Here is a 41,304-nt window from a genome sequence, read left to right as displayed (position 1 = left end):
CACCCCACGCACCCCCGGCAGCCAGCCCCCGCCCTGCACCCCCATACTAAGCCCAAATGCGGTTCGAGGGGTCTTGTCAAGGCATCTTTCCCGCCTTGACAAGACCCCTCGAACCGTCATCACAATCGGCTTCGGGGTGCCCACCGCCCCCGGGGCGCAATGTCGCCGCCAGGCGACGAGCCCGCCCCCTCAAAGACAAATGATGTTCAGAACACAAGGCGGCTCATGCCTGCTCGACGACGGCGGCGGACTCGAACTCGACGGACCCGCCGTGCTCGACGACGACTGCGTCGGCCCGGTCGTACCGGTGGTCTCCGGCCGTTCGCTCGACGACGGATGCGCCGGAGCGGAATCAGCCGGGTGTTCCGTGGTGCTCTGCTCGCCGAACGGATTCACATTCGCCTTGGTCGAAGGCGCATCCCCCGCACCACCAGTACCCACCTCAGTCACCTCGCCAGTAGGCGTAGGCGGATTGGTCTCATCAACGCCACCAGCCCCACCAGTCCGGTCCGGCATCTCGATCACCCGCATCTCAGTGATCCGAGCGGCCCCGTCGTTCGCCGTGGTCCCGTACGACACGAGCATGGCCGCCGCCCCACAGCCGACGATCACCGCGAGCATCACCGAAACCATCCGCCACCGAGACCGCGACGGCGGCGGGATCCGTCGTTCGTGTCCTTCGCGCACCAACAGCTCGGCGACCGAAACCTCGTCGTTCACCAGGGAGACCTTTCACCAGGAGTGGCCTATTCCTACCGGATGCGGCCACCGAACGGGTGACAAAGAGCGAAACCTTCTACCCAGAGTGCTCACTCTAGCGGGTGTGAATCACAGCGCATTCACAGCTGCTCTTGGCCAAAATCCCAGCATGCCCAGCCACTCTGGACGCATGTCGCTGCGCGAGCCGGACCCGGCCCCCCGCCCAGCGCGCAGCGCCGCCACCACGGAAACTCCCCGGAAGTGGCGACCCTTGACGTGGCTGCGCGGGCACCAAGCCCCGGTCGACCCCGTCCCGATGGCAGGGACCGTCCGGGAACGACCCACGGCTCAGGCAGGCGTACCCCATCTGCCCGCCCTCGCCGGATCCCCGCAGGCGACCGCTGTCCTGACCGAAAACGACCCGCTCGACCTGGTCCAGCCCGCTCCCCGGCTCGCGTTCCTGGCCGCTCTCCCCGCTGCCTGGCGGCCGAAGCGAGCCTGGCTCAGTCTCATTCCCAGCCCGCGGGCCACGCCGTTTACCTTCGGCTATCTAGTCCTCCTCCTCAGCACCTCGCTGCTCATCCGGTTCGCCGAACCGAAACTCGTCGACAAACTCCTCGCCGTCTCCAGCACCGACGCGCACAACATGGCGCGCCACCCCCTCACCGCGCTTTTGACCAGCGCGTTCTGGATCGCCGACGGCGGCTGGCTGCCGTACGCGGTGATCTTCGCGATCGCGGTCGCCCCGTTCGAGCGGCGGTTCGGCGGGCTCCGGACGGCTCTGGTCTTCTTCAGTGGGCACGTGCTCGCCACGATCGCCACCGAACTGCCGGTGATGGCCCTGATCCACACCGACGTCCTGCCGCGCTCCGCAGGCCGCTGGCTCGACATCGGAGTCAGCTACGGCTTCCTCACCACCGCCGGCGTGCTCGTCGCGCTGCTGCGCGGGCGGGCCAGGATCGCCGGGATCGCGGCCCTTGAGCTATTCGTTATCGGCGTCTATGTGACCGACGATCCGGCCAGTCTCGCCTCCGTCGTGACCGTCCTCGGACATGCCTGTGCGGCCCACTTCGGCCTGCTCGTATGGGGTCCGCGACTGCGCAGCGTGCCCCGCATCGCCCGATAGCACCCGCCCTCTTGGGCCGGACGAGTGACACAAGCAGCTCTCTGTGCGGATATACACAGGCTTCACTCGGTGGTGTAATCGACGGGCCATACGCCGACAAGGGGGATCGGAAGCACCATGGAGGCTGACGCCCTGGCCGGTGAACCGGGTGGAATCACCCGGCGCGCCCAGCTCGCGGGCCTGCGGCCGGATGCCGGCGCGGGGGTCCTGTTCTCCCTGCATGCCTCCGAACCGGTGACCCTCACCTGGCTGCCCGGCCTCGACGCCGTCCTCGGGCTCCCCGGCGCGACCGGCAAAGAGCTGTGCGACCGGCTCACCGAGCTGCTGCGGCCGCTCACCGCGAACCTCTGCCGCACCCCGCCCGGCCGCGATTTCGAACTCGAACAGCGCCACGACACCGCCGACGGCACCCCGCGCCGCATCCGGCTGCGTGCGCGGACCGTCGGCGAGCGCGACCACACGACCGGCCTGCTCGGCGTCGCGTCGGCGGTGGCGGAAACCGCGCCGGAGAAGTCCGACCTCGCGGAGCTGTCCGACCACTACCAGCTGCTGATGGAGCAGAGCCCGGACGCGATCTGCGTGCACTCGGGCGGCGTCGTCACCTATGCCAATCAAGCCGCGCTCGACCTCTTCGCGGCACAGGCCGCGCACGAGGTCGTCAGCCGCGATTTCGCGGACTTCGTAGCGGCGGAATCCGCGCAGCTGCTGGAAAACCCCAGTACGGAACCGAGCGAAGCGGTGCTGAAACGCTTGGACGGGAGCACATTCGTGGCGGAAACCGTGTCGGTGCGCACCAGCGACTCGAACCCGCCGTCGTTCCAGGTGGTGATCCGCGACAGCACCGTCAAGCACGCCGCCGCGGCCGCCGTCCGCGCGCAAGAAGCGCTGGTCACGCACGTCAGCGACGCCATCGTCACGATCACCGCCGACGGCATCGTCACCGGCTGGAACCCGGCCGCCGAAACCGTCTACGGCTGGCCCGCCGCGGAGGCGATCGGCAGGCGGGTGCACGAGGTCCTCGGCATCGACCCGGACCCGGCAGCCATCCGCGACGGCATCGCCCAGCAAACCCACCGCGGCCGGGACGGCTCACCACGGCAGGTCCGGGTGTCCGCGACCGAGACCGTGGACGGCTTCCTCCTGGTCTGCACCGACGAAACCGCCCGCCGCCGCGTCGAACAGCATTACTCGACGGTTGTCGCCGCGCTCGACGAGGGCGTACTGGTGATCGGCCCGACCGGGCTGATCCAGTCGGCGAACCCGTCCGCCTGCCGCATTCTCGGCATCCCGGAGGCGGAGCTGCTCGGCGTGCCGTGCACGACGCTCGTGCTGTTCGACGAGGACGGCAACCGGATCCCGGACGACGAACTGCCGTCCATGCACACGCGTCGCACCGGGATCACGCACAACGGACTGGTCGTGCGCCTGCGCCGCCCCGACGGCCGCGACGTGTGGGTGTCGCTGACCTCCCGGTTGCTCGATTCAGACGACCCGAACGGCGTCTCGGTGGTCACGTCCTTCACCGACATCACCGAACGGCGCGCGATCAGCGCCCGCCTGGCCCACGAAGCGACGCACGACCCGCTGACCCGGCTCGCCAACCGCACCCTGGTGCTGGACCGGCTCGACCGCCGCGACGGCGCCGAGGCCGCCGCCGTGCTGTTCCTCGACCTCGACAAGTTCAAGCTGATCAACGATTCCCTCGGCCATCCGGTCGGCGACCAGGTGCTGCGCATCGCCGGCGAACGCCTGCGCCGGGCCACCGGCCCCGACGACGTCGTGGGCAGGCTGGGCGGCGACGAGTTCGTGGTCGTCACGTCCGCGACGACCGGTCAGGCGCAGGTCGGCGTGTTCGCCGCACATCTGCGGTCCGTGCTGGCGGAGCCGGTTTCGGTGCACGGCAGGCAACTGCACCTCGACGCGAGCATGGGCATCGTGCTCGTCGAACCGGACGACCGCCGCAGCGCGGAGGATTTGCTGCGCGACGCGGATGTCGCGATGTACCAAGCGAAATCCCGCGGCCGAGGCCGGTTCGAGTTCTTCGACGTCGCACTACGCGAGCGCATGCAGCGCCGGCTGCGGATGGAACAGGACCTCCGCGACGCTGTCCACAGTGGACAGCTGTGGCCCGCCTACCAGCCGGTGGTCGACCTGCGCACCGGCGAAATGGTCGGCGTCGAGGCGTTGCTGCGCTGGACCCACCCGAAACACGGCGCGATCTCGCCAGCGGAATTCATCCCGCTGGCAGAGGAAAGCGAACTGATCAACGTGCTGGGCAAGTACGTCCTGCGCGACACCACGCGGGAACTGGCCGCCCTGCGCACCGGCCGGGGCCTCGACCTCAGCCTGAAAGTCAACCTTTCCGTGCGGCAGCTGGACGACCCGCACCTGGTTCCGGCGGTCCGCGACGCACTGGCCACCACCGGGCTGCCGCCCGGCTCGTTGACGCTGGAAGTCACCGAGAGCGCACTGATGCGCGATACGTCGGCGGCCGCGGAAGTGTTGTCCGCCTTGCGTTCTCTCGGTGTTTTGCTGGCCATCGACGACTTCGGCACCGGTTACTCTTCGCTCGCTCAGCTGCGCCGCCTGACGCTGGACACCCTCAAGATCGACCGTTCTTTCATCACCGGAATCGCCGACTCCCGCGACGCCGCCGCGATCGTCGCGAGCATCATCGCGATGGCGCACGCGGTGGATCTGACGGTGGTCGCGGAAGGCGTCGAAACCGCGGAAGAGCTGGCGCTGCTGCGGGAACTCGGCTGCGACCAGGCCCAGGGCTACCACCTCGGCCGGCCGCTAGCCGCAGCGGAGTTGTTTCAGTAAGTCTCGAGCAGCGCCGCCAGTTCGTCCTCAGTAAGAAAAACGTCGAGATCCTCCAGCGTCTTGCCGAGGTCGACCGGCTCGATCGTGCGCTTCTCAACCGTTCCGTCCGGGTGTCCCTCCTGGTATTCGCGGCCGAGCAGCCGGCGGAACCGCCCGGGCTCAAGCCGCATCACCACGACCTGCCCGGTGAACGGAGACTTCGGGTGCGTGGACGTGTAGTGGTGGAACACCTGGTAGTCGAGCGGCCGGCTGCGCACCTGCGGGAGCACCTCGTGCAGGTCTTCCCAGCTGTCGCCGTCCTGCTTCTGCAGCACCCACCAGCCATCGCGCAAGATCATCCGGTGCGGCCATCCCGCCTGGTCCACCTCGGCCCCGTCGATCAACGGCATCGGCACCAGGATCCCGGCCCCGAACCCGATATCCACCAGAAACTGTTGCCCCTCAACGGTAATCAGCAGAGTCATGTGCGTATACGGCCCGCTTCGCTGCGGCTGCACCCGCGCGACCGTGCGCTGCACCTCGTAACCCAGCTGCTCGGCGACGGCCGCGAACAATCCGGCCTGCTCGTAGCAGTACCCGCCTCGCCGCCGCCCGACGAGCTTCTCGCTGACGATGTCCAGCTCGATCCCGCGATGCCGGCCGATCACCACGTCGACGTTCTCGAACGGGATCGCCTCGACGTGCGCCTGCGCCAACCGTCCCAGCGCCGCTACGGACGGCTTCTCCCGCCGCTGCCCCACGCGAGCGAGGTAGGCGTCGACATCTGCGGCTTCAATGTTCCATTCCCCAGTCATGCAGTCAGTCTGCAACCTCTACTTAGCTCTAGGTCAAGTTTTCCCAGTGGTCACCCACGGTCACAACGGTTGTGACTGGCACCACTCTCTGGTGTTATGTACCCCCGATGCCTACCAGTCAGTAGCACACGTCCGAGTGAGTGCTGGCCTTCTCGAAGGGAGCCCGATGAAGACCCCTCGACCACTGGCCCGGGCCAGTGCGGTGACGGCACTGGCCACCGCCGCCGCTTTGCTGCCCGCGACCGCGTGGGCAGCGGCCCCGACCTGGGCCCCGGCGGACACCGCCGCCGTGCACCCCGGGGTGCAGACGCACACCAATGGGGCGCAGTGCACCTCGAACTTCGTGTACAGCAACGGAACCGACGTGTTCCTCGGACAGGCCGCGCACTGCTCGGGCACCGGCGGCTCGACCGAAACGAACGGCTGCTCCGCCGGTTCGCTCCCGATCGGCACCCCGGTCTCGATCACCGGGGCGAGCAAGCCAGGGACGCTCGTCTACAACTCGTGGCTGACCATGCAGTCCCGCCACGAGACGGACGCGAACACCTGCCAGTACAACGATCTCGCGCTCGTGAAGATCGACCCGGCGGACGTAGCGAAGGTCAACCCGAGCCTGCCGTTCTGGGGCGGGCCGACCGGCGTGAACACCACCGGCACCAAGCAACTCGGCACCGTGCTCAGCTACGGAAACTCCGAACTGCGCGGCGGAATCACCCAGCTGTCCCCCAAACAGGGCACCAGCCTGGGCGACACCGGCGACGGCTGGAGCCACACGGTACTCACCGTGACACCCGGGATCCCCGGTGATTCCGGCAGCGGGTTCCTCGACCGCGACGGTAATGCGCTCGGGGTGCTGAGCACGCTGAATCTGCTGCCACAGCCAGGCACGAACGGTGTTGGTGATCTGTCGCGGGAGCTGGAGTACGCGAGCGCTCACGGCGGGCTCGGGACGGTGCAGCTTGTGCCGGGGACGGCTCCGTTTCGTGGGCCGTTGATCTAGCGGCTGGCGTGCCCGGCACGATTCAGTTCGTGCCGGGCACGGCTCGCGACCCGTTGATCTGGCGACCTGCGGTGCTGGGCGTATCCGACGCGATGCAGTTCGCGGGAGTTTCGCGGCCCGTTGATCTGGAAACCGCGAGCATCCACTGCTGTGCCCGGCTCGACGCAACTCGCGCCGGGCACAGCCGAGTTTCGCGGGCCGCTGATCTCGTGCCGCAAATGGCCAGGGTGCGCCGCGCGACGCAGAACGCGCCAGCTTCAAAGCCCGCCGATCAGGCAACCGCGAGCACCCACCGCCGTACCCAGCTCGACGCAACTCGCGCCGAGCACAGCCGAGCTACGCGGGCCGCTGATCTCGCGCCGCAAATGGCCAGGGTGCGCCGCGCGACGCAGAACGCGCCAGCTTCAAAGCCCGCCGACCTGCCAACCGCGAGCACCCACCGCCGTACCCACCTCGACGCAACTCGCGCCGAGCACAGCTGAGTTTCGCGGGCCGCTGATCTCGCGGGCCGCGGGTGCACAGGGTGTGTCCGGCACGATTCAGCTCGCGTCGGGCACGGCCAAGCTCCACAGTCCAGCGATCTAGCGTCCGCAACAGGCTCAGCGCAAGAAGACGATGCCGATCACTTCCGCGGCCCGCTGAACTAACACCGATCCACGGTCCACGAGCACCCACGCCAAACCCCAGCACAGCTCGTACCGGGCACAGCCAAGCTCCACGACCCGCCGACCTCACACCCGCGAGGGCGTCCTCGCCAGACTTCCCGCGAGACCCCCTTCACAAGACGTCGCCAAAGCAGTCACCACCACCGCACTAACCGCTGCCCCACCAAGACAGCAACTATCACCGTCAGCAACTGCCGAGCACCCGCCGCCCCGCGACCGCGACTAGGGTCAGTCCCCCACCGCGACCGCGTACAGGTACCAAGTGGAGTGCGGCAACCACTGTTCATCCCACCGCCAATCGTCGTCCTTTCCGGTGACCACGTAACCGCGATCCCACGCGATCCCGCTGCCGTCCTCGTTCAAGCCAGTGATGCCGTTGACAATCCCGCCCGCCGTCGGCAGGAACTGCCACGACCCGAGCCAGCTGTACTGCGGGTTGGCTTGCCCGCTGCCGTCGAGCATGCACACGCCGTACGGGTTGCTGCCGCAGATCCAGTTCAGCTGATCAGCCGCGTACGACCGCAGCCGCGCGCTGAACTCGCCGGGAAACCGTTGCGCGGCAAGCCGAGCCGCGGTCGCCAGCGACGCGATCCGCGCGTTCTCACCCTGCCACCACTGATCTTTCACTCGCGGCGTGACGTTGTGCGGGAAGAAAAATGAGCTGTACCTCTTACCCTCCCCATCTTGCACAAGATTCCGCGCATACCCAAACGGGTTAGGCACCTCGGCAGTCACCGTAAGCTCGAACTCCAGCGATCGCCGCACCACCTTCAGCACGGCGGAAACCGTTGGTGCGTCAGCGATCTCGGCGTACGCGAGCAGGCTGATCACCGGCAGCCCGGCATCCGAGGGATGGAAGTACGGCCGGTCGCCGTCGTCCGCTCGCCAGTAATCCCGGTAGGACTTCCAGGAAACCAAGCGCTGCAACAGGTTGTGCGCCCGGCGATCCGCCGCCTCGCGGTAGACCGGCTTCTTGGTCACCTGGTACAACTCGACCGCCGCCAGCAACGCACCGTAGTCGTCCTGGATGTTTTCCTTGCCGTCATTGGTCATCTCGACGTTGTGCCGCTCAAGAAAGTCGAACGCGGCTTCCGCTGTCGCCAGATACTCCTCGTGCGAGTAGTCGCCCGACGCGTCCAGCGTGGTCGCGGCGGCCAGCGCCGCGATCGCGACCCCGCCGCCTTCGCGGTAGTTCACCTGGACCGGCTCGCCGTCGCTGTTCGCCAGGACGTACCGCAGCTTCGGATCCTTCGGCGGGCCAGGCTGAATAACCGAAGTGACGAACGTGCCGTCCTCCAGCTTCACCCGGCGTAAGTAGTCGGCGCCGAACAGCGCTTCGTCGGCCAGCCAGGTCCGCAATTGGGTGAAGTTGGTGTCACCCCGCGCGGTGAGCCGCTGGTACGCCTTCGCCAGCACCCACGCGGTGAGCGGGATCTGGAGAGTGTTGAAGTAGCTGCGGTCCGACAGCTGCGTGAAGTGCTTGCCGAAGTCGCCAGTCGCGTCGTACCAGCCGCCGTGCGCGTCCATGACCCGCGTGCCCTTGGGGCCGATCGGCGCTTCCCGGTCCTTGCGGTCGAACCGGTCCGAGCTGCGGGTGCCCTTGAAGTAGTGCACGACGTGGGAGATTGTGTAGCGCTCAAGCACCAGCTGATCGATGCGAAACGGCTGAGACCGCCCGTCCGCGGCGAGCAGGACGTACTCGCCTTCGGTCTTCAGCGCAGAGAAGTCCGTGGTCCAGTAATGCCGGTCGTCCCACCCCGGAACCTGAGCAGCGGGCCGAGGGTTCCCGGTGAAGACGACCTTCCCGGTGGCGACGTCCGCGACGGTGAACCTGGGAATAGCTCGCGGCGATCCAGCCGCGAGCACCGCCCGCTTGGGCGCATCGGGCGCGTAACCGACGTTGTTCGCGTAGACCGCCACCCCCGGCTGTGCCTGGACGGCCGCGGCCTCCGCCCCGGACTGAGTCATCGCCCCCACCCCCACCGCCGCCGACCCGGCAAGAAAACTGCGACGCCCCACATCTCCCGGCATTCTCGACCTCCAGTGGTCCAGACCTCTGAGATGTTATTGAGGCTAAGTAATGATCTTGAGCTTTGACAAGACTGCTTCCGAATGGCAGACCCGCTGCTCCGCGGTGACCCTCCGCCAGATCCGGCGCGCTGCGACCCCGAACCAACCCGCACTCCCACGCAGCGCCCACCCGTCCATCGACGGCGCTGCCGTGACCGCTGGACCCAGCTCTCAGCTTCGCGGAGAGCTGCCCGCAAGCCCGCCTCGCCCGCGCAAGCGACCTAGGCTCAGCCCCACAGCCCAGGCAACGAAAAAGCCCCCATCCGCCTGGGATGGGGGCTGCTTCATCGAGCTTGGCTGTGGCCAGGGCCGGGGTCGAACCGGCGACCTTCCGCTTTTCAGGCGGACGCTCGTACCAACTGAGCTACCTGGCCGGGAACGCCGGCTAGGAGCCGAACGATCTTGCGACCCTGACGGGACTCGAACCCGCGACCTTCGCCGTGACAGGGCGACGCGCTAACCAACTGCGCCACAGGGCCTTACTGGTACTGCGTACTCCCAACGGGATTCGAACCCGCGTTGCCGCCTTGAAAGGGCGGAGTCCTAGGCCACTGAACGATGGGAGCCCGATCGGTTTCGGTGGACCGACCGACCGCGCTCTCAGGTGTTCCCCTGGGAGCGATTACAAGCATAGGGCACGTTCCGGGGGCCGTGCACCGGGGGTTCCTTAAGCGATCGGCGAGCCTCCGACCTGCGACAACGTCCACCCCGACCACCCGACCCCGTCGGCCGAGCCCGATCGCCCCGCCCGAAGCCGGTCGAGACGATCAGTGTGTGCCACGCCACTCTACGCCGGAGACGGTCCCGCGCGCCGGGAATCCGACGCCGCCTGACCGTGCTTCCCAGCCATCGAGACACGAGTTCACGGCAATTCCCCCACTGGAAGCGGCAGGTGCCAGGACCCAACCGGCCCGCACCCGAGCCGACCTCGCAACCCCAGGCCAACCACATACGCGCGCCCACCAGCCCAAGCCAAGCCCGCACGACCTGGCCGAGCCAGCGTCAGCTCATGCCTCCCGCGCCGCCAGCACCCGGCATCCAGCCCGGCACCCGCGGCCCGGGTCAGCGCTGCACCGGCGCCTGGCCGTCGTCACCCGGACTCAGCCCGAGCATGTCCAGCAACTGCGCACAGTCCTGCACGTCGAGCGCCCCGGCCGCGACGGCGAGGCGGGCTCGGCGGACTTGGTCGTCGGAGACCCGTTGCCCTTCCGACGACCCGCGCTGCGCCGGCACACCGCCGGACAGTGACGTGCTTCCCCCGTCGGCACCTTCGTACCGAAGGAGGAACTGACGAACTTCGACCGATCCGCTCATGGCCCCTCCGCGCGGTTCGCAACAACTGGCCGCGAGGCTAACCAGCGGCGAGCAGCACCGGCAGCCCCCCGGAGAGTGAACCTGCGAACACTCTCCGAAGCTTCCCTGGTAACGCATTCCAAGATCGCGCAGAACGATTTCTCCCGGCTTCCCCTCGCCGATCCCCGGAACTCGTGCAACAATCGGTGTTGCTGACACACCCCCGGTCAGCGCCTGTGGAGATCCCCTCCGACCCCCGCGTTCCTCCCCCTGGCGCGGGGGTCTCTCCATTTCTGCGCACCGGCACTGACCTGCGGATCTACTCTCCGTGCCACTGATCAACAGACAGTCGCGAAATGTGTTTACCGACTGGGCTGAACAGGTGATCGAATTAGGCTTGCCGAGCACAGAAATGCGTGTGTCGTGGCTCACAGTGGTTTGTTTGCCGAGACCGAACCGTTATCGTGTCCGAGTGCCTCTTCCCTCCCTCGGCCGCCTGAGCAGCCGCACGAATCTCAAAGCCGTCTCGAGCGGGCGGCATCGCAATGCCGCCAAAGCAGCCGGCGACGAAGTCGTCGAGGACAAGGAGCTCACCAGCTACCTCGCCGCGCTCGCCCCGGACTCCGACCCGGAGAGCACCGGCACCGGCAGCCGCTTCGGCGACGCGCAGGTCTACCAGCTGCGCATGAACCTCATCGCCAGCCAGCAACTCAAGGACATCGCCGTCGCCCGGAACCTGACCCCGCAGGCTCTGGCGCAGGAATGGATCCTGGAGCGCCTCTCGTGGGAGGGCCAGGCCGCCTCCGCCCAGGAGCGCCGCCACTCCGACGCGATGACCGACGAGTTCCACTTCCCGGCGGACGCGTTCGAAGAGCCCCTCGTCGGACGCTGACCCGCCCCCTGAACGAAAACCCCCGGCTTCCCCCGACGGCCGGGGGTTTTCCCTTTTCCGGGGTCGCGGAGGAGGTGGGGTCCCGGTGGGCGGGACGCTCCGGGATTCGGCCGTCGACTGGCTGTGGTGCGAACTGGACGATCCGGTTGAGCGCTCGGTAACCAGGACCACGGCGAGCGACGCGGCCCAGCGCGGTCTGGGCGGAGATGCCCGTACGGACAGCTCGGCGCAGCGGGGGCATCCCGCGGACAGGGTGTGCGGCAGGTCGGCCAGGACACGAACATGCCCGCGGTGCAACCTCGGCAGCCAGCTCGGCCGCCAAGCCCGGGTGGCCGACTCCCGAGGCCGAGACGAGGCGCTACTCCGGCGGCGGACTCCAGCCGCCAGCTTGGCGGCCGATTCCCAGCAGCCAATTCCGCCGCCGACTTAGGCAGCCGCCCTGCGCAGCCAACGCTTACCGCCGAGACGGCGCTAACTCCCGCGGCCAACCCGGACGGCCAACTCCACCCGCCGCCCCAGGCAGCCAACTCCGGTCCCCGACTTAGGCAGCCGCGCGAGCAGCCAACTCCACCCGCCGAAACGGCGCTGACTCCCGCAGCCGCTCCGAACAGCCAGCTCCAGTCGCCAACCGGGAACCTGCCCCGCCGAGACCGCCGCTGGCTCCGGCCGCCAACTCTCGCGACCGCCCCCGGCACTCAACCCAGCCGCGGACTCCGGCGACCCAAACCCCACCGCCCAGCAGCCAGCACCACGCGATCAGGCCAGCCCCGCACACCCACCCACAGTCGAGCAAACAACCGATCCGGGGTCGCCCATCCGTGCCCGCCCCCACGAAAACCCGGCCCGAACCAACCGGCAAACCCCGCCCACCGGCCGAACCCGAGCGGGATGTGGCGCATCCCACTCACCCCAAGACCCAAGCCCGCCACGTCCCCCACCGACCACCCGCCGCCGAACCACAGCCCCAATACAAGACCGGATCAACCGCGGTAACCGCCGCCCCAAACATTCCCGACAACGGAACCCGCAATGAAAAAAGGCCCCGACGGGAAATCCCGTCGGGGCCCTTCATTCAGGCCTGAGAAAACGCGCGGGCCTGACTCAGATCGCGCGGACCTTCTGGGCCTGCGGACCCTTCTGGCCCTGGCCGACCTCGAACTCCACTCGCTGGTTCTCCTCGAGGGTGCGGAAGCCGCGTCCCTCGATCTCCGAGTAGTGCACGAAAACGTCGCCTTCGCCGCCGTCCTGCGCGATGAAGCCGAAGCCCTTCTCCGCGTTGAACCACTTCACAGTGCCTTGCGCCACCGCTGTACTCCTCGTAACAGATCCGCTTCGAATGCCACCGAAGCGGCACCCAGACCGTCCCGGGCGGTTCCAACGAGACGAGCGAAGAGCTTTTCGGGCCCCACGGCTCGCGTCAGAAGTTCCGCGAGTGTGAAGCCACGAACACGCAAAACGACGGCCTGGTCAGCAGCCTACCGGGATCTCACCAAATCTGAACCCCGTTGATCGCAAGGATCGGTTCCGACGTGCGCGCATCACCGGAACGTCGTATCGCTGCCTACGCAGCGCTGTCGGACCCCGAAGCTACTCTGATCCAGTACACCCAGCGCACTTCGGCGATGCACAGTGCGCGGTCGTTCGAACCGCTTCCGTAATGGTCACTCGGTGCAGTGTGATGCTGGTCACCCCGTTTCCGGTGAACGCGACGGCAGGTCGGGACGTCTGGGTGTTCGGGGTACCAAGGGGAGATTGGGGATCGGTGTGACAATCCGACACTTCGCACGCCGCCGGGCCGGCGTCGCGGTGCTGGGCTTGATCGCCGCGCTCACGCTCGGGGCGTGCAGCAGCGGCGGGTCGAGCGTGAACGCGGGCGGGACCGCGGGCGGTGGGCCTACCGAGGCGCCGGCCACGCCTGTGAAACCGGCGGCCGTGACGCTCACGCCGGCTTCCGGAGCGGGCGACGTGGCGCCGGGCGCACCGGCGAAGGTGACGATCGCCAACGGCACCATCGGGGCCGTCACGCTCACCAACGCGGACGGCAAACAGGTGCAGGGGCAACAGACTCCAGACAAGAAGAGCTGGAGCAGCACCGAAGACCTCGGCTACGGCAAGACCTACACCTGGTCCGGCCAGGCCACCGGCGAGGACGGCAAACCGGTCCAGATCAACGGCTCGTTCACCACGGTCAAGCCGCGCAGGCAGATGCAGGGCAGCCTGAACGTCGGCGACGGGCAGACCTACGGCATCGCGATGCCGATCGCGCTCACGTTCCCGAGCGCGGTCAAGGACAAGGCCTCCGTCGAGCGCGCGTTGTCGGTGGAGACCACGCCGAAGACCGAGGGCGCGTGGGCGTGGCTCAACGGCGACACTTCGGTGCACTGGCGGCCGAAGGAGTACTTCAAGCCGAACACGAAGGTCGTCGTCTCGGCCAACATCTACGGCGTTTCGATGGGCGACGGCGTCTACGGCAAGCAGGACGTCTCGGCGAGCTTCACCATCGGCCGCTCGCAGATCGTCAAGGGCAACACCCAGGAACACACCATGCAGGTCATCCGCGACGGCCAGCAGGTCATGGACTTCCCGGTGAGCTACGGCCTCGACTCCGACCCGGGCCGGGTCACGCACAGCGGCACGCACGTGGTGATGTCGAGGCACGCGACGTACTCGATGAGCAACCCGCGCTACAACTACACCGACGTGAACGTGCCGTGGGCGGTCCGGATCTCCAACAACGGCGAGTTCATCCACGGTCTCGCGGGGTCGATCTGGGCGCAGGGCAAGAAGAACATCTCGCACGGCTGCCTCAACCTCTCGCCGGCGAACGCGAAGATCTACTACGACAGCGTCCTTCCCGGCGATCCGGTGGAGATCTCCGGCAGCACCCAGCAGCTGGGCCCGAAGGACGGCGACTACAACGACTGGACCTACGACTGGGCGTCGTGGACCAAGCTGTCGGCGTTGTCCGCCTGACAAGACTGACCAGGCTGACAAGACTGACCAGCCGGACAATCTGAGCAAGCACCACCGGGCGGCCGGGAGCGTTCGAACGCTCCCGGCCGTTCGCTTGTCCCGGCCGGAAAAGAAAAAAATCCGATGCAACCCCGGCGACCGCCGACGGCATGACTAGAGCAGAGAAGCGCCACCCGGCGCTCTTGGAACCAGGAGGAAACTCGTGCGTGTTCGCTTCGCTCTCGCCATCGGCACCCTGCTGCTCGCCGGAGGCGCGGTGACCGGCGGCGCGGTCGCTTTCGCCGACGCCCCGCCGTCGGTGTCGCAGCCGGCTCCGCAGAGGACCGACCAGCCCGGCGCCCCCACGGCCGCTCCGGCTCCCACGGACCGCCAGACGACGGCCGCCCCTGGCGCGCCGAAGGTCGCCGCTCCGGGCAAGCCGGCCAAGACGGGCAAGCGCGTCCCGACCGCCGTGCCCGCGGGCCCGACCGGCGACCTGAACCTGCCCTCGGTCTGGGGCTGATCGCCCGGTGCCCTCCCGCTCCAGTCCGGCGTCCGGGCAGAGCTCGCCGTGGGACGGCGAGTACGCCCGGTACTTCGGCGAGCGCGCGCACAGCCTGCGGTCCACTGCCTACCTGCTTTGCGGGGATTGGCATCGGGCCGAGGATCTCGCACAGGCCGCGCTGCTCAAGCTGTACCTCGCCTGGCCGCGGCTGGCCCGGCACGACGCGCTCGACGCTTACGCGCGCAAAATCGTGCTGCGCACTTTCCTCGCGGAAAACCGCCGCAGCCGCTGGAAACGGGAGCGGCTCACCGACGCACCACCTGACGTACCGGCTCCGGTCGCCGAGACTGAGCACGACCAGCTGATCCAGCAGGCACTCGCCGCGTTGGCCCCGCGCCAGCGCGCGGTGCTGGTGCTGCGGTACTTCGAGGACTTGTCCGTCGAAGAAACCGCCGCGGCGCTCGGCTGCCGGACCGGCACGGTGAAAAGCCAGGCCGCGCGCGGTCTGGCCACCCTGCGGGCCCGGCTGGGCCCGCATTTCGAGGCACTGCCTGTCTCTGGAGGGAGGTGAACGAGATGGTTTCCGACGAAGACGAAGCCGTACGCGCCTTGTTCGCGCGGGCACCGGACGGACCGCCCATGCAGATCGACGCCGCGGACGTGATCGTGCGCGGAGCCGCCGTCCGCCGGAAGCGCAAACGCTGGGCGGTCGCGGGCAGCTCCGCCGCGACGGTCGCGGTGCTCGTGGTGGCCGGTCTCGCGGTCGGCGGCCGCGGGACCGAACCGCCGCCGGTCATGCCCGCCGGGCCGGGTCTCGCCACCGTCTCGCCCACCCCGTCCGCTCCGGCCGGGCCGATGAAGACCCCCTCGGGTCCGTCGGATGCCCCCGCGCCCGGCGCGCAGGTGAGCCCTGGTTCGCCGGGCAAGGAACCTCCGACGGAGCGGCAGACCGTTCCGCGTCCGGGTACGTCCCGTGCGTCGGCGCCGCCGCGGGCGTATCCGACCACTAGCGACCGGTCCCCCGTGGCTACGGATTCACCTGCGGGAAGCCCGGCGTTACCCAGCCGGACCTCCGGCTGAAACGCTTTCGCGGCAAGAGTGGCGCACGTCACCGGATTCAGTGGGTTTTCGACGAAATATCCCAGGCTTTCGGGGCGATGTTCTCAGTGGCGGCCGGAGCGGCCGTCGAACCCGTCGCTCAGCCGGCACACCATTGGCCGGCCCGAGAACCCGAGGAGGAAGCACCATGGTGCTCGTCGCACTGATGATCGAAACCGTTGTCGCCGTAGTGGTCGCCGGTGGCCTGGCAGCTTGGGCCCGTAAGCGCTTCGCTCCGCAGGCGATCGAGGCGACGCAGAACAGCTGAGCTTGAAAACGAAAACCGCCCTCTGTCCTTAGTGGACGGAGGGCGGTTTTCGCGTTGGCTCAGCTGCTCACTTGCGGGCTCCGGCGAGGTCGCCGCCGGTGTCCGCGGTGTCGATCTGCTCGATCGGCACCTGTGACGTCTCCGGGATCTTGATGATCGGGACCAGCGCGATGAGCGCGGCGATGATCAAGTAGTACGCGGGCCAGTCCGCGTTGCCGGTGCCGTCGATCAGCGCGGTGACGATCACGCCGCAGGTACCGCCGAACAGCGACGTCGAGATGTTGTACCCGATGGCGAACGAGCCGTAACGCACGCGCGTCGGGAACATCGCCGGGAACGTCGACCCGATGACCGCCAGCATCAGCGCCAGCAGGATCGCCACGACCAGGAAGCCGACGACCAGCCACAGCAGGCTGCCGCTCTGCATCAGCTTGATGCTGGGCCAGCTCAGCACGATGAACCCGATGGCCGCGGTGAGCAGCAAGGGCTTCCGGCCGATCCGGTCGGACAGCGCGCCCAGTGGAATCAGCAGCGAGAACTGCACGATTTCCACCCCGATGACGATCAGGCTGGACTCGGTGTCGCCGATGTGCAGGGTGTTGGTGAAGTAGGTCGGCATCGTCGTGAGCAGCATGTAGTCGGCGATGTTCAGCAGCAGCACGATCCCGATCAGGTTCAGGATCATGCGCCAGTTGCGCTGGATGGTCTCCTTGAGCGGAGCCTTCTCCGCCTTTTCGCCCGCTGCCTCGAGCCTGCGGAACTCCGGCGTGTCCTCGAGCTTCGACCGCAGGTACAGCCCGATCGCACCGATCGGAAGCGCGATGAAGAACGGAATCCGCCAGCCCCACGAGTTGAACTGTTCGGTCGACAGCGACAGGAAGGTGATCAGCACGACCGAGTTGCCGAGCACGTAACCGGCCAGCGTGCCCATCTCCAGGAACGAACCGAAGAAGCCGCGCCGTTTGGTCGGCGCGTATTCGGCGATGAACGTCGCCGCGCCGCCGTACTCGCCGCCGGTCGAGAAGCCCTGAATGAGCCGCAGCAGCAAGATCGCGATCGGTGCCGCGATGCCCATGCTGTAACTGCCCGAGTAGGTCGGCAGCACACCGACCAGGAAGGTACAGCCGGACATCAGCAGAATGGTGAGAGCGAGAACCTTCTGCCTGCCGAGCTTGTCCCCCAATGGGCCGAAGAAGGCCCCACCGAACGGCCGAACGATGAAGCCGACTGCCAGCAGGGCAAGCGATTTCAGCACCGCGTTGCCCTCGCCGGGGAAGAACAGTGTTCCGATACTGGTCGCGATCGCGCCCGAGGTGAATACGCCGTAGTCGTACCACTCGGTCGCATTCCCCATCGCGGACGCGATCACCGCGCGTTTGACTGTTCTCTGATCGACCTCGGGTTTCCCCGTCTTTGGCTCACTCATCCCGGCGGTGACCTCCTCCTGCACACGTCCCGGTCCATCCGTTGGAGCACATTTCCCCAGTCTTGACCCGTTGACGTGAGCTGGCAGGGTGAGTCACGAAATTTCTACCGTGCGGAATTTTCCGACTACCCTGTGCGCAGGAAACGCGGCCTCGCCGGTCAGGGTGGGTGCCAGCGGGTCCTTCCGCCGGGTTAACGTCGTCCCATGAGTCCTGTTTCCGGCCCGTGGCCGCCAGTGCCGGTGGAGCCGCCGGAGATCCACCCGAAAGCCCCCGCGCCCGGCACCGAACTGGGCGCCCACTTCGCCGAGTGCTTCGGCTGCGGCGACGAGGTCGACGACGGCCTGCACCTGCGCTCAGCCATCGGCGAGGACTACACGGTGCACTCGAAGTTCACCGTGACCGCCGCCCACCAGGGCGCCCCCGGTCTAGCTCACGGCGGGTTACTGGCCTGCGCCTTCGACGAGGCACTGGGCTCGACAGTCGGAAACCTGCTGCACCGCCCCGCAGTGACCGGCAAACTCGAGACCGACTTCCGCCGCCCAGTACCGGTCGGGTCCACCCTGTACATCAAGGCCCGGCTGGACGGGATCGCAGGCCGGAAGATCTACGTGAGCGCCGACGGCCATCTGGACTCCGCGGACGGCCCAGTAGCGGTCAACGCGCGGGCGGTGTTCATCGCGGTGGGCTTCGAACACTTCAGCACCCACGGCGACCCTCAGGCGCTGGAAAAGCTAGCCGAGCAGCACCGCCGCAACAAACGCGAGTGGGACATCAACCCCTGACCCAGGCCAGGCTGAGCCACGGCCCGTGAGGCCCCCTTCACGCCCCCAGATTCCTCCAGGTTCCCCTTCACGGCCGCCCCGCCCGGCCGCACCGACCACGACGCACCCAATGCCACATTGGGTGCGTCAGACGCACCGAACGCCACATTGGGTGCGTGGGATGCACCCAATGCCACATTGGGGCGCAAGCCCCACCCACCACCAAACCACCGCCGACAACCCCCACGCACCCCAGGCAGACACACCCGGCCCTGCACCCCGATACGAAGCCCAAATGCGGTTCGAGGGGGCTTGTCAAGGCATCTTTCCCGCCTTGACAAGCCCCCTCGAACCGTCATCACAATCAGCTTCGGGGTGCCCCCTCACGAACGAGGCGCGATGTCGCCGTCAGGCGACGAGCAGCCTCCCCCTCAACCCCTCCGCAGCAGCCCGAGGATCCTCCGCCTCAGTAATCGCCCGAACCACCACAACCCGAGACGCCCCCGCCTCCATCACCTCCCCCATCCGCTCGAGATCAATCCCCCCAATCGCGAACCAAGCCCGCTCCGTCCCCATCCCCGCAGCAGCCCGAACCAACCCCAACCCAGGCGCAAACCGCCCAGGCTTAGTAGGCGTAGGCCAGCAAGGCCCGGTACAGAAGTAATCCACCCCGTCCTCCACAGCCGCCGCCGCAGCCTGCTCCTCCGAATGGGTGGACCTCCCGATCACCACCTCATCCCCAAGCACCCTCCGCGCAAGGCTGACCGGAATATCGTCCTGCCCCAAATGCAACACATCCGCCCCCACCCCCAGCGCTACATCCGCCCGGTCGTTCACCGACAGCAACGCCCCATGCCGCGCACAGGCCTCCGCCAGCACCTCCAGCGCCGCGATCTCCTGCTTGGCCTCCAACGGCGCGCCCCCGGTCTTGTCCCGCAGCTGCACGATGTCGACCCCGCCCGCCAACGCGGCGTCAGCGAACTCAGCGAGGTCCCCACGGGAAGCACGGGCGTCGGTGCACAAGTACAGCCGGGCATCGGCGAGCCGGGCGCGAATTTGGTCTCCGGTCAAGGCAGGCATGGCGGTGACGTTACCCGCGCGCTACGGTGTGGGAGTCCGCACGGGAGCCCGAGGCACGGGCTGAGAGGGAGCTGCCGCTCCGACCGTGGAACCTGATCCGGGTCATGCCGGCGCAGGGAGCGTGATTCCACTGTGAACACCAGCACCACAACCGTCACTGTCGTCGGCGGCGGCGTCATCGGGCTGTCCGCGGCCTGGCGCGCGGCCGCTCGTGGATGGCGCGTCACCGTGGTCGACCCGGATCCCGTGCAGGGCGGCGCGTCCTGGCTGGCCGGCGGGATGCTCGCCCCGGTCACCGAGGCGTGGCCGGGCGAGGAAGCCGTGCTCAGCCTGGGGGAAGCGTCCCTGCGGCACTGGCCGGGTTTCGCACGGGACCTCGCCGCCGAGGGCACCGATCCGGGGCTGGCCGAGCACGGCACGATCGTCGTCGGGTTCGACAGCGCCGACGCCGGGCACCTCGACATCCTCGCCGGGTACCTGCGTTCGCTGGGCCGCGACGTCGAAACGCTCACCGGGCGCGAAGCGCGGCGGCTCGCGCCGGGCGTCGGTGCCGTGCGCAGCGGCCTGCACGTGCCGGGCGATTTAGCCGTGGACAACCGAAAACTGCTCACAGCGCTGAGCGAAGCGGCTACGAAGCGTGGGGTCGAGTTCCGTCGTGAACGGCTCCAAGATCTCTCCGAAGTGTCCGGGCCGGTGGTCCTTGCCGCCGGGGCGTGGACCGGTCAGCTGCATCCGTTGCTGGAGCACGCAGTACGCCCGCTCAAGGGCGAGATCCTGCGGCTGCGTCCGCGTCGCGGCTGTCTGCCGCCTCCGCCGTACACAGTGCGCGCGATGGTCGAAGGACGGCCGATCTATCTGGTACCGCGAGAAAACGGCGAACTGGTCCTTGGCGCGACGCAGTACGAAGCCGGTTTCGACCAGGCCGTCACCGCGCGCGGCGTACGCGAGCTTCTGGAAGGCGCGGAACGGATCCTGCCCGGCATCACGGAGTACGAGCTGGTGGAAGTCGCCGCCGGACTGCGTGCCGCGAGTCGTGACGCCTTGCCGTACATCGGCGAAGTGAACGAAGGCGTGTACGCGGCGACAGGACATCACCGCAACGGTTTGCTGATGGCGCCCGCGACTGCGGACGCCGTGGTCGCCTGGCTGGCTGGCGAAGCCCCGCCGCCGGAGGTCGAGGCGGCGACGCCCGCCCGTCTGGTCGAGAAGGAGCGAGTCTGATGGAGATCAAGGTCAACGGGGAGTGGCGGGAATTCCCCGACGACAGCACCGTTTCCGCGGTCCTCGACGCGCTGGGAGCGGAACGCCGCGGCGTGGCCGTCGCGGTCAACGGCGTGGTCGTGCGGCGTGGCGAATGGGAAGAAGCGGTCGTGCCGAAGGGCGCGCAGCTCGAAGTGCTGACCGCGGTTCAAGGAGGTTGAGCATGGACGACCTGATCATCGGCGAACACAAGCTGTCGTCGCGCTTGATCATCGGCACCGGTGGCGCGGCGAATCTCGAAGTGCTGGAACGAGCGCTGGTCGCGTCCGGCACCCAGCTCACCACCGTGGCGATGCGCCGCGCCGACGCCGAGGGCGGCTCCGGCGTGCTGGAACTGTTGCGGCGCTTGGACATCGAGCTGCTGCCCAACACCGCGGGCTGCCGGACGGCGGCCGAAGCCGTGCTCACCGCCCAGCTGGCCCGCGAGGCGCTGGAAACGAACCTGATCAAACTCGAGGTGCACGCCGACGACCGCACCCTGCTGCCCGATCCGCTGGAGACTCTCGAAGCGGCCGAACGCCTGGTGTCGGACGGTTTCACGGTGTTCGCCTACACCAACGACGACCCGGTGCTCGCCCTTCGCCTCGAGGAGGCGGGTTGCGCCGCGGTGATGCCGCTCGGCGCGCCGATCGGCACCGGGCTGGGCATCCGGAACCCGCACAACATCGAGCTGATCGTCTCGCGCGCGTCGGTGCCGATCGTGCTGGACGCCGGGATCGGCACGGCTTCGGACGCGACGCTGGCGATGGAACTCGGCTGCTCCGCGGTGCTTCTGTCGACGGCGGTCACCCGGGCGGCGGATCCGGAACGGATGGCGCTGGCGATGCGGAGCGCGGTGGAGGCGGGGTATCTGGCGCGTGGGGCGGGGCGGGTGCCGCAGCGGTTTTGGGCGCAGGCGTCGAGTCCGCCTCGCTAGGGTTCTCGTGAGTGGCAATGCCGGTTCTAACCGGCATAAACACTCACGAGACCTCGACCACCACCTTGCCGCGCACCCCGCCTTCCTCCAGCACCCGATGCGCCCTCGCTGTCTCCGCCAATGGAAACACCCGGTCCACCAACGGCCGCACCAACCCGGCGTTCACCCACCGGCCGAGCTCAGCGAGCAAATCAGCCTGGGGATTCCCGCTGAACGCCCGCACCCAGCGGGCGGGACGCAACGAGTTCGCCGCGATATAGCCGACCGTGCGGGCCGGACGGTCGAGGTCGAACGCGATCGAGACCATCCGCCCGCTCGGGGTCAGCAGCCGCCGGAACGCGTCGAGGTCACGCCCGACGGTGTCGAGGATGACGTCGAACTTTCCCAGCTCGCCCGGATCACGGTAGTCGAGCGCGACGTCCGCGCCGAGTTCCCTTGCCAGCTCTAGGTTCTTGGCGCTGGTCAGCCCGGTCACGTGCGCGCCCATCGCCTTGCCGAGCTGCGTGGCCACGAACCCGACCCCGCCGGTCGCGCCACGAATCAGCAGGCGTTCGCCGGGCTTCAGATGGGCTTTGTCGCGCAGCGCGGTGATCGCGGTGCTCCCCGCCAGCAGCGACGCCGCCGACGCGGGATCCAGCCCGGCTGGCACGTGGTCCAGCCGATCGGCGGCCATCGCGTGGTACTCGGCGGCGGTGCCCATCCGCCTCCCACAGGCCCAGACGAGGTCGCCGGCAGCGAACCGGCTCGTCCCGGGTTCCACGACCTCGCCGACCAGGTCCACGCCGATCCGTTTGGGAAAACGCTTGCCGCTGAACGGAAGCAGCTTCCCGGACCGCATCGCGAGTTCGCCGCCGTTGACCGATACCGCGCGCACCCGGACGAGGACTTCGCCGGGGCGGGGCACCGGTTTCGGGACATTCGCTTCGTGCAGGACTTCCGGCGGTCCGTAGCGGTCGTAGACGATGGCACGCATCGAAGTGGAAGGCATGTTCCACTTCTAGCACGGAAAATGGAAAGGGTCTTCCGTTTGGCGTAAAGTGAGAGAGTGCCGGAAAAATCGACTCAGTTGCGCACTGACGCCGCCCACAATCGCGCGCACATTCTCGAAGTCGCCGAGCGCACCTTCGAGTCCGAGGGCCTGGACGTGTCGATGAGCGAGCTGGCGCGCCGGGCGGGCCTCGGCGTCGCCACGGTGTACCGCCATTTCCCGACCAAGGCCGACCTGGTCGCCGAAGCCTTCGCCGAGCCGATGGCCGAATGCGCGGGCATGCTCGACGAGGCGCTCGCCGACCCCGACCCGTGGCGCGGGTTCTGCCGGGTGATCGAGGAGATGTGCGCGATGCAGGCGCGCAATCACGGTTTCTCCGCCGCGATCGTGACCGCACTGCCGGATCAGGCTGCTTTCGGCCAGTTGCGCGATCGCGCGCTGCAGGCGTTCACCGAGCTGATCCGCCGGGCGAAGGAGGCCGGTGCGCTGCGGGCCGACTTCGCGGTTTCCGACCTGTCATTGATCTTGCTGGCCAACGGTGGACTGCGGTCTGGCGCGGGAACCGCGGCACCGGCGGCGTCGCGGCGGCTCGCGGGATACCTGCTGCAGTCCTTTCGCGCGGAGACGGCCGCACCGCTGCCGCCGCCCGCGAAGCTTCCGCTCGACGTGTCGGTGCTCTAATCGGGCGGCCAGGCTGCACAAATTACCGGGTGATGGTGATTTCGCCCGCGCTTGACGCGGACTGAGCACGGGCACGCCGTATGGTTGACGGCACCCTTTCCGGCGCACCCAGCGGCGGGCACCAGCGTCAGGAGGAGCCGATCGTGACTCTTTCCTCGGTCCAGGACGTAACGGGCCGGTTGTACCTAGCGGTGGGGCGGCTTTCCCGCTCGCTGCGCCAGGCGGGCGCGCCCGGACCCGGGCACGGGTCGATCTCGGCGCTGGCCACGCTCGTCCACTTCGGCGAGCTGCGCCTCGGCGACCTCGCCGCGAAGGAAGGCGTCGCGGCGGCCACGATGTCGCGGATCGTGGCCACGCTGGTGGAGGCCGGTTACGTCACGCGCGAGTCCGACCCGGTCGACCGGCGCGCCTGGCTCGCCCGCGCCACCGAGGAAGGCGAACGCCTCATCTCCGGCGTGCGGTCCACCCGCGTGCAGGAGCTCAACCGCCGCCTCGACCGGCTCACGCCCGAGGCACGCGAGTCGATCATCGCCGCGCTGCCCGCGCTGGAAGCCCTGATCTCCGACGAGGGCTAGCGCTCCTCCGGGGCCAGCCGCCAGAACGCCGACACCGGGCCGACTTTCGCGCCCATCGGGTACGAGTGTTCGACGGCCTGCGAGACGAACCATTTGCCGTAGCGCGCCGCTTCCACCACCGGCATGCCCTTGGCCAGCCCGGCGGTCAGCGCGGACGCCATGGTGTCGCCGGCGCCGTGCGTGTGCGGGGTCTGCCAGCGCGGGCCGGGCAGCTCCACGAACGTCGAACCGTCGAAGAGCAGGTCGACGCACTCCGGGTCGGACTGCAGGTGGCCGCTCTTCACCAGCACGTACTTCGGGCCGAGCTGGTGCAGTACGACGGCCGCGGTGTGCATGCCTTCGCGGTCGGTCACGGTCATGCCGGTGAGCAGCCGCACCTCGTCCAGATTCGGCGTGAGCACGGTGGCGCACGGCAGCAGCTCGTCGCGCAGCGCGGCGAGGCCGTTGTCGTCGAACAGCGACTGCCCGGTCATCGCCGCGGCCACCGGGTCGACCACGAACGGAATCGCGCCGTCCCGCCCGATCCCGGCCTTGTCGCAGGCCGCCGCGACCGCGTGGATGATCTCCGCGGACGCGAGCATGCCGGTTTTCGCCGCGCCGACGCCCATGTCGGCGGCGACCGCCTCGATCTGCCCTGCCACGATGTGCGGCGGCAGATCGGCGCGGTCGTGCACGCCGAGGGTGTTCTGGACGGTGACCGCGGTGACCGCGACCAGTCCGTGCACCCCGCAGGTGAGGAAGGTCCGCAGGTCCGCCTGCAGCCCGGCGGCCCCGCCGGAATCGGATCCGGCGATGGTGAGCGCGGAGGGCGGGCTCGGGTTCTCTGTCATGTGCGCGTTCCGACTTCTGGTCTGGTCCATTGAGGCAATGGTGCTTCATTCACAGTCCACCACGATGGCACAGTAAACGTCCGTGCTGGTCCTCCTGACGAAGGAGACATCTGTGAAGCTCGCCGCGGCCGGTCTTCTCCTCCTGTCCGCGCTGGCCGTGCCGGGGGTGGCGCACGCGGACAGCCCGAAGCTCTCGCACGTGACCACGGTCGGCGTGCACAACACCTACGATCCGGCCGCGTACCCGTACCTCGCGCAGGCGCTGGACAACGGCTCGTCCCTGCTGGAATTCGACGTGTGGCCGGACTTCTTCACCCACGAGTGGAAGGTCAGCCACTCCAACCCGCTGGGCAACAGCAACAACTGCGTCGACGCGCGTTCGGCTGCCGACCTTTACTCCGGCGGGACGAACAAGGACCTCGAATCCTGCCTGGACGACATCCGGATCTGGCTCGGCGCGCATCCCGGGCACGGGCCCCTCACCCTGAAGATCGAAATGAAGACCGGTTTCTCGGCGAATACCGGCCTCGGCCCGGCCCAGCTGGATGCCGCGTTCCGCGACCATCTCGGCGACGCGGTGTTCAAGCCCGCCGACCTTCTCGGCAGTCACGCCACGCTCGACGAAGCGTCCAAAGCGGACAATTGGCCGACGCTGGACGCGTTGCGGGGCAAGGTGCTCACCGAGATCATCCCCGGCACCGTAGAAGAGGGGAATCCGACCGACACGCTGCACGCCGATGTCGAGTACGCCGGCTATCTGCTGGCGCAGAAAGCTGCCGGAAAACTGAACGCGGTACAGATCTTCCCGACCGTGCACGGTGCCGCGGGCGGCGACCCGCGCGACAAATACTCCGCGGAGCAGAAACCGTGGTTTGTCGTTTTCGACGGAGACGCGAGCGAATGGCTCGCGAAGGCCGGAATGTCCTGGTACGACGAAAACCACTACTACGTGGTGATGACGGACGCGCAGAACGTCGCGCCCGCCATCGACGACCACAACCCGACCGTCGAGCAGGCGACTCAGCGGGTGGCCGAACTGGCTAAGCAGCACGCTTCCGTGGTGACGTCCGACTGGACCGGCCTCACGACCGTGCTGCCGACGGTGGATTCGCGCGGCTAAAACCGCGGCGGCGGTTTCAGCACGGCCATCCGGTATTCGTACACCGCTTGCGCTTCGGCGATCCCCGGCCGGGGTGTGACGCCCGATTTGCGGATCGTTTTGACCGCCGAAGCGGTGCGGTGCTCGGCAACCAGGCCGTCGACCTCGTGCTGCACCTCAAGCGGCAGCCTCGCCCACAACGCTTCCGGTGTCTCGCTCATCCGGCCAGTGTCGCATTCACTGCGGGTTCGCGAGCCGCCAGAACGGGGAGACCGGGCCGACCCCGGCACCGAGCGGATACGCCTCCAGGACGCAGCGCTCGATGAACCGTTTCGCCTCCGCGACCGCGGTGGGCACGTCCGCGCCCTTCGCGAGCGACGAGGTGATCGCCGACGCCATGGTGTCGCCGCCGCCGTGGGTGTTTTCGGTGTCGATGCGCGGTCCGCTCAATTCGATCACCGCGGAGCCGTCGGTGAGCAGATCGACGCAATCCGCGGCGTCGTAGAGGTGTCCGCCCTTGACCAGGACCCACTGGGAACCGAACTCCAGCAACGCTTCTGCCGCCGCGCGCTGGCTTGTGGCATCGGTGACCGTGACGCCGGTCAGCAGCCGGACCTCGTCGAGATTCGGCGTGATGAGCGTGGCGCGCGGGAACAATTCCGTCCGGATCGCTTCCAGTGCTTCCTCGCGCAGCAATGCGTGGCCGGTCATCGACGCGGCCACCGGGTCGACCACGAACGGCGTGTCCGTGGTGCGTCCAATGTGGACTTCGTCCAGTGTTTTCGCTACCGCCTGAATGATGTCCGCGGTGGCGAGCATGCCGGTCTTCGCCGCGTTGACGCCCATGTCCTCGGCGACCGCTTTGATCTGCGCGGTGACGACGTCGACCGGGATCTCGGAGAATCCTTGCACGCCAAGCGAATTCTGCACGGTGACCGCGGTGAGCGCGACCAGGCCGTGCACGCCGTTGGCGAAGAACGTGCGCAGGTCCGCCTGCACGCCCGCACCACCGCCGGAATCGGACCCGGCGATGGTGAGGGCGGTGCGAGGAGTGACTGTCACTGGTTGACCACGGGGAGGTAGACCTTGTTGCCCTGCTCGGAAAACTCCGCGGACTTCTCGGCCATGCCCGCCTCGATCGCCTCCACAGAGGACAGACCGTGCTCCTCGGCGTACTTGCGCACGTCCTGGGTGATCCGCATCGAGCAGAACTTCGGCCCGCACATGGAGCAGAAATGCGCGGTCTTCGCCGGTTCGGCGGGCAGCGTCTCGTCGTGGAAGGACCGCGCGGTGTCCGGGTCGAGCGACAGGTTGAACTGGTCGTTCCACCGGAATTCGAAGCGGGCCTTGGACAATTCGTCGTCCCAGTCCTGCGCGTACTGGTGGCCCTTGGCGAGATCGGCGGCGTGCGCGGCGATCTTGTAGGTGATCACGCCGGTCTTCACGTCGTCGCGGTTGGGCAGCCCGAGGTGCTCCTTCGGCGTGACGTAGCACAGCATCGCCGTGCCGTACCAGCCGATCTGCGCCGCACCGATCGCCGAGGTGATGTGGTCGTAGGCAGGCGCGATGTCCGTGGCGAGCGGGCCGAGCGTGTAGAACGGAGCCTCGCCGGTGAGCTTTTCCTCCAGCTCGACGTTTTCCTTGATCTTGTGCATCGGCACGTGGCCGGGGCCCTCGATCATCACCTGCACGTCGTGCTCGCGCGCGATGTGCGTCAGTTCGCCGAGGGTTTCCAGCTCGGCGAACTGGGCGCGGTCGTTGGCGTCCGCGATCGAGCCGGGACGGAGACCGTCGCCGAGGGAGAACGTGACGTCGTACTCGCGCAGGATCTCGCACAGCTCGGAGAAATGCGTGTACAGGAAGGATTCCTGGTGGTGCGCGAGACACCAGGCGGCCATGATCGACCCGCCGCGGCTGACGATGCCGGTGACCCGGCGCGCGGTGAGCGGGATGTAGCGCAGCAGTACGCCGGCATGCACCGTCATGTAGTCGACGCCCTGCTCGCACTGCTCGAGCACAGTGTCGCGGTAGATCTCCCAGGTGAGCTTTTCCGGCTCCCCGTTGACCTTTTCCAGCGCCTGATAGATCGGCACGGTGCCGACCGGGACCGGCGAGTTGCGCACGATCCACTCGCGCGTTTCGTGAATCCGCTTGCCGGTGGAGAGGTCCATGATCGTGTCGGCGCCCCAGCGAGTGGCCCACACCATCTTGTCGACCTCTTCCTCCACAGAGGACCAGACGGCCGAGTTCCCCATGTTGGCGTTGATCTTCACCAGGAAGTTCTTGCCGATGATCATCGGCTCGGTCTCCGGATGCTTGCGGTTGACCGGAATCACCGCGCGCCCACGGGCGACCTCGTCCCGCACGAACTCCGGAGTACAGCGTTCGCGCGCGGCGATGAACTCCATTTCCCGGGTGATCACCCCGGCTTTGGCCCAGCCGAGCTGAGTGTTGTGCTCCCGCCCGTCAGCCCAGCCGGAACGGAGCGGGTGAAGTCCATTGTGGACATCGATGTTCGCGTCCGGGTCGGTGTAGGGCCCGGACGTGTCGTACACGTCGAAGTGCTCCCCGTTCGACAGGTCGATCCGCCGCGCCGGAACCCGCAATCCGGATTCGGTGCGGTGATAGACCTTCCGCGAGCCAGTGATCGGCCCGGTGGTGACGGACGGCGTGATGGCACCCTGGTTTTCCAGCGTCGTCAACGACGTTCACTCCCTACGCCGGCATTACCCGGTCAGGTTCATGCGGTCGGTGACGCCGGGTGCCCGCGAGATGGACACCAGTCACCCTCTCAGCCCGCCAAGGCGCGAGCTCCCGCGTTGCATTCGGTTGAGGTTGCTTGTCCGACGATGCCATGGCGCCTCGGGTTGGCACAACCCTGCCGCAGTGTTTGATTGCCGCGGCTCCGCCGCGGCGCCGAGATCGCCGGGGAGCTGGTTTCTTCCCTCCCGATTTCGCCGGCCCGGGGGGCCGTCGAAATCGCTCAGTCCAGAAACCAGCGCGATCTCGGGTTTCGGTCCAGTGGGCGGGGCGGGTCTCGGGGGGCAGTGAGTGGGGCGGTCTCGGGGGGGCGAGAAGTCTGGGTCTGGGTGGCGCGGGGTGTGGTCGAGGGGGCTGGGAGGGCGCGGAGCGGGTTAGGCGTCCGCGGGGTCTTTGGGGGGCAGCCAGGTCAGGCCGGGCACGCCCCACTTGTTCTTCTTCAGCATCTTCTTCGCCGCGCGTGCGTGGCGGCCGACGAGGCGGTCCAGATAGATGAAGCCGTCTAGGTGATCGGTCTCATGCTGGAGGCAGCGCGCGAAGTAGCCGGTGCCCTCGACCTCGATCGGTTTGCCCTCGACGTCGAAGCCGGTCACCTTCGCCCATTTGGCGCGCCCGGTCGGGTACGACTCGCCGGGGGCGGACAGGCAGCCCTCCCAGTCGTCGTCCGGGTCCGGCATGGTCTCCGGGATCTCGGAGGTCTCCAGCTTCGGGTTGACCACCACGCCCTTGTGCTCGACGCCCTCATCGTCCGGGCAGTCGTATACGAACACCCGCAGATCGAGCCCGATCTGGTTGGCCGCGAGGCCCACGCCCTCGGCCGCGTACATGGTTTCGAACATGTCCTCGACGAGGGTGGCCAGCTTGTCGTCGAACTCGGTGATCTCGCGCGTGGGCTGGTGCAGCACGGGTTCGCCGGCGATGCAGATGGGGTGGACGGTCACGGACGCCGAGTTTAGTCGGACCCTTCTGGTACACCTGGATCGGACCGTGACGCGCCGTGTCGGATGCCCATGTCGAGCATGGGTTCCGTGGTTCAATGACGCCCGCGGAAGGACTGCCGACACCGATTGCGAGGACCGCATGGACGCCGCGGAGTCGATGGCTGGAGACCAGCCGTCGCCGCCGGAAAATGTCGGTGGCCTTACCGAACGTGAACTGGACATCCTCGCGTTCGAGCGGCAGTGGTGGCGCCACGCCGGGGCGAAGGAGAACGCCATCCGGGAGCGCTTCGGGCTGTCCTCGACCCGTTACTACCAGTTGTTGAACACGCTGCTGGCCAAGCCGGAGGCCGTCGCGGCCGATCCGATGCTGGTCAAGCGGCTGCGCAAAACGCGCGCCGCCCGTCAGCGCAAACGCGGGGCCCGGCGGTTGGGGATCGAGCTGTCATGAGCGTTTTCTCGGGACTGTCCCGGCCGTTGAAGGCCGCGGGGGTCGCGCTGATCGGGGTCGCGGTGGTCGCCGCCGTCATCGGCGGGGTCACCGTGCTCAACACCGGCGGCGACCAGAACGCCGGACCGAGCACGTCCGGCGAGCCTACCGCGCCCGGCGGATCGTCGTCCGCGCCGCAGCAGTCGTCCTCGGCGGCACCCAGCTCCACTCCGTCTTCGCCCGCCTCGTCGGCACCGGCGTCCTCGTCCGCCGCGTCGTCGGCTCCGGCATCGAGCCAACCTGGCCAGCCCGGGCAGCCCGGCGGCCAGCCGGGCCAGCAGCCAGGGCAGCCGGGCCAGGCGGGTCCGGACCAGCAGGCCTCGAACAAATGGGTCACCCTGCGGGTCTACAACAACTCGCTGATCAAGCACCTCGCCGAACAGGCCGCCGCCGATTTCCGCGGTTCGGGCTGGAACGTCGCCGAGGTCGGCAACTACGCGGACGGCGTCATCCCGACGACCACGGCCTACTTCCGGCCGGGCACCGACGAGGAAGCCGCCGCGAAGCAGCTGGCCAAGGAGTTCGGCTTCCAGGCTCAGCCCCGGTTCGAGGGCATCCAGAACTCCAGCCCTGGCGTGATAGTGATCATCACGAAGGACTACCAGCCCGGACACAAGGGCAGCTGACCGGTCTTATGACAGCCCGCGCTACGGCGCGGGCTTTGTCATGTGTGCCCGGGCATTGCCCAGCTGGTTCGCTTTCCGCTCGGCCTCCGCTTTCGGAGCAGCGGACGACTCGGTATGCCCGGGACTCAACAGGCAGGTCGCGTGGCGAGTCGTTGCCGATCGGCCGCCGGAGCACTGTCCCGGCTCAGCGCGCCCCAATGTGGCATTGGGTGCGTCTGACGCACCGAACGCCACATTGGGTGCGTGGCATGCACCCAATGCCACATTGGGGCTTTTCTCCGCAAGCGGGTGCAGTGCTCGGCGGTCCGCGACGTCGAACGTCCGTGAGGGCCCCCTTGAGGGAATCAGATTCCCTCAAGGGGACCCTCACGGACCTCCCAGCCACGCCACCCGGCACAAGCTAGGTGTGCCTGGTGCGGGGTGGCGGGATGTCGTGAGTGCTGGCCCCCGGCGAAAACCGGCACCAGCACTCACCACCTCAACGTTCCTGCTGCGCCTGCGCGTAAGCCTCCAGCGTCGCCAGCTGCGCAGCATCCAGCGACGGCCGCACAGCCTCCCGTGCCTTCTCCAGATGCGCCGCGGTCACCTCGCGCGCCTCCAGCGACTCGCGCATCGCGGTCAGCGCCGCTTCCCGGATCAGCGCGGCGCAGTCGGCGGCCGAGTAGCCCTCCAGCGCTTCCGCGGTGGCCGCGAGGTCCACATCGGACGCCAGCGGGGTGTGCTTGGCCGTCGCGGAGAGGATCGCGGCGCGGGATTCGGCGTCCGGCGGCGGCACGTAGATCCGCCGCTCCAAGCGGCCGGGACGCAGCAAAGCCGGGTCGACCAGTTCGGGCCGGTTCGTCGCGCCCAGCACGACGACCTCGCGCATCGGCTCCACGCCGTCCAGTTCGGTGAGGAGCGCGGCAACCACGCGGTCGGCCACGCCGGAGTCGGACGACTGGCCTCGGCGCGGGGCGAGCGCGTCGATCTCGTCGAGGAAGATCAGCGACGGGGCGGCGTCGGCGGCCCGGCGGAAGAGGTCGCGCACCGCGCGTTCCGACTCGCCGACCCATTTGTCCAGCAGTTCCGCGCCCTTGATCGCGAACACGTTGAGCGCGCCGGTGCCGGCGAGCGCCCGGACGAGGAACGTCTTGCCGCCGCCGGGCGGGCCGTACAGCAGCACGCCGCGCGGCGGTTCGATGCCGAGCCGGGCGAACGAGTCCGGGTAGCGCAGCGGCCACAGCACGGTTTCGGTGAGCGCCTCCTTGACCGACGTCATGTTGCCGACGTCGTCCAGGGTCAGGCCTCCGGTGGCCAGGTTGTCCGAAGTGGACAGCGAGATCGGCCGGACGGTGGCCAGAGCGTCGAGCAGGTCCTGCTGGGAGATCTTGGGTTCCTCGACGTCGCGCTGGCGCAGCGCGGCCCGCAACGCCGCGTCCCGGCGAAGGGCGAGCAGGTCGGCGGCGACGAATCCGGGGGTCCGCTCGGCGAGCACGCCAAGGTCGGCACCGGATTCGACCGGTACGTCGCGGAGCAGGATCCGCAGCAGTTCGACCCGCGTTTTCGCCTCCGGCAGCGGCACGCCCAGCTCGCGGTCGAGCAGGTCGGCTCCGCGCAGCCGCGGGTCCACCGACTCGGCTCGCGCGGTCGTGGCCACCACAGCCAGTCCGTCCCGGCGCAGCGCGGCGCGCAATTCCTCCAGCACCACCGTCGCCACCGGCGGCGGCTGCGTGGCTGGGAGCAGCGCGTCGATGTCATTGATCAACAGCACGCCTGGACCGTCGCCGTCCGCGACCCGGTCGATGGCCTCGCGCAGAGAACGGTGCGCCGCATTCGGTTCCAGCACCGCGATATTCGGCGCGGTCACCGACACCACGCGCACCTTTTCCGCAGCGGCTACCGATCGCACCAGCGTCGCCTTGCCGACGCCTTCCGGCCCCGACAGCAGCACGCCCAGATGCGCCGAAGTGCCCAGTTTGGCGAGCAGTTCCGGCCGGTGAAACGCCAGGTCGAACCACTCGGCCAGCTTGCGCGCCGCGCTCTCGGCCCCGACCAGATCGGCGACCGGCACCGGATCGTCCAGCTCTTCCTCGCGCGCCTCGGTGACGACCTCCTCGACGATCTCCGCTTCGAGGTAGTCCTCGGCCGCGGTAACGGCGGTGGTGCGGACGAGCGCGGTCGCGGAGCGCACCGGCGGTTCGCTGCTGGTCGGCGCGCCAGTGCGCGCGCCGTCCCGCCAGCTGACCACAGTGGACGGTCCAACGACGACTGCTCCGGCCGGTTCGGTAGCCGTGACGGTCAGCAGTTCGTTGGTCCAGGTCGCCCCGATCACGCGGGACAACTGCCCGCGCACGGCGGCGACGTCCGAGCCCGGCGCGGGCGCGAGGTCTTGCGGCAACAGGGAAACCGCGTCGCCGCGGGTCAGCACCTTGCCGGTGAGCGCGAGCCGCAACGTCTGCGGCGACACCGAAACCGACGCCAGCCTGGACCCGGACACGGTGACCGTGCGGGCAGCGGTGACCTCCGCAGGCGCGACGACCACCTCGCCGCCCTCGGCGACGCCAAGGTTCGACATGGTGACGTCATCGGTCAACACGACACCCGGCGTCGCTTCCTCCGCGGCGGGCGCGGCCAAGGCGGCACTGCGCCGCGCGCCGGTGAGGTGCACGGCGTCCCAGGCCCGCAGGCCGAGCGCGTCGAGCACTTCCGGGTGCAGCCGGACGACTCCCCGCCGCGCGTCGAGCGCGGACGGCGTGTGCCGGACGGTCAGGGTGATCTGCGGATCGCTCACGCTGCTCACCCTAATGAACCGGTGGGCGGTTATGCGCGAACGAAAGGCCGCGTGAGGAACGCTTTGACGACGACGTTGAGCCGCCGGGCCAGGAAGCGGAGCGGGGGTCCGCCGGCGAGGCGGCCGAATGCTTCGAAGCAGGGATCGCCGTTGACCGGCCAGGCCCAGGCGGGCCGCGTGCTCTTTCGAGATCGACGGAGACGAGTCTGTGGTTCGCGCAGTCTTCGCCGCCTGAGCTACCGCTTCGCCCAGCCGTCGAAGTAAAGGATGTCCTCCACCGCCGGACGGGCAGCGGGGGAGAACTCACGCTGGGTCGAATACGCCACCGCGAGCAGGCCGATCTGCACGACGTCGTCGGGACGGCCGAGGATCCGCGCGACGTCCGCCTCCCTGCCGCCGAGGTGGTAGCTGCACAGCGAGCTGGCCAGTCCGTGCGTGCGAAGGGCGAGCTGGGAGCTCCAGATCGCCGGGTAGATCGAGCCGTAGTACGCCGACAGTTCGGCGGTGTCCGGATCCGTGGGCTGGCCCAAGGGCTCTACGAGCAGTTCCGGCAGCATCCGGCGGTGCTGCGGACCCTGGTCGCGGAGGAGGCCAACCCGCGTTCTCCGGGGGCCTTGAAGGTGATCGACAGCATGCTCGGTGCCCTGCTGGACGCCGGACTGGACGACACCGGAACCGTGCGCGCGTACCGCTCGCTGACCGGACTCGCGTTCGGTGCCGTGCTTACCGAGGAAACCGGTCTGGCCGGGGCGCGGGCAGAGCGCGCTGAGCCGGTCGACGACTGGTTCCGCCGCATGGCGACGCCCAGCGAAACACCGAACCTGCACCGCTTGCTGCCAGTGCTGACCGACGCTGATTGCCGCCAGGATTTCCGGACGCAGCTGGACGTGTGGGTATCCGCACTGGGAACGCGGAAGGCCTGAAGCTAGCGGCGCCGAATGCCGATCCGGCGCCAGCTGCGGCGCCGCTGGCTGGGCCCGGACGTAGCCGAGCTGTGGTCCCGATCGCGCAGATTCCGGCTTCGCACCAGGTCCGAATTCGTCCGCGGCAACCGCACCGCGCGCATCGCCGCACCGGCGACCCGGCCGGAGGCGGGGCGCAACCGCAGCCGTCGGTGGCTGCGTGCGCGGCGGATCGCGCGGCGCTCCCTCGGCGGCACTTCCCATGCCTCCGGGTGCGCGGCGAGCCAGCGGTGCCGGTAGACCGCGTACGGGATGTGCAGCAGGTACAGCACCAGTGCGACCGCCAGCGCCGCCAGCGGGAACACGATGATCGCGGCGGCCAGCAGGCCGACGCCCACCAGCAGCGGCGCGATCGCCTTCGCCGGGGCCTTCGCGGTCTTCAGCGACAGCGTCGGGATGCGGCTGATCAACAGCGCGGCGACCGCGATGGTCCACACCAGCACCACGTACTGCTCCGACCACCAGCCCTCGCCCCACTGCAGCGTGGCGATCAGCGGCAGCATCGCGACCAGGCCACCGGCCGGTGCGGGCACGCCGACGAAAAACTCGGCGGCGTACGGCGGCTGGTCGGTGTCGTCGAGCAGCGTGTTGAAGCGGGCGAGCCGCAGGATCATGCAGACCGCGAAGATCAGCGACGCGACCCAGCCGATGCGGTCGCCGTGCGACTGCCAGATGTAGAGCACCAGCGCCGGCGCGACGCCGAACGAAATGCCGTCGGACAGCGAGTCGAGTTCGGCTCCCATTTTGGAAGTCGCGTCGAGCAGACGGGCGATGCGGCCGTCGAGGCTGTCGAGCACGGCGGCGATGCCGATCGAGGCGATCGCCATGGCGTAGTTGCCGGTGAGGGCGAACTGCACCGAGGACAGACCGGCGCAGAGCGCGAGCACGGTGATCGCGTTCGGCAGCAGCCGGACGCCCGGGGTGGTCACGCGGACCATGGTCAGCTTTCTCCCTGCACAGGAAGTTCGGCGAGCACGGTTTCGCCGCCGACGGTGCGCTGGCCCTTGGCCACCACGACCCGGCTGCCCGGCGGCAGATAAGTGTCGACGCGCGAGCCGAAGCGGATGATGCCGTAGGTCTCGCCAGCGGCCACCTTGTCGCCCTCGCGGACGTCGCACCGGATGCGGCGCGCGACCAGCCCGGCGATCTGCACGACGACGAGCTCGTGGCCGTCGGCCGTGTGCAGCACCAGCGAGTTGCGCTCGTTGACCTCGCTCGCCTTGTCGAGGTCCGCGGAAAGGAACTTGCCCGGTTTGTAGGCCACCTTCGAGATCACTCCCGTCGCCGGCGTGCGCTGGACGTGCACGTCGTAGACCGACAGGAACACGCTCACCCGCATCCGCGGCTCGGCGGGCAGGCCGAGTTCGGCGGGCGGAACCGCTTCCTCGATGAGCGAGACGGTGCCGTCGGCGGCCGAGATCGCGACGTTGTCCCGCAGCGGGGGCACGCGCTTCGGCTCGCGGAAGAACGCCGTCATGCCCGCGGTGGCGAGCGCGCCGACCACACCGAGACGCTTGGAGAACCGGCGCAGCACGAACGTCGCGGCGAGGCCGCCGAGGAGGAACGGCCGTCCCGCCGGATGCATCGGCGGGAACGTCTCGCGGGCCAGCTGGACAGCGTGCGCGAGGGGGTTACCGGTGGGCTGGCCGCTCATGGGTCGAGTTCCCCGCTGTTCGTCTCGGTCGGTGTAAGGGTCCGATTTGGGCTTCCCCACGCTACCGCCCGCCTGCGGCGGACCCGGCGGCCCCTGGTCGTAAGGGTTGCCCCGGCGCGGGTGGGCGCGACCACAAACCGGTAACGACGCGTCGAACAATCCGATAACACCGGGTAGTTGACGCCGCTCGGGACCGGTGCCCGGGCCGACCTGGCGAGGGAGACGATGGCGGTACCCGATCTGCTCGCGCAGCTGCTGCGCGCCTGGTGCCGGGATGTCCTGTCGGTGCCCGTTCCGCAGCTCGTCGACCCTGCTCGCGCCGCTCGGCTCGTACAGGACGCGGCCCGGGTGCATGCGTCCCCCGACGAAGCACGCACCCGGGCGCGGAACGAATCAGTTTAGCCCGCGGCCAGGGCGTTCTGACCGATCGTCGGGAAACCGTTACCAACGGTCACGATCGCGCCGGCTCCCGCTCGCAGCGCTGACCAGCCGCAATACGAGCAGCAGCACGATCGCGCCGAGGATGGCGACGCCGAAGCTCGGAAAATCGAACTCGAAGTGCTGCTGCTCACCGGTCGCGAGCCGGTAGACGAAGCCGCCGAGCGCCGCCCCGACCACGCCGACCAGCACGCTGACGAGACAGCCCTGCCGCTGCCGTTCCCGGCCGCCGACCACGAGGTTCGCGATCCAGCCGACCAGCGCGCCGAAGACGATCCACAGGATGATGCCCATGCCGCGAGGATACCTGCGGGCTATTGCACAAGAGTTGTTGTACAACTACTCTTGTGCATCATGGAAGTCCGCGATTCCCGAGTGCTGGCCGCGATGTCGCATCCGCTGCGCCGCCGCCTGCTGGACATGCTGAAACTCGACGGCCCGGCGACCGCGTCGGTGCTCGCGGAGAAAACCGGGCAGGCGGTGGGCAACGTGAGCCACCATCTGAAGGTGCTTTCCGGCGCGGGATTGGTGGTCGAAGCGCCGGAACTGGCGCGGGATCGGCGAGAGCGGTGGTGGCGGCGCGCGTCGGACTCGTTGTCGTGGGCCACTTCGGACTTCGCCGGGGATCCGGTGGCGGAGGTCGCGGAGACGGTGAGCCTCGATCGGCAGATGACGCTGTCCCGAGGCTGGCTTTCGGAACTGGAGACGGCTCCGGAGGAATGGCGCGACGCGTGGTTCTCCAATGACGCATGGCTGCGGTTGACGCCATCGGAATTGGCGGAACTGAATGATCGGGTGGCTGCGCTGTTCGCGGAGTTCGGCGCTCGGGCGGCTGCGGATCCCTCGACGGAGCGGGAGCCGGTTTTCGTGTTCGGGCGCGGTTTCAGAGCGCAGCCGTGAGGAACGCCGCGTTCCGTCTCTTGTGGACTGGACAGACGGTCAGCACGGTCGGCAGCGCGGTGGCGAGTGCGTCGGTTCCGCTGGTGGCGTTGCTGGTGCTGCACGCTTCGACGTTCGAGGTGGCTTTGCTGACCGCGGTCGCGTGGCTGCCTTGGCTCGCGGTGGGTTTGCCCGCCGGGGCCTGGGTCGACCGGTGGGCTAAACGCCGGGTGATGCTGGTGTGCGACATCATTCAGATGGCGGCTTTTCTCGCGGTGCCGATTTCGTGGGCTTGCGGATTCCTTTCCCTGGGAATTCTCGTGGCCGCCGCTTTGGTCGGCGGATTCGCAAAAGTGTTCTTTTCGCTTGCTTACCGGGCTTTCCTGCCGTCCGTTGTGGACGATGCTTCGCTGTTGGGAGCCAACGTCCGGCTGCAGGGTGCGGAATCCGCGGCCCAGATGGGCGGTCCCGGTCTGGCCGGACTGTTGGCGACCGCGTTCGGACCGGTGAGCGGGGTGCTCGTGGACGCGTTGAGTTTCGGATTTTCCGCGCTGTGTTTGCGTTTCCTGCGTGCGGACGAGCCTCCTGCGCGGTCGCGGACCCGGCTGCGTGCCGAAATCGCCGAGGGCATGCGAATCGTGGCCCGGGATCCGTACCTGCGGGTGCTGGTGCTGTCCGGCGGCGTCGCGAACCTTGCCCTGAACGGGTTTTTCGCGGTGGCAGTGGTGTTCCTGGTCGACGATTTGGGCCAGGGACCCGGTGTCGTCGGGATCGTGCTCGCTCTCGGCGAGGCAGGCGGGGTGCTCGGCGCGACGCTGGTGAGCCGGGTCGCCCGGCGGACCGGCACCGCTTGGGGCTTCCTGTGGTGCGAGGCTTTGGTGGTACCGGCGATGCTGCTCGGCCCGCTGGCCCAGCCCGGGTGGGGGTTGACGCTGTTTGTCCTCGCCGGGGCGGGAATCGCGGCGGGCGTGGTCGGGTCGAACGTGCTGGGCGCGACGTTCCGGCAGCGGTATTGCCCGCGCCATCTGTACGGCCGGATCAGCGCGAGTTCGGCGATGGTCAACTACGGCACGATCCCGCTCGGCGCTTTGCTGGGCGGAGCGCTCGGGCAGGCGGCCGGGGTGCGGGTGGCGATGTTCGCGATGGTGGGCGTGCAGCTGGCGTCGCTGGGGGTGTTGTTCGCGGGGCCGTTGCGGCGGGCGCGGGACTTTCCCCAAGTGGCGCTTGCTGTGGACAACCCGGCTGAAGGGGCCGGGGTTGTCGGTGGGGGCGGATAGACTGGGCAAGGGCCGTCCCCCGGGAAGGGTGGGGGCTGCCCAGGGTGGCGGGACTAAAGCAGCAGCACCTCAACCTCATCCCCCTCCGCAACCTCCGAAACCTCCTCCGGCAACACGATCAAGCAGTTCGCCTGCGTGAACGCCGCCAGCAAATGCGACCCCGGCCCGCCTCGAGGCCCGACCACCCCGGTCACCTCGCCCAGCACCGGCGTGAAGAATCCCCGCCGGAACTGCCGCCGCCCAGCCGGGGACGTCATGTCCTCGGTCAACCGCGCCCGCACCCGTCGCCGGTCCACGTCTGAATGGCCCATCGCCGCCAGGACCGCCGGTCGCAGGAACGCCTCGAACGACACCAGCACGCTCACCGGATTCCCCGGCAGCGTCACCACCGGCACGCCGTTCCACCGTCCGCAGCCCTGCGGTCCGCCCGGCTGCATCGCGATCTTCTGGAATTCCACGCCCTGTCCGGACAGCGCGTCCTTCACCACTTCGTAAGCACCGGCCGAAACCCCGCCGGAGGTGATCAGCAGGTCCGCAGACTTCAGCCGCGGTTCGATGATCTCGCGGAACTCCGCCACGTCGTCCACCACGCTGCGCACGACCTCGACCGCGCAGCCGAGCTCGCGCAGCGCCGCCGCCAGCATCACGCTGTTCGATTCGTAGATTTGCCCGTGCTGCAACGGGTTCGGGGCTTCCACCAGCTCCGTGCCGGTCGACACCACCAGCACCGACAGCGGCCGGTGCACCTCCAGTTCAGCCAAACCCACCGCGGCGGCGAGGCCGAGGTGCGCGTGGCTCAGCACGGTGCCCGCGTGCAGTGCGACGGTGCCCTTCGTGACGTCCTCGCCGGTTCGGCGGATGTGGTTGCCCGCCGTGGCCGCACGGGAGATCTGGACCTCCGAGGTGCCGCGGTCGGTGTCCTCGACCATCACGATCGCGTCCGCGCCCGGGGGCAGGGGAGCGCCGGTCATGATCCGCTGAACGGTACCCGATTCGAGCGGTTGGACATCAATTCGGCCGGCTGGGATGTCATCGGCCACGGGAAGCGTCACCGGCACCTCGGCGACGTCCGCGGCGCGCACGGCGTACCCGTCCATCGCGGAGTTGTCGAACGGCGGCAGCGCCACGCCGGCGAGCACGTCGCGGGCCAGGACGAGTCCGGCGGCCTCGGCGACCGGGACAGTGCAAACGGGCGCGCGGCCGAGCAGTTCGGTCACGGTCTCGCGGTAGGCGTCGACGGAGATCACGCGGACCATCCTCCCTCTTGCTGCCCGTCGTGCAACACTCTCCCGGCACAAGCCGGGGAACACGGGGAGAGTTCTGATGCAGTTTCGGGTCCGCAACCAGTTCGGGCGCGCCGCGCTCGCGACCCCTCGCTGACATGCGCGTCCACACCAGGCACACGCCGGGATTCGGCGTCGCCCGCGTGCTGCTCGCCCCCGGCGAAGCGGTGCAGGCCGCCGCGGAATCGTTGCTGGCCAGCAGCTTCAACGTGGCCGAGACGAACCAGAACCGCGGCCGCAAGGGCGGTCGTTCGGTGTTCACCGCACCGCCCGAGGGCGGCTGGGTCGACCTGGCCCCGCTCGGCCCCGGCGACGTCTATCCGCTCGAACTCACCGGCTCCACCGGCTGGTCCGTGCACCGCGAAGGCGTGCTCGCCCGGCCGGGCACGGTCCGCGTTGACCAGAACTGGGCCCCGCTGCAGCAGTTGTTCGGAGCCGATTCCGGGTTCCTCGAGCACTACAGCGGCCGCGGCCCGCTCCTGCTCACCGCGCCCGGCCCGGTGGACTCGTTCGACCTCGGCCGCGGCGAGATCGTGACTGTGCGCCCGGACTATCTCCTCGCCTATCCCGACGCCGTGCAATGCCGGTTGCGCGCGCTTGACCCGAGTGGCCCACAGTCGTTGCGAACCGGCGAAGGGCTCGTCCTCGATTTCGCCGGACCGGGAACCGTACTCGTCCAATCGCGCAACCGGCGAGTATCGCAGGCGTAAGGGGATTCTGCCGATTACCCCATTGCCGGGAGCGCTGATTCCGGTAGCGTGAACTCCACTTCGCACGCTGATGGACAGCGGATTCTTGTCCCGAGGGAGGGCGCCGTGGCAGTCGGCACCGTCAAGTGGTTCAACTCGGAAAAGGGCTACGGGTTCATCGAATCACCCGAAGGTCCGGACGTCTTCGTTCACTATTCGGCGATCCAGGCCGACGGATTCCGCACCCTGGACGAGGGCGACCGCGTGGAGTTCGAAGTCCAGTCCGGCCGCGACGGCCGAAGCCAGGCCGCGGACGTCCGCAAGGTGTAGCGAGGGCATCTCCGCTGACCGGTTGGGCGAACCGGCAGTGACAGCGGATACCGGCGCGTTAAGCTGCGCTGCGTGACAGGCGACGTGTCGGGGGACCTCACCGGTCGCCAGCTGGGCCACTACCGCATCGACTCGGTGCTCGGCAAGGGCGGCATGAGCGTGACCTACCAGGCCACGGACACGCGGCTCGGCCGCAAAGTGGCGCTGAAGGTCATCGGCGACCATTTGGGAGCCGACGCCGAGTTCCGCGAACGGTTCGTCGACGAGGCACGCAACACCTCCGCGATCGACCACGCCAACGTCGTCCCGCTGTACGACTTCGGCGAACTCGAGGGCATGCTCTACATCGCCATGCGGATGGTCGACGGCGGCGACCTCGCGGGCCTCATGTCCGCGGGCCCGATCA

Annotated in this window: 44 protein-coding genes, 3 tRNA genes and 1 riboswitch (1 of these 48 only partly in view); of the genes, 25 read left to right on the top strand and 22 right to left on the bottom strand. The window is 68.6% G+C overall.

From position 1 onward, the window contains the following. Positions 1 to 189: 189 nt before the first annotated feature. Positions 190 to 720 (bottom strand): hypothetical protein, encoded by a 531-nt coding sequence (locus ACWGIC_RS19820; RefSeq protein WP_452077399.1) that lies wholly within the window; start codon positions 718 to 720, stop codon positions 190 to 192. 295 nt (positions 721 to 1,015) lie between these two features. On the opposite strand from ACWGIC_RS19820, the gene ACWGIC_RS19815 reads away from it, so the two are divergent. Beyond that, positions 1,016 to 1,825 carry a rhomboid-like protein gene (locus ACWGIC_RS19815; RefSeq protein ID WP_452077398.1) on the top strand — a complete coding sequence of 270 codons (810 nt, stop codon included), beginning with the start codon at positions 1,016 to 1,018 and terminating at the stop codon, positions 1,823 to 1,825. A 117-nt stretch (positions 1,826 to 1,942) separates the two neighbouring features. Then, on the top strand, positions 1,943 to 4,648 hold the full coding sequence (locus ACWGIC_RS19810) for a sensor domain-containing protein (protein WP_452077397.1): 2,706 nt from the start codon (positions 1,943 to 1,945) through the stop codon (positions 4,646 to 4,648). Here the strand turns inward: ACWGIC_RS19810 and ACWGIC_RS19805 are convergent. Further along, positions 4,642 to 5,442: an arylamine N-acetyltransferase family protein gene (locus ACWGIC_RS19805; protein ID WP_452077396.1), complete on the bottom strand. Its 801-nt coding sequence runs from the start codon at positions 5,440 to 5,442 to the stop codon at positions 4,642 to 4,644. The two genes, ACWGIC_RS19810 and ACWGIC_RS19805, sit on opposite strands and share 7 nt — an antisense overlap. A 166-nt stretch (positions 5,443 to 5,608) precedes the next feature. On the opposite strand from ACWGIC_RS19805, the gene ACWGIC_RS19800 reads away from it, so the two are divergent. Together ACWGIC_RS19800 and ACWGIC_RS19795 are read left to right on the top strand one after the other, a co-directional pair. Then, positions 5,609 to 6,442 (top strand): serine protease, encoded by an 834-nt coding sequence (locus ACWGIC_RS19800; protein WP_452077395.1) that lies wholly within the window; start codon positions 5,609 to 5,611, stop codon positions 6,440 to 6,442. Between the two features lie 8 nt (positions 6,443 to 6,450). Continuing rightward, entirely contained in the window at positions 6,451 to 6,924 is a 474-nt protein-coding gene (locus ACWGIC_RS19795; protein WP_452077394.1) for a hypothetical protein, read from the top strand. A 411-nt stretch (positions 6,925 to 7,335) separates the two neighbouring features. Here ACWGIC_RS19795 and ACWGIC_RS19790 read toward each other — a convergent pair whose 3' ends face one another. The 5 genes from ACWGIC_RS19790 to ACWGIC_RS19770 all read right to left on the bottom strand — a co-directional run bounded on the left by ACWGIC_RS19790 (position 7,336) and on the right by ACWGIC_RS19770 (position 10,491). Next, positions 7,336 to 9,075, bottom strand: a complete 1,740-nt coding sequence (locus tag ACWGIC_RS19790; protein WP_452077393.1) for a glycoside hydrolase family 9 protein — start codon at positions 9,073 to 9,075, stop codon at positions 7,336 to 7,338. A gap of 402 nt (positions 9,076 to 9,477) precedes the next feature. Further along, positions 9,478 to 9,551: transfer RNA gene (locus ACWGIC_RS19785), tRNA-Phe, on the bottom strand. Between the two features lie 31 nt (positions 9,552 to 9,582). Further along, positions 9,583 to 9,656 (bottom strand) — tRNA-Asp (locus ACWGIC_RS19780). Positions 9,657 to 9,670: 14 nt separating this feature from the next. Further along, a tRNA-Glu gene (locus ACWGIC_RS19775) sits at positions 9,671 to 9,743 on the bottom strand. A 496-nt stretch (positions 9,744 to 10,239) separates the two neighbouring features. After that, positions 10,240 to 10,491, bottom strand: coding sequence for a hypothetical protein (locus tag ACWGIC_RS19770; RefSeq protein WP_452077392.1), 252 nt, complete (start codon positions 10,489 to 10,491; stop codon positions 10,240 to 10,242). A 451-nt stretch (positions 10,492 to 10,942) separates the two neighbouring features. On the opposite strand from ACWGIC_RS19770, the gene ACWGIC_RS19765 reads away from it, so the two are divergent. Beyond that, positions 10,943 to 11,362: a hypothetical protein gene (locus tag ACWGIC_RS19765; protein ID WP_452077391.1), complete on the top strand. Its 420-nt coding sequence runs from the start codon at positions 10,943 to 10,945 to the stop codon at positions 11,360 to 11,362. Positions 11,363 to 12,463: 1,101 nt separating this feature from the next. Here ACWGIC_RS19765 and ACWGIC_RS19760 read toward each other — a convergent pair. Continuing rightward, positions 12,464 to 12,667, bottom strand: a complete 204-nt coding sequence (locus tag ACWGIC_RS19760) for a cold-shock protein (RefSeq protein WP_003097368.1) — start codon at positions 12,665 to 12,667, stop codon at positions 12,464 to 12,466. A 459-nt stretch (positions 12,668 to 13,126) separates the two neighbouring features. Here ACWGIC_RS19760 and ACWGIC_RS19755 point away from each other — a divergent pair, with 459 nt between their 5' ends. The 4 genes from ACWGIC_RS19755 (at position 13,127) to ACWGIC_RS19740 (ending at position 15,899) form a co-directional block, all read left to right on the top strand. After that, the gene (locus ACWGIC_RS19755) at positions 13,127 to 14,335 is read left to right on the top strand and encodes a L,D-transpeptidase (RefSeq protein ID WP_452077390.1); all 1,209 of its coding nucleotides are present in this window, start codon (positions 13,127 to 13,129) and stop codon (positions 14,333 to 14,335) included. A gap of 202 nt (positions 14,336 to 14,537) precedes the next feature. Further along, positions 14,538 to 14,837, top strand: a complete 300-nt coding sequence (locus tag ACWGIC_RS19750; protein ID WP_452077389.1) for a hypothetical protein — start codon at positions 14,538 to 14,540, stop codon at positions 14,835 to 14,837. A gap of 7 nt (positions 14,838 to 14,844) precedes the next feature. Then, positions 14,845 to 15,390: a SigE family RNA polymerase sigma factor gene (locus ACWGIC_RS19745; protein WP_452077388.1), complete on the top strand. Its 546-nt coding sequence runs from the start codon at positions 14,845 to 14,847 to the stop codon at positions 15,388 to 15,390. A 5-nt stretch (positions 15,391 to 15,395) separates the two neighbouring features. After that, entirely contained in the window at positions 15,396 to 15,899 is a 504-nt protein-coding gene (locus ACWGIC_RS19740; RefSeq protein WP_452077387.1) for a hypothetical protein, read from the top strand. Positions 15,900 to 16,252: 353 nt separating this feature from the next. On the opposite strand, the gene ACWGIC_RS19735 is transcribed toward ACWGIC_RS19740, so the two are convergent. Then, positions 16,253 to 17,611 (bottom strand): MFS transporter, encoded by a 1,359-nt coding sequence (locus ACWGIC_RS19735; RefSeq protein WP_452077386.1) that lies wholly within the window; start codon positions 17,609 to 17,611, stop codon positions 16,253 to 16,255. Positions 17,612 to 17,815: 204 nt separating this feature from the next. Between ACWGIC_RS19735 and ACWGIC_RS19730 the strand changes: the two genes are divergently transcribed. Further along, positions 17,816 to 18,394: a PaaI family thioesterase gene (locus tag ACWGIC_RS19730; protein ID WP_452077385.1), complete on the top strand. Its 579-nt coding sequence runs from the start codon at positions 17,816 to 17,818 to the stop codon at positions 18,392 to 18,394. A 387-nt stretch (positions 18,395 to 18,781) separates the two neighbouring features. Here the strand turns inward: ACWGIC_RS19730 and thiE are convergent, their stop codons facing one another. After that, positions 18,782 to 19,453, bottom strand: coding sequence for a thiamine phosphate synthase (thiE, locus tag ACWGIC_RS19725; protein ID WP_452077384.1), 672 nt, complete (start codon positions 19,451 to 19,453; stop codon positions 18,782 to 18,784). A 30-nt stretch (positions 19,454 to 19,483) separates the two neighbouring features. Beyond that, positions 19,484 to 19,589, top strand: a riboswitch (TPP riboswitch). Between thiE and thiO the strand changes: the two genes are divergently transcribed. From thiO to thiG, 3 genes are all read left to right on the top strand, one after another. Further along, entirely contained in the window at positions 19,586 to 20,674 is a 1,089-nt protein-coding gene (gene thiO, locus ACWGIC_RS19720; protein WP_452077383.1) for a glycine oxidase ThiO, read from the top strand. Its footprint overlaps the riboswitch before it by 4 nt. Then, the gene (gene thiS, locus ACWGIC_RS19715; protein WP_009084038.1) at positions 20,674 to 20,874 is read left to right on the top strand and encodes a sulfur carrier protein ThiS; all 201 of its coding nucleotides are present in this window, start codon (positions 20,674 to 20,676) and stop codon (positions 20,872 to 20,874) included. Before thiO ends, thiS begins: the two co-directional genes overlap by 1 nt. Before the next feature lie 2 nt (positions 20,875 to 20,876). After that, the gene (gene thiG / locus ACWGIC_RS19710; RefSeq protein ID WP_452077382.1) at positions 20,877 to 21,629 is read left to right on the top strand and encodes a thiazole synthase; all 753 of its coding nucleotides are present in this window, start codon (positions 20,877 to 20,879) and stop codon (positions 21,627 to 21,629) included. A 43-nt stretch (positions 21,630 to 21,672) separates the two neighbouring features. On the opposite strand, the gene ACWGIC_RS19705 is transcribed toward thiG, so the two are convergent. Continuing rightward, positions 21,673 to 22,617, bottom strand: coding sequence for an NAD(P)-dependent alcohol dehydrogenase (locus ACWGIC_RS19705; RefSeq protein ID WP_452077381.1), 945 nt, complete (start codon positions 22,615 to 22,617; stop codon positions 21,673 to 21,675). 57 nt (positions 22,618 to 22,674) lie between these two features. Here ACWGIC_RS19705 and ACWGIC_RS19700 point away from each other — a divergent pair, with 57 nt between their 5' ends. Together ACWGIC_RS19700 and ACWGIC_RS19695 are read left to right on the top strand one after the other, a co-directional pair. Beyond that, positions 22,675 to 23,298 carry a TetR/AcrR family transcriptional regulator gene (locus tag ACWGIC_RS19700; protein ID WP_452077380.1) on the top strand — a complete coding sequence of 208 codons (624 nt, stop codon included), beginning with the start codon at positions 22,675 to 22,677 and terminating at the stop codon, positions 23,296 to 23,298. Positions 23,299 to 23,441: 143 nt separating this feature from the next. Beyond that, a complete protein-coding gene (locus tag ACWGIC_RS19695) occupies positions 23,442 to 23,873 on the top strand; it encodes a MarR family winged helix-turn-helix transcriptional regulator (RefSeq protein WP_452077379.1) in 432 nt (143 codons plus the stop codon). Here ACWGIC_RS19695 and thiD (ACWGIC_RS19690) read toward each other — a convergent pair. Further along, on the bottom strand, positions 23,870 to 24,703 hold the full coding sequence (gene thiD / locus ACWGIC_RS19690) for a bifunctional hydroxymethylpyrimidine kinase/phosphomethylpyrimidine kinase (RefSeq protein WP_452077378.1): 834 nt from the start codon (positions 24,701 to 24,703) through the stop codon (positions 23,870 to 23,872). The two genes, ACWGIC_RS19695 and thiD (ACWGIC_RS19690), sit on opposite strands and share 4 nt — an antisense overlap. 112 nt (positions 24,704 to 24,815) lie before the next feature. On the opposite strand from thiD (ACWGIC_RS19690), the gene ACWGIC_RS19685 reads away from it, so the two are divergent. Further along, complete coding sequence (locus ACWGIC_RS19685; protein WP_452077377.1) at positions 24,816 to 25,823, top strand: phosphatidylinositol-specific phospholipase C domain-containing protein; 1,008 nt, start codon at positions 24,816 to 24,818, stop codon at positions 25,821 to 25,823. Here ACWGIC_RS19685 and ACWGIC_RS19680 read toward each other — a convergent pair. The 4 genes from ACWGIC_RS19680 to ACWGIC_RS19665 form a co-directional block, all read right to left on the bottom strand. Beyond that, positions 25,820 to 26,023: a hypothetical protein gene (locus tag ACWGIC_RS19680; protein ID WP_452077376.1), complete on the bottom strand. Its 204-nt coding sequence runs from the start codon at positions 26,021 to 26,023 to the stop codon at positions 25,820 to 25,822. The two genes, ACWGIC_RS19685 and ACWGIC_RS19680, sit on opposite strands and share 4 nt — an antisense overlap. Before the next feature lie 16 nt (positions 26,024 to 26,039). Next, positions 26,040 to 26,864 carry a bifunctional hydroxymethylpyrimidine kinase/phosphomethylpyrimidine kinase gene (gene thiD / locus ACWGIC_RS19675; protein WP_452077375.1) on the bottom strand — a complete coding sequence of 275 codons (825 nt, stop codon included), beginning with the start codon at positions 26,862 to 26,864 and terminating at the stop codon, positions 26,040 to 26,042. Then, positions 26,861 to 28,504 (bottom strand): phosphomethylpyrimidine synthase ThiC, encoded by a 1,644-nt coding sequence (gene thiC, locus ACWGIC_RS19670; RefSeq protein ID WP_452077374.1) that lies wholly within the window; start codon positions 28,502 to 28,504, stop codon positions 26,861 to 26,863. The genes thiD (ACWGIC_RS19675) and thiC overlap by 4 nt, the downstream gene beginning before the upstream one ends. 432 nt (positions 28,505 to 28,936) lie before the next feature. Further along, entirely contained in the window at positions 28,937 to 29,503 is a 567-nt protein-coding gene (locus tag ACWGIC_RS19665; RefSeq protein ID WP_452077373.1) for a peptide deformylase, read from the bottom strand. A gap of 139 nt (positions 29,504 to 29,642) precedes the next feature. On the opposite strand from ACWGIC_RS19665, the gene ACWGIC_RS19660 reads away from it, so the two are divergent. Together ACWGIC_RS19660 and ACWGIC_RS19655 are read left to right on the top strand one after the other, a co-directional pair. Next, positions 29,643 to 29,951 carry a DUF3263 domain-containing protein gene (locus ACWGIC_RS19660; RefSeq protein ID WP_067579729.1) on the top strand — a complete coding sequence of 103 codons (309 nt, stop codon included), beginning with the start codon at positions 29,643 to 29,645 and terminating at the stop codon, positions 29,949 to 29,951. Beyond that, positions 29,948 to 30,616, top strand: a complete 669-nt coding sequence (locus ACWGIC_RS19655; protein ID WP_452077372.1) for a LytR C-terminal domain-containing protein — start codon at positions 29,948 to 29,950, stop codon at positions 30,614 to 30,616. Before ACWGIC_RS19660 ends, ACWGIC_RS19655 begins: the two co-directional genes overlap by 4 nt. Positions 30,617 to 31,094: 478 nt before the next feature. Here ACWGIC_RS19655 and ACWGIC_RS19650 read toward each other — a convergent pair whose 3' ends face one another. Together ACWGIC_RS19650 and ACWGIC_RS19645 are read right to left on the bottom strand one after the other, a co-directional pair. Then, positions 31,095 to 33,386 carry an AAA family ATPase gene (locus ACWGIC_RS19650; protein ID WP_452077371.1) on the bottom strand — a complete coding sequence of 764 codons (2,292 nt, stop codon included), beginning with the start codon at positions 33,384 to 33,386 and terminating at the stop codon, positions 31,095 to 31,097. Between the two features lie 236 nt (positions 33,387 to 33,622). Continuing rightward, on the bottom strand, positions 33,623 to 33,943 hold the full coding sequence (locus ACWGIC_RS19645; RefSeq protein ID WP_452077370.1) for a hypothetical protein: 321 nt from the start codon (positions 33,941 to 33,943) through the stop codon (positions 33,623 to 33,625). Positions 33,944 to 33,949: 6 nt separating this feature from the next. Between ACWGIC_RS19645 and ACWGIC_RS19640 the strand changes: the two genes are divergently transcribed. Beyond that, positions 33,950 to 34,309 (top strand): TetR/AcrR family transcriptional regulator C-terminal domain-containing protein, encoded by a 360-nt coding sequence (locus tag ACWGIC_RS19640; RefSeq protein ID WP_452077369.1) that lies wholly within the window; start codon positions 33,950 to 33,952, stop codon positions 34,307 to 34,309. Between the two features lie 2 nt (positions 34,310 to 34,311). Here ACWGIC_RS19640 and pssA read toward each other — a convergent pair whose 3' ends face one another. Next, positions 34,312 to 35,286 (bottom strand): CDP-diacylglycerol--serine O-phosphatidyltransferase, encoded by a 975-nt coding sequence (gene pssA, locus ACWGIC_RS19635; RefSeq protein WP_452077368.1) that lies wholly within the window; start codon positions 35,284 to 35,286, stop codon positions 34,312 to 34,314. Between the two features lie 2 nt (positions 35,287 to 35,288). Then, positions 35,289 to 36,002, bottom strand: coding sequence for a phosphatidylserine decarboxylase (locus ACWGIC_RS19630; RefSeq protein WP_452077367.1), 714 nt, complete (start codon positions 36,000 to 36,002; stop codon positions 35,289 to 35,291). Positions 36,003 to 36,227: 225 nt separating this feature from the next. Here ACWGIC_RS19630 and ACWGIC_RS19625 point away from each other — a divergent pair, with 225 nt between their 5' ends. Beyond that, the gene (locus ACWGIC_RS19625; protein ID WP_452077366.1) at positions 36,228 to 36,404 is read left to right on the top strand and encodes a hypothetical protein; all 177 of its coding nucleotides are present in this window, start codon (positions 36,228 to 36,230) and stop codon (positions 36,402 to 36,404) included. Between the two features lie 39 nt (positions 36,405 to 36,443). On the opposite strand, the gene ACWGIC_RS19620 is transcribed toward ACWGIC_RS19625, so the two are convergent. Further along, positions 36,444 to 36,734: a GlsB/YeaQ/YmgE family stress response membrane protein gene (locus ACWGIC_RS19620; protein WP_452077365.1), complete on the bottom strand. Its 291-nt coding sequence runs from the start codon at positions 36,732 to 36,734 to the stop codon at positions 36,444 to 36,446. A gap of 60 nt (positions 36,735 to 36,794) precedes the next feature. Between ACWGIC_RS19620 and ACWGIC_RS19615 the strand changes: the two genes are divergently transcribed. Next, positions 36,795 to 37,340 carry an ArsR/SmtB family transcription factor gene (locus ACWGIC_RS19615; RefSeq protein WP_452077364.1) on the top strand — a complete coding sequence of 182 codons (546 nt, stop codon included), beginning with the start codon at positions 36,795 to 36,797 and terminating at the stop codon, positions 37,338 to 37,340. Continuing rightward, on the top strand, positions 37,337 to 38,596 hold the full coding sequence (locus ACWGIC_RS19610) for an MFS transporter (protein ID WP_452077363.1): 1,260 nt from the start codon (positions 37,337 to 37,339) through the stop codon (positions 38,594 to 38,596). The genes ACWGIC_RS19615 and ACWGIC_RS19610 overlap by 4 nt, the downstream gene beginning before the upstream one ends. Positions 38,597 to 38,649: 53 nt before the next feature. On the opposite strand, the gene moeA is transcribed toward ACWGIC_RS19610, so the two are convergent. Beyond that, the gene (gene moeA / locus ACWGIC_RS19605) at positions 38,650 to 39,843 is read right to left on the bottom strand and encodes a molybdopterin molybdotransferase MoeA (RefSeq protein ID WP_452077362.1); all 1,194 of its coding nucleotides are present in this window, start codon (positions 39,841 to 39,843) and stop codon (positions 38,650 to 38,652) included. A gap of 134 nt (positions 39,844 to 39,977) precedes the next feature. On the opposite strand from moeA, the gene ACWGIC_RS19600 reads away from it, so the two are divergent. The 3 genes from ACWGIC_RS19600 to ACWGIC_RS19590 all read left to right on the top strand — a co-directional run. Beyond that, positions 39,978 to 40,589, top strand: coding sequence for an AIM24 family protein (locus ACWGIC_RS19600; protein WP_452077361.1), 612 nt, complete (start codon positions 39,978 to 39,980; stop codon positions 40,587 to 40,589). Between the two features lie 105 nt (positions 40,590 to 40,694). Beyond that, the gene (locus ACWGIC_RS19595) at positions 40,695 to 40,898 is read left to right on the top strand and encodes a cold-shock protein (RefSeq protein ID WP_009083993.1); all 204 of its coding nucleotides are present in this window, start codon (positions 40,695 to 40,697) and stop codon (positions 40,896 to 40,898) included. 72 nt (positions 40,899 to 40,970) lie between these two features. Further along, positions 40,971 to 41,304, top strand: partial view of a serine/threonine-protein kinase gene (locus tag ACWGIC_RS19590; protein WP_452077360.1) — the start only. Its footprint extends 1,466 nt past the window's final position; only the first 334 of its 1,800 coding nucleotides appear in the window; the start codon lies at positions 40,971 to 40,973; its stop codon lies off the right edge, out of view.

The sequence above is a fragment of the Amycolatopsis sp. NPDC054798 genome, from assembly GCF_053611505.1.
Note: the sequence above shows the minus strand (reverse complement) of the source record. Positions and strands in the feature narration are given on the sequence as shown.

Coding starts and splice junctions, on each gene's coding strand:
- ACWGIC_RS19815 (WP_452077398.1), top strand. CDS start 1,016: ATGGCAGGGACCGTCCGGGAACGACCCACGGCTCAGGCAGGCGTACCC.
- ACWGIC_RS19810 (WP_452077397.1), top strand. CDS start 1,943: ATGGAGGCTGACGCCCTGGCCGGTGAACCGGGTGGAATCACCCGGCGC.
- ACWGIC_RS19805 (WP_452077396.1), bottom strand. CDS start 5,442: ATGACTGGGGAATGGAACATTGAAGCCGCAGATGTCGACGCCTACCTC.
- ACWGIC_RS19800 (WP_452077395.1), top strand. CDS start 5,609: ATGAAGACCCCTCGACCACTGGCCCGGGCCAGTGCGGTGACGGCACTG.
- ACWGIC_RS19790 (WP_452077393.1), bottom strand. CDS start 9,075: ATGACTCAGTCCGGGGCGGAGGCCGCGGCCGTCCAGGCACAGCCGGGG.
- ACWGIC_RS19770 (WP_452077392.1), bottom strand. CDS start 10,491: ATGAGCGGATCGGTCGAAGTTCGTCAGTTCCTCCTTCGGTACGAAGGT.
- ACWGIC_RS19740 (WP_452077387.1), top strand. CDS start 15,396: ATGGTTTCCGACGAAGACGAAGCCGTACGCGCCTTGTTCGCGCGGGCA.
- ACWGIC_RS19735 (WP_452077386.1), bottom strand. CDS start 17,611: ATGAGTGAGCCAAAGACGGGGAAACCCGAGGTCGATCAGAGAACAGTC.
- ACWGIC_RS19730 (WP_452077385.1), top strand. CDS start 17,816: ATGAGTCCTGTTTCCGGCCCGTGGCCGCCAGTGCCGGTGGAGCCGCCG.
- thiE (WP_452077384.1), bottom strand. CDS start 19,453: ATGCCTGCCTTGACCGGAGACCAAATTCGCGCCCGGCTCGCCGATGCC.
- thiS (WP_009084038.1), top strand. CDS start 20,674: ATGGAGATCAAGGTCAACGGGGAGTGGCGGGAATTCCCCGACGACAGC.
- thiG (WP_452077382.1), top strand. CDS start 20,877: ATGGACGACCTGATCATCGGCGAACACAAGCTGTCGTCGCGCTTGATC.
- ACWGIC_RS19705 (WP_452077381.1), bottom strand. CDS start 22,617: ATGCCTTCCACTTCGATGCGTGCCATCGTCTACGACCGCTACGGACCG.
- thiD (WP_452077378.1), bottom strand. CDS start 24,703: ATGACAGAGAACCCGAGCCCGCCCTCCGCGCTCACCATCGCCGGATCC.
- ACWGIC_RS19680 (WP_452077376.1), bottom strand. CDS start 26,023: ATGAGCGAGACACCGGAAGCGTTGTGGGCGAGGCTGCCGCTTGAGGTG.
- ACWGIC_RS19660 (WP_067579729.1), top strand. CDS start 29,643: ATGGACGCCGCGGAGTCGATGGCTGGAGACCAGCCGTCGCCGCCGGAA.
- ACWGIC_RS19655 (WP_452077372.1), top strand. CDS start 29,948: ATGAGCGTTTTCTCGGGACTGTCCCGGCCGTTGAAGGCCGCGGGGGTC.
- ACWGIC_RS19645 (WP_452077370.1), bottom strand. CDS start 33,943: ATGCTGCCGGAACTGCTCGTAGAGCCCTTGGGCCAGCCCACGGATCCG.
- pssA (WP_452077368.1), bottom strand. CDS start 35,286: ATGGTCCGCGTGACCACCCCGGGCGTCCGGCTGCTGCCGAACGCGATC.
- ACWGIC_RS19630 (WP_452077367.1), bottom strand. CDS start 36,002: ATGAGCGGCCAGCCCACCGGTAACCCCCTCGCGCACGCTGTCCAGCTG.
- ACWGIC_RS19625 (WP_452077366.1), top strand. CDS start 36,228: ATGGCGGTACCCGATCTGCTCGCGCAGCTGCTGCGCGCCTGGTGCCGG.
- ACWGIC_RS19620 (WP_452077365.1), bottom strand. CDS start 36,734: ATGGGCATCATCCTGTGGATCGTCTTCGGCGCGCTGGTCGGCTGGATC.
- ACWGIC_RS19615 (WP_452077364.1), top strand. CDS start 36,795: ATGGAAGTCCGCGATTCCCGAGTGCTGGCCGCGATGTCGCATCCGCTG.
- ACWGIC_RS19600 (WP_452077361.1), top strand. CDS start 39,978: ATGCGCGTCCACACCAGGCACACGCCGGGATTCGGCGTCGCCCGCGTG.